Raw genomic sequence first — 55090 nt, 5'->3', positions numbered from 1 at the left:
ACGGTGTCCACGCGCCTGCCGCCGTTGGCGTCGATGAGCGCGTCCTTGAGGTCGGGCTCGCCGGCGTCGACGGCGACGTCGGCGCCGAGTTCGAGGGCGAGGTCGCGCTTGTCCTGCGACGAGGCGGTGGCGATGACCCGTCCGGCGCCCCACGCCTTGGCGAGCTGCACGGCGAGGGTCCCGACACCGCCGGCGGCGGCGTGCACGACGACGGACTCGCCCGGCGCGAGATGGACGCTGCGGCGCAGCAGCAGCCACGCCGACGCGCCCTGGACGATCATGCCGAGGGCGGTGACGTCGTCGATGTCGTCCGGGACGTCCCACGCGAGCGCCTCCGGCGCGGCGGCCCTTTCGGCGTAGCCGCCGGTGCCGACGAGCGCGACGACGCGGCGGCCGTCCGCGGTGGTCCCGACGACCTCGCCGCCCGGCACCATCGGCAGCGTGGACTCCGACAGGTAGCTGTTCTCTGCCTGGTGCGTGTCGGCGTAGTTGATCCCGGCCCGCGACACGTCGATGAGCAGGTGTCCCGGCCCGGCCTCCGGGTCGGGCAGCTCGGTGACGTTCAGCACCTCGGGCCCGCCGAACTCGGTGATCTGGATCGCGCGCATGTCTCTCCTGTCGTGTCTCGGCGTCTCGTGAGTCGGGCGGGCGCTCAGCGGGGGCCGGGGACGCCGCGGAACTTGAACGGCTCGGACGGGCGGCCCGGCACCACGTACCAGGCGTCGCCGGTGCCGCCGGCTCCGAGGACGCGCATGAACGCCTCGACGACGTCGTCCACCTCCAGGATCGGGAAGCCGGTGTCCTGGAGGTGGCCCTTCATCGGGGCGAGGATGTCGGTGTCGGCGAACGAGGGGCACAGGGCGTTCACCCGGATGCCCTCCTCCGCGAACGTGGGGCCGAGGGCGCGGACGAGACCGACCACGGCCGCCTTGTTGGCGCCGTAGACGGGGTCGAACGGCGTGGCGGTGAGCGCGGCCATGCTGGCGGTGGCGACGATGTCGCCGCCGCCGCGGGCGCGGATCGCGGGCAGCGCGGCGTGCACGCCGAACACGACGCCGTCGAGGTTGATGCCCATGGCCCGCCGGTACGCGGCGAGGTCGAAGTCGTCGCCCATGCCGCCGCCACCGGCGACGCCTGCGTTGAGGAACGCGACGTCCAGGCCGCCGAAGCGGTCCACTGCGGTCGCGACGGCGGCCTCGCTGTCGGCGGGCTCGCTCACGTCGCAGCGGACGAAGGCGCCGTCCAGCTCCTTCGCGAGCGCGGTGCCGGCGTCCACGTCGACGTCGGCGAGGACGACCCGGGCGCCGCCGCCGGCCAGCCGGCGCGCCACCGCCGCCCCGATGCCGTTGGATCCGCCCGTGATCAGCGCGACCTTGCCGGTTCCGTCGAAGGCCGTGTCCGAGGCTGGCATGGGACTCCCCTCACGAAGTAACTGACTCGTCAGTTACTCTAACGGAATGGACTTCGGTTTGAGCGAGCGGGCCCAGGAGTACCTCGGCCGCCTCCAGGAATTCATGGACTCCCACGTCTACCCGGCGGAGCCGGTCTACGCGGCCCAGCGGGCGGAACTGCGCGCGGCCGACCGCGAGCACCACGTCCCGCAGATCGTGGAGGACCTCAAGGCCGAGGCCCGCAAGCGCGGCCTCTGGAACCTCTTCCTACCCGACAGCGAGGACCCCGCACACGGCCTGTCCGTCACCGACTACGCCTCCCTCGCCGAGATCACGGGCCGCTCCCTCGCGCTCGCGCCCGAGGCCACCAACTGCGCGGCGCCCGACACCGGCAACATGGAGGTCCTGCACCTGTTCGGGACGCCCGAGCAGAAGGACGCGTGGCTGACCCCGCTGCTGAACGGGGAGATCCGCAGCGCGTTCGCCATGACGGAGCCGGACGTGGCGAGCTCCGACGCCCGCAACATCTCCACCCGCATCGAGCGCGACGGCGACCACTACGTCATCAACGGCCGCAAGTGGTGGATCACCGGCACCGCCGACCCGCGCTGCAAGATCATGATCCTGATGGGCAAGACCGACCCGGACGGCCACCCGTACCGCCAGCAGTCGATGGTGCTGGTGCCGTTCGACACGCCCGGCGTGGAGGTCGTCCGCCCGCTGCCCGTGTTCGGCTACCAGGACCAGCACGGCCACTGCGAGATCACGTTCACCGACGTGCGCGTTCCTGTGGAGAACCTCGTCGGCGAGGAGGGCGGCGGCTTCGCCATCGCGCAGGCCCGCCTCGGCCCCGGCCGCATCCACCACTGCATGCGCGCGATCGGCGCGGCGGAGCGGGCGCTGGAGATGATGTGCGAACGCGCCCTGTCCCGGGAGGCGTTCGGCGGGCCGCTGGCCAGGCAGGGCGTCGTCCGCCAGCAGATCGCCGAGTCGCGGATGGCGATCGAGCAGGCCCGGCTGCTCACGCTCAAGACCGCCTGGCTGATCGACAAGCACGGCGTCCAGGCCGCCAGGTCCGAGGTCGCCTCGATCAAGGTGATCGCGCCGCGGGTCGCGCTGGACGTCGTCGACAAGGCGATCCAGATGCACGGCGGCGCCGGCGTCAGCGACGACACCCCGCTCGCCGCCATGTGGGCGGGCCTGCGCACCCTGCGGCTCGCCGACGGCCCGGACGAGGTCCACGTCCGTTCCGTCGCCCGCGCCGAGCTGGGCAAGTACACCACCGCATGACCGACGGCACGGGGGCGCGGGCGCCGGGCGTGCGGCGGCGGATGCCGTACGCCCGGCGGCGCGAGCAGCTGCTGCAGGTGGCGCTGGAGGAGTTCGGCCGCCGCGGCTACCACCTGACCCAGATGGAGCACGTGGCCGCGGCGGCGCAGGTGTCCAAGGCGCTGCTGTACCAGCACTTCACCTCGAAGGAGGAGCTGTTCGCGGAGGTGACCGAGACGATCGTCGCCGAGCTGACCGCCCGGCTGAACGCGTCCGTGCTCGCCGCGCACGGCTCGGCGGACGGCATCCGGGCCATGATCCGGGTCCTGTTCGACTACGCCACCGCCGAGCCGGACGCGTGGGCGCTGGTGATACGGCATCTCGACAAGCCCGACGACGTCGGGCTGGAGCTGCGCGAGCTCCGCGACCGCCTCGGGGGCGCGTTCGCCGACCTGCTTCTGTACCGCCGCCGCGCCGACCCGGCGCTGTCCCCGGCCGCGCTGGAGGTGAACGAGCGGCGCGCGCGGCTGCTCGTCCCCCTCATGTACGGGTCGATGCTGTCGATGGTGTCGTGGTGGCTGGAGCACCCCGACACGCCGCGCGAGCGCGCCGAGCAGATGGCCATGGAGTTCATCTGGCTCGGCCTCGACCGGCTGCGGACGGGCGAGCGGCTCCCCCGCGACTAGAGCGGGACCGCGGAGTTCCGGAACGGGAAGGCGCAAGCCGGGGAAAGCGAAAGGCCGGGGACGGTGAACGTCCCCGGCCCGAAGCGCGTGTCAGACCACGCCGGTGCAGGTTAGAGCGGCGAGACGCCCTCGGCCTGCGGGCCCTTCTGGCCCTGGGTGATCTCGAACGAGACGCGCTGGTTCTCGTCCAGGCTGCGGTAGCCGTTGGTGGCGATCGCCGAGTAGTGGACGAACACGTCCGGGCCGCCGCCGTCGGGCGCGATGAACCCGAAGCCCTTCTCGGAGTTGAACCACTTCACGGTGCCTTCGGCCATGGTCTTTCCCTTCGGGTGAAACTCACCGGCCCGCCGGGCGGCGGACCGGGCTGCAAGCGGACTCATCTCACGTCCGCCGGTCACCCGGAGAAAACGCTTCGAGACTGCCTGGTGCCCGGCCGGCCTGACCGGGCGCCATCGTGCAACGCCCCCGAACCTACCCGATGCCGGGCCGCCCCATGCACCGACACTCCTAAAGAAGATCTTCGATGGCTTCGGCGGCGCGGTGGCAGTCGTGGTAGGTGCAGTAGAGCGGGACGGGCGCGAGCCGGATGACGTCGGGCTCGCGGGCGTCGGCGACCACGCCGTGCGTCTCGGCGAGCCGCCGGACCAGCCCGCCCGCGTCGTCCACCCGCAGCGACAGCTGGGCGCCGCGCGCCGCCGGGTCCGCCGGGGTGATGATCGGGGCGCCGGTCTCCGCGAGCCGGGACGCCAGGTAGCCGGTGAGCCGCTCGCTCTTGGCGCGCAGGGCGTCCATCCCGACCCGGTCGAAGATTTCCAGGGAGGCCAGGACCGGGGCGAGGGCCAGGATGGGCGGGTTGGACAGCTGCCACGCGTCGGCGGAGGCGGGCGGGGCGATGTCGGGCTCCATCCGGAACCGGACGGCCGGGTCGGTGCCCCACCAGCCCGACAGTCTCGGCACCGACGCGTCCCGGACGTGCCGCTCGTGGACGAAGCATCCGGCGACCGCGCCGGGACCGCTGTTCATGTACTTGTAGGTGCACCAGGCGGCGAAGTCGACGTCCCAGTCGTGCAGGCGCAGCGGAACGTTCCCGGCGGCGTGCGCGAGGTCCCAGCCGACGACCGCCCCGGCGGCGCGGCCCGCCTTGGTGATCGCGGCCATGTCCATCAGCTGGCCGGTCAGGTAGTTGACGCCCCCGAGCATGAGGAGCGCGACCGTGCCGCCGTCGCGTTCGAGGAAGGCGAGGACGTCCTCGGTGCGCAGGTTGTCCTCGCCGGGGCGGGGCCTGAGCCGCACCACCGTCCCGGCCGGGTCGAGCCCGTGGTGGACGGCCTGGCTGGCGACGGCGTAGGAGTCGGACGGGAACGCCGAGTCCTCGATGACGATGCGGGTGCGCGTCCCGGCGGGCCGGTAGAAGCTCGCCATCATCAGGTGCAGGTTGACCGTCAGCGAGTTCATCGCGACGACCTCGTGCGGCAGCGCGCCGACGAGGCGGGCCGCGGGCTCGCGCAGCAGCTCGTGGTAGTCCACCCAGGGTCGGCGGCCCTCCGTGTGGGCCTCCACGGCGAGCCGCGCCCAGTCGTCCAGTTCCTCGCGGAGGCGTCCGGCCACGCTCTTCGGCTGGAGCCCGAGGGAGTTGCCGGCGAAGTACGCCGCCTCCTCGAACGTCCCGCCCGGGGCGGGCGGGACGAGGAACTCGCCGCGCAGCGTCGGCAGCGGATCGTTCTCGTCGAGCCGCCGCGCCTCGTCTCCGGCCCTCACGGCGTCCTTGCTCATGGCGTCGTCCCGGCGACGGCCGGGCCCGCCGGTGCCTGCGCCGGGACCTGGGCCCGGGCGAAGAAGGACCGCGCGTTGCCGCCGAGCAGCAGGGCGCGCTCGGCGGCGTCCAGCCCGGGGCACGCCCGGATCGTCGCGCCCGGCTCCTCCTCGCCCAGCGGAAACGGGTAATCGGTGCCGAGCATCACCCGCGCCGCGCCCATCACGTCGACGAGCAGCCGCAGCGCGCGCGGGTCGAACACGGCGGAGTCGACGTGGAACCGGTCGACGTACTCCGACGGCGGGCGCGGCGAGTCGGCGCGGACGATGTCGCGCCGGTGCCAGGCGTTGTCGGCCCGCCCGAGCAGGAACGCGAAGCTTCCGCCGCCGTGGCAGAAGCACAGCCGCAGCGACGCCGGGATCCGCTCGAACGCCCCGGACAGCATCAGCCCGAGGATGCTCAGCTGCGTCTCGGCGGGCATCCCGGACAGCCACGGCAGCATGTGGCCGCGCATCCGGCCCGCGCCCAGCATGTCCCACGGGTGCGCCAGGACCGGCAGCCCCAGCCGGGCGCAGTGCGCGAGGAACGCGGTGATCCCGTCGTCGTCGAGGTTGCGGTCGCCGACATGGTTGCCGATGTGCACGCCGCGGTGCCCGGCCGCCGCCGCCCGCGTCGCGACCTCGCAGGCGAGCGCCGGGTCCTGCAGCGGCACCTGGCACAGCGGCAGCAGCCGGTCCGGCGCGTCCGCGCAGAACGCGAGGATGCGATCGTTCACCAGGTCGCACCAGTCGGCGGCGCGGGACGGCTCGGCCGCGTACCCGAACATCAGCGGGGTGGACGACACCGCCTGGGCGTCGACGCCGGCGGCGTCCATGTCGGCGAGCCGCCGGGCGGGCTCCCACAGCGCCTCCCCGACCGGCCGGTACTCCTCGTCCCCGCACATCATCGCGCCGGTGCCGCCGCCGTCGACGCGCAGCCACGGCTCCGCCGCGTCGGCGAGCACGCGGCCCTCGGCGCGGGTCAGGCGAGGGAACACGTGGGCGTGGACGTCGATGACGGTCACGGGGCCTCCATCGGGCACGGGTTCGTCAGACACGGGGGGCCGTGGTCGGGGTCATGGTCTGGGGCCACTGCTTGCCCGGGTGGACGGCGCCGCAGTTCGGGCACTTGCGGTCGCTGTCGTAGAAGCCCTGGAACGCGGGGGGCAGGTCGTCCACGATCGAGCGGACCTGCAGTTCGGCGCGGCGGACGAGGTGGTGGCACTCGGTGCAGTACCACTCGAACGCCTCCCTCAGCCCCTCCGGCCTCGGGATCTCCACGACGAGCCCGATCGACCCGGCCTCCGGCCGCTGCGGCGAGTGCCGCACGTGCGGCGGCAGCAGGAAGACGTCGCCCTCGTTGATCTGCAGGTCGGTCGGCGGGCTGCCCTCCTCCTCCATGACGCGCAGCACCATGTTGCCTCTGAGCTGGTAGAAGAACTCCTCGGTGGGGTCGTCGTGGAAGTCGGTCCGCTGGTTGGGGCCGCCGACCACCATGATGATCAGGCCGGCCTCCTCGAACACCTGGACGTTGCCGACCGGCGGTTTGAGCAGGTCACGGTGCTCGTCGATCCAGGACTCGAAGTTGAACGGCGTTCCGAACGACAGCTGGGGCAGGGTCATGCTCCGGCCTCCTCACGGGCTGTGCGCTTGTCGGGTGTGCGGTTCACGGGGATGTGCGCCACGCACGAGATCTCGATGAGCAGGTGCGGATGCGGGAGCTGGTGGACGGCGACGGTGGTGCGGGCCGGGCCGGTCTCGTCGAAGTACTCTCCGTAGACCTCGTTGTACCCGCCGAAGTCGTTCATGCTCACCAGGTACGTGGTGACGTTGACGATGTCGGCCAGCCCTCCCCCGGCCGCGCCGAGGAGGTCGCCGATGTTGTCGATGACGGCGCGGGTCTGCGCCCGGATGTCGAGGTCGGTGACGCCCATCGCGTCGGCGCTCGCCCCGGCGAACGTCCCGTCGGGGCGGCGCGAGCTCGTCCCCGACACGAACACGAGGTCGCCGGCCCGCTTGACGTGCGGGAACCGTCCGCGCGGCGCGGCCTTGCCCTCGACGAGGATCGCGTCGCCCATCATGTCGTCACCTCCACTCCGCCGAGCCCGGCTCCGGTGACGCGGACGTGCGCGTCCTTCGGGAGCGGCACGGCCGCCGTCGCCGCGCCCGCAAGGACGATCCAGCCGGGTTCGAGCTTCATGCCCGCGCCGAGCGCGAGCCGCGCCGCCGCCCGCAGCGACCGCGCCGGGTCCCCCAGGATCGCGGCGGACGAGCCCGTCTGCACCGGACGCCCGTCGATCTCCAGCAGCAGTCCCACGTTCGACACGTCGCGGGGCGCGTGCCAGGCCCCGAACCCGAACCGCGCCGCCGACGCGTTGTCGGCGATCACGTCCGGGAGCGTGAACTCGAAGCCGGCGTACCGCGAGTCGAGGACCTCGAACCCGACCGCGACGCCGGCGACGGCCGACTCGGCCTCCGCGGCCGACCGGACCTGCCGCCCGATCAGGTAGGCGATCTCCGGCTCGATCCGCGGATGGACGAGCCGCGAGACGTCCACGGACGACTCGGCGAGCATCCCGTCGGTGAGCAGGCCCCAGATGACGTCGTCCACGCCCATCTGCACCATCTTGGCCCGGCTGGTGAAACCCATCTTCACCCCGGCGAGCCGCTCGCCCCTCCGGCGCCGCCGCTCGATCCCGGCGCGCTGCACCGCGTACGCCGTCGCCACGTCGAGGGGCGTCGCGTCGGTCAGCTTCGGAATGGCCCGGACGTCCCGGGCGGCATCGTCCAGCATCGTCGCGAGCCCGTTCACGTCCACCATCACGCCTCCTCCTTGCCGAACGCGACGCGGACATCGCCCAGGCCATCGATGCGGGCCTCGAACACGTCGCCCGGGACGGCCGGGACCACCGGGCCGAGCGCACCGGTCAGCACGGTGTCCCCCGCCCGCAGCGGACGCCCGACGCGGGCGAGCGTGTCGGCGAGCCACAGCGCCGCGTTCAGCGGATGCCCGAGGCAGGCCGCGCCGTTGCCGGTGGAGACCTGCTCCCCGCGCCGCTCCATGACCATCCCGCAGAGGCGCAGGTCCACGTTTTCGAGGAGGACGGGGCGGTTGCCCAGCGCGTACATGCCGGACGAGGCGTTGTCGGCGACGGTGTCGGCGAGCGTGATGTCCCAGTCGCGGACCCGGCTGCCGACGACCTCGATGGCGGGCAGCGCGAACGCCGTCGCGCGGATCACGTCGGCGACGGTGTGCCGCTCGTGGGTCAGGTCGTGCTCCAGCACGAGCGCGACCTCGGCCTCGGCGCGCGGCTGCAGCACCGCGCCCGCGGGGATCTCCTCCCCGTCCGGGACGGCCATGTCGGCGAACAGCATCCCGAAGTCGGGGCTGTCCACGCCGATCTGCGCCTGCACGGCCCGCGACGTCAGGCCGATCTTGCGTCCGGCGAGGCGGCGGCCCTCGCCCAGCCACCGCTCGGTCACCCGGTCCTGCACGGCGTACGCGTCGTCCGCCGTCGTGATCAGGTCGCGAACGGGCTGGCAGGGCGCGCCGGACGCGTAGGCGCCCAGGAGCCGCCCGGCGGCGGCGTCGATGTTGTCGGTGGTCACGGGACTCGCTTTCAAATCTGGATGCACACGTTGACGGGCTCGGAGAAGAAGTCCAAGGAGTACTCTCCCCCTTCACGCCCGATCCCGGACGCTTTCACACCGCCGAACGGGGTGCGAAGGTCGCGCAGATTCCAGCAGTTCACCCAGACGATTCCCGTTTCGATTCGTGGCGCCACCCGGTGCGCCCTGGACAGGTCACGCGTCCACACCGTCGAGGCGAGCCCGTAGGGGCTGTCGTTGGCGAAGGCGAGGGCCTCGTCCTCGGTGTCGAACGGCGCGACGTGGCAGACCGGCCCGAAGATCTCTTCCCTTACCGTGCGGGCCGTTTCCGGAAGCCCGGTCAGGACGGTGGGCTCGACGTAGAAGCCGCCGTCCCTCTCGTCGCCGAACTCCGGTGCGCCGCCGCCCGCGACGACCGTGGCGCCCTCCTCGCGGGCGAGCCGGTAGTACGACAGGACCTTGTCGCGGTGCTCCGCCGAAATCATCGGCCCGTACCCGTCGAGGGCCTTCACGCGTCCGCCCAGCCTCTCGACGAACTCGTCGAAGACCGGCCGCTCGACGTAGACGCGCTCGGTGCACAGGCAGATCTGCCCGGAATGGGTGAACGACGACCGGACCGTCCCGTCCACGGCGGCGTCGATGTCGGCGTCGGCGAAGACGAGCGCCGGGTTCTTGCCGCCCAGCTCGAACGACACGGGCGTGACGTGGTCGGCGGCGCTGCGCATGATCGCGGCGCCGGTGGCGGACTCCCCGGTGAACGCGATCGCGTCCACGCCCGGATGCCCGGTGAGGAACTCGCCCGCCGCGCCCGCGCCATGCCCGTGCACCAGGTTGAACACACCGTCCGGGAGCCCGGCGTCATCGATAACCCGGGCCAGCAGCGTCGCCGTCGACGGCGTCTCCTCGGACGGCTTGAGCACGACGGTGTTGCCGCACGCCAGCGCCGGGGCGATCTTCCACGTCGACAGCAGCAGCGGAAGGTTCCACGGCGAGATGACCGCCACCACGCCCAGCGGCCGCCGCACCGTGTAGTTGAGCGCCTCCCCCGCCCCGGAGCTCCAGCCGGGGATCTGCGTCATGTAGGCCCGTTCGGGGCGCCCGTACAGCAGGTCGGCGTACGCGCGGAAGTTGCCCACCGCTCTCGGGACGTCAACGGTCGACGCGAACTCCCGGGACCTGCCGGTGTCGGCGACCTCGGCGTCGACGAACTCCTCGAACCGCGCCTCGATCCCGTCGGCGACGGACCTCAGCGCGGCGACCCGCTCCCGGGCGCCCATCGTCCCCCAGGGCCCCTTCAGCGCGGCCCGCGCCGCGTTCACGGCGTCGTCCGCGACCTCCCGCGTGGCCTCCGGGACGGCGCCCAGCTCGGAGCCGTCGCCCGGGGCGATGAGCGGGAACGACGTCCCGTCCGAACGGAAGACCCCGCCGACGTAGTGCTCAGCCTTCATCCGTCCCTCCCGGCATGGCTCGACGCCTTCGATCCTCCGCCCCACAAGCTATGCCTGGCAAATACCAATCAACCATGGAGGTATCACGAACCTGTGATAGTAAGTGGCCATGCGCGCGATCGACCTGCTCAACGGACGGCTGAAGCTCCGGCACCTCGTGCTCGTCGTCGCCATCGCCGACCAGGGCAGCGTCCTGCGGGCCGCCGAGCACCTGCACCTGGCGCAGCCCGCCGTGACGCGCAGCCTGCGCGAAGCGGAGAACGTCCTCGGCGTCGAACTGTTCACCCGCGGCCCGCGCGGCGTCACACCGACGATGTTCGGGGACGTGTTCATCGAGCACGCCCGCGCCGTCCTGGCCGAACTGCGCCGCGCGGGCGAGCGCATCACCGGCCTCGCGGACGGCGAGGTCGGCACCGTCACCATCGGCACGCTCCTCGCCGGCTCCAACGTCCTGCTCCCCCGCGCGATCGCCGCCCTCAAGAAGGACCGTCCCGGCATCACGGTGATCGTCCAGGAGGCCACGTTCGACGCGCAGGTCCCGCGCCTCCTCGACGGCGAGATCGACCTGATCCTCGGGCGCCTCAACCCCATCGACGACCTGCGCGGCCTCCGCCAGATCACCCTCTACGGCGAACCCGTCCTGCTGGTCGCCCGCCGCGGCCATCCGGCCCGCCGCCGCCCGTCCCTCAACCTCGCCGACCTCCTCGACTACCCGTGGGTGCTGCCCCTGGAGCAGACCGCGCTGCGCTCGGAACTGGAGCAGGTGTTCCGCGCGGAGGGCCTCGTCCTGCCGGGCGACCTGGTCGAGTGCACCTCGGTCCTGACCGTCCGCACCCTGGTCCGCGACACCGACATGATCGCCGCCCTCCCCGAACTGGTGGCCCGCACCGACGCCGACATCACTCCCCTGCCCGTGCCGCTGGAAACCGTCCGCCGCCAGGTGGGCGTCACGCTCCCCGCCGGCCGCGCCCCGACCCCGTCCGCCCGGCTGATGCTCGACCACCTCCACCACGAGGCGGCCGAACTCACCTCCTGATCACACGGAACGGACGAGATCGGCGAGCGCCCTGCCGGTGCTGGACTCCCCGTCGCCCAGATCGAGGACGACGTCGAAGTGATCGCGGCCGGGCACCACCATCAGATCACTCGCGTCCCAGTGCGGGTGGAACAGCCGTGACTGCGTCAGAAAACCGTCCCCGTCGTTCTCCGCGACGACGAGCAGCGCCGGGCACCGGTGATCGGACGGCAGCAACGCCGGGCTCAACGCCGCCGCCCTCTCCAGGTCCAGACGGACGTACCGGTTGACGTACGTGCGGGTGATCGGCCGGATGTCGAACAACCCGCTGATCGGCATCGCGGCCTTGACGACGTCCCCCGGAAGCCCGAGGGGCCCCTGCCACCCGCCGACCATCGTCATCCCGGTCAGATGCCCGCCCGCCGAACTGCCCCCGACCACGATCCGCTCCGGATCCAGCCCGTGCTCACGCCCGCGCCGGTACACCCACGCGACCGCCGCCCGCACCTGCCGGACGATCTCCTCCAGCGTCGCCTTCGGGGCGAGCGTGTAGTCGGGCACCACGGTCGCGATTCCCTGCTCGTGGAGTCCCCGTGCCATGAACGACGACTCGGCCCGCGACAACGCCATCCAGTAACCGCCGTGCAGGAAGACGAACACCGGCCGCAGCCCCTCGCCGTCCACGCCCCAGACGTCCAGGCGCTCCCCGCTCGGTTCGTCGTAGACGACCCCGGCATGCCCGGGGAGCCCCGCGACCGCCTGCTCCGACTCGGCGCGGTAGCGGATCATATGCCGCTCGAACAGCTCGGGCCCGGCCTTGCGCCGCACGTTGTAGGCGACGTCCAGTTCCTCGTCGCTCAACTCACTGCCCGGCCAGTCGTCCACGGACCCCTCCGGTGTCATCGTCCGCCGTCGCCAACCTGCCGGTCGTACCGGTCCAACAGCTCAAGAGATTCCATCAGCACGCCCTCCCCATGCTCGCCCGCCGCCCGCCGCGCAATGGTGCCCAGCACCTGAAAGGGGAGTCGTACGCTACCGCACAGCCATAAGACGAGTGGCCGGAGCGGATCGACAACTGGGAGGACACCTGGGACCTCGACGACGCCTCCCTTTTCATCCACCCCCGATGGATCCCGTGGGCGTCGTTCGAGGGCGGGCCCATGGTGATCGACATACGGCCCGGTCCGTGCCGGCCGGGACGCCGGTGGTCCCCGGCAGCATGAGCCGGGCACCGGATGAGCCCCGCCCGTCGTGCCGGGCCGGTTACCGGCCCGCCTGGGCAAGTGGACGTCGTCTCGCCGATGCCGTTGACCGGGGCGGTCCCGCCGACCGCGAGTCATTTCCAGAGGGGCTCGGGTGACTCGTGGACGTGGCCGGTGGAGGTGAAGTTCAGGTAGCGGTCGAAGTCGGTGGCGAACCAGCGGTCGTGGGTGACGGCGAGGACCGTTCCCGAGTAGGAGGCCAGGCCCTCCTGGAGGGCTTCGGCGCTGACGAGGTCGAGGTTGTCGGTGGGTTCGTCCAGCAGGAGGAGGGTCGCGCCCGACAGTTCCAGCAGGAGGATCTGCAGGCGGGCCTGCTGGCCGCCCGACAGGGTCTCGAACGGGCGGGACGCGGCGGGGGCCAGTTCGTAGCGGGCGAGGGAGGCCATGGCGTCGTTGCGGGTCAGTGCGTTCTCCGACATGACGATCTGCGCGGGTGTGCGGGCATGCAGGTCCGGGCGTGCATGGGTCTGAACGAAGTGGCCGGGGACGACTCGGGCGCCGAGGCGGAATGCGCCGTTGTACGGTACGCCGCCGCCGGCCAACAGGCGCAGGAACGTTGATTTGCCGGAGCCGTTCGAGCCCAGTACCGCAACGCGTTCGCCGTACCAGATCTCGGTGTCGAAAGGCCGCGTCATGCCGGTCAGTTCCAGCGACTCGCAGATGAGCGCGCGTTTTCCGGTACGGCCGCCGCGCAGGCGCATTCGCACGTTCTGTTCTTTCGGGGCGCTCTGCGGTGGTCCTGCCTCCTCGAAGCGTTGCAGGCGGGTGCGGGCGGCCTGGTAGGAGGAGGCGACCGCGTCGTTGTTGGCGGCGCGTTGGCGGAGTGTGTGGACGAGTTGCCTGAGACGCGTGTGCTCCTCGTCCCAGCGCCGGCGCAGTTCGTGGAGGCGTTCGGCGCGGTCGCGGCGGGCCTGTGCGTAGCCCGTGAAGCCGCCGCCGTGTACCCAGACGTCCCGCGATTCCACCGTGACGATGCGGTCGGCGGTGTCCGCGAGCAGTTGCCGGTCATGGGATACCAGCAGGACGGTCTTGCTCGTGGCCCGCAGTTTCCCGGCCAGCCATTCCTTGGCGGGAACGTCCAGGTAGTTGTCGGGTTCGTCCAGCAGGAGGACCTCGTCCGGGCCGCGTAGGAGTGCCTCAAGGACGAGGCGTTTCTGCTCTCCGCCCGACAGGGTGTCCACCCCGCGGGTCTTCACCTCGTCGAAAGGGAGGCCCAGCGCCGCTGTGGCGCAGGTGTCCCAGACGACCTCGATGTCGTATCCGCCGGCGTCGGTGTAGTCGGTGATGGCTCGGGCGTAGGCGAGCTGGCTGCGTTCGGCGTCGTCCAGGTCGCGTTCGGTTTCCGCGAGTCGTTCCGCGGCGCGCTGCACGCGCCCGGGGGCCACCGAGAGCAGGAGGTCGTGGACGGTCCGTCCGTCGCGGACGCCGCCGATGAACTGGCGCATGACGCCGAGGCCGCCGGAGCCCGTCACGACGCCTTCCGCCGGCCGGACGTCACCCGCGATCAGCCGCAGCAATGTCGTCTTGCCCGCGCCGTTGGGGCCGACGAGTGCCGCCTTCGCGCCTTCGCCGACGCGGAACGACACGTCGTCCAGGAGGAGCCGGCCGTCGGGGAGCGCGTAGGTCAGGCGGCTCACCTCGATGTGTCCCATACGGTCCTTCCCGTACGTTGTTCGAGTGACCGGATCATTGGTCTAGTGCTCGTCTAATGTACTAGCCTCGGGCGCATGACCGAGAGCGTGTGGCTGCGGCGGGAACGTCCGCGGCGGGAGGCGCCGCCCCTGACGCGGGAACGCATCGTCGACGAGGCCGTGGCACTGCTGGACGAGGAGGGCATCGGGCGGTTGACGATGCGGCGGCTCGCCGAGCGTCTCGGCACCGGGTCCACGACCCTGTACTGGCACGTCAAGACGAAGGACGACGTGCTGGAACTGGCTCTCGACGCCATCTTCGGCGACGTCCCGACGCCTGATGGGGCGGGGCCGGACTGGCGCGGCGACGTGATCACGCTGATGTCGGGCTGGCGGGCCGCGATGCTCAACCACCCATGGTCGGCGGCGGTTCTGGGCGGACGGCCGCTCCTGGGCCCCAACGTCATGGCCCGCACAGATTTCCTATACGGCGTTCTTGCCGTGACAGGGCTGACCGGCCCGCAGCTGGCCGGCGCGGCGTACGCGGTCGCGAACTACGTCATCGGCTCGGCGCTCATGGAGGTCGGGGCGCAGCGCGACGATGAACCGGCGGCGCAGAAGGCCGCCGAGGAGCATCTCTCACGCAACCGTGACCGGTATCCGAATCTCGCCGCGCACGGTCATCTGAGCGGGGTCGAGTGGGATGCCGCGTTCGTCCGCGGGCTGGAGTGCCTGCTGGACGGGTTGGCCCGAGTCAGCCCTTGAGTTCGATGATCTTCAGTCCGGGGGCCTTGCCGATCTCTCGGGGGCAGAATCTCCCGATGACCCAGCGCTTCTGGGAGAAGAGGCGGGTCTGGTCGGCGTAGTGCGGGGACGTCGGGTCGGCGGACTGCGAGTACGTCATCAGCGTCCGGGTGTCCGGGCAGCGGTCGCCGTCGAAGGAGACCACCTGGACGTAGCTGGAACCGGTCGTGACCTCGGTGTAGCCCTTGCCGGGCGTCCACGTGGCCTCGATCTTGTTGAGGATGCCGAGGTCCTCGGTGCCGCCGCCGATCGGGATCTTCTCGGCGTCGCGGTTGACGTACTGGTGGTCGCCGAGGGGCGCGTCGAGGGGGATGTTCGACTTCCGCAGTTCGTCGGCCGCGTCGATCAGGGCCCTGCGGGCCGCCCAGGAGCCGGTGTTGAAGTCGCGCGGCGTGTTGACCGGGTCGGAGGCGTCGAACGGTGTCCTCCACAGGTCCCATGCGGCGGTGGTCCTGCGCCAGTAGCGGTCGAACAGGAGGGCCCCGCGGCTGCCGGTGCCGGCCGTCCCGTCCCACTCGGCGAGGACGTCGCAGGGTTCGCCGAGGCGCATGTCGCGGCACATCCTCACGGTGCCGCCGGCGGCGAGTTCGCCCGCGTGGCTGCGGTTGGCGAAGACGAGGTTCTGCATGTCGGCCCGGGTGAACCCGCTCTTGCCGAGCTGGTCCCGGACGGCGACGAGGCCGCTGCGGGTGCGCAGGCTGCGGGTCGCGTTCTCGTCGCCGATGATGCGGTCGTAGCCGGTCAGCGGCTTCTCGGGGTTCGACAGCCAGTAGCTGTCGTTGGAGTTCGTGACGTAGTCGGCGCGGTTCAGCACCGGGTAGCGGTCCGGGTCGAGGATGCCCGGCTGGACGGTTCCGGGGGCCTTGCCCGGCGCGCAGGACGATCGGGTGCCGTCCAGGATCGCCAGCCTGGCGGAACGTCAGGTGGCCGAGGAGGGTGTTGCAGCGGTCCGCGAACTCGTCGGTGGCGTTGGGCAGCACCTGGATCTGGGCGAAGAGGGCCGTGCCTCGCGAGTCGGCGGCGATGGTGTTGACCCAGGGCAGACCTTGGGTCCGCTTGAGCGCGCGGACGGCGTCGTCGGTGGTGCGGGCCTTGCTCAGGGCGAGTGAGGTGTTGGCGAGGCGCACGTTCGCGGCGCCGGCGGCTCTGGCAAGCCCCCGCGGGCCGCTACGGCAGCAGGCCGGGGAGGTCGGCGGCGTGGTCGTGGAGGTAGGCGGCGAGCGTCTCCGGGATGAGGTCGATGGACGCCAGGCCCGCGGACGTGCAGGTCACATGGTCGACGTCGTAGCGGCCGTTGCCGGGGTCGTCGAATTCGGGACCGTGTCTGCGGGACAGGTCCATCGAGGTCAGGCGGCACACGTAGAAGGTGTTGAGGCGGTACAGGCCGGGGCTCTGCTCCCCGCACGCGAAGACCTGGCGGACGGGCCCGGCGGTGGCGCCCAGCTCCTCGTCCAGTTCGCGTCGCAGCGCCGCCTCGGGGCTCGCGTCCGTGGGTTCGATCTTGCCGCCGGGGGTCGTCCAGTAGACGGGGCGGCCCGGGCGGGTGCGCCGGATCAGGACGAGCGCGCCGCCGTCCAGCAGCAGCGCCCGGACGGCGCGCCGGACCCGGACGGTCCCGCTCACGAATTCAGGTAGGCCAGGACGGCGAGCACGCGGCGGTGCCCGCTGTCGGTGTGCGGAAGGCCGAGCTTGGCGAACACGGCGCCGATGTGCTTGCTGACCGACCGCTCGGTGATGACGAGGGTGGACGCGATGGTGGCGTTGTCGAGGCCCTGCGCCATCAGGCCGAGGACCTCGCGTTCGCGGGGTGTGAGGGCCCGCGGCGGGTCCCGGCGGGACGTCATCAGCTGGGAGACGACCTCGGGGTCGAGGGCGGTGCCGCCGGCGGCGACGCGGGCCAGGGCGTCCAGGAACTCGTCGACGCGCCCGACGCGGTCCTTGAGCAGGTAGCCGATGCCTTCCGCGCCGCCCGCGAGCAGCTCGGCGGCGTAGGTCTCCTCGACGTACTGCGACAGGACCAGCAGCGGCAGGCCGGGGAGCCGCTTGCGGGCCTCGACGGCGGCGCGCAGCCCCTCGTCGCGGAACCCCGGCGGCAGCCGGACGTCGAGGACGGCGGCGTCCGGGCGGTGCTCCAGGAGCGCGGGCAGCACGTCGGGGCCCTCGCCCGCGACGGCGACGACCTCGTGCCCGTCCGAGTTCAGCAGCATGACGAGCCCCTCGCGGAGGAGCACGTTGTCCTCGGCGATCACGATCCGCACGGCAGGTCCACTGTGAGCGTCGTCCCTCTCCCGTCGGGGCTGTCGATGCGGGCGGCCCCGTCGAGCGCGGCCACCCGGCGGCGGATGCCCGCGAGGCCGCTGCCCCGGTCCGGGTCGGCCCCGCCCTTGCCATCATCCCGCACCGTGATCGTCAGCCGGGCGGGTTCGCGGCGGACCGTGACCCGTCCGTGCCGGGCGCCGCTGTGCTTGGCGACGTTGGTGAGGGCCTCGGCGACGACGAAGTAGGCGGCGGCCTCGACGGCGGCGGGCGCCCTCCCGCCCGCCGCGCCGCCGATGTCCGCGCCGTCCCGGTCCTCGCCGTCCATGTCGACGTCCAGCTCGATGGGGATCGGCTGCCCGGCGGCGAGGGCGCCCAGCGCCCCGGCCAGACCCCGGTCGGACAGGATCGGCGGGTAGATGCCGCGGATCACCGTCCGCAACTGGGTGAGCGCCTCCTCGACGCCCTCCCTGGCCTCCAGGAACAGCTTGCGCGCCGCGTCCGGGTCGGCTTCGAAGCGGCGGTCGGCGAGCCCGAGGCGCAGTGCGGCGGCGACGAGCTGGGCCTGCAGGCCGGTGAGCCCGTGCACCGCCATCCAGGCGGCGTCGCGCCAGGTGACCGGCGACCGCGCCAGCCGGCGCGCCTCCCGCAGGCCCTCGCCGAGCGGCGGCCGGTACGGCTCGGGGATCTCGCGGCCGAGGATCCGGCCTGCCCGGCGCCGTTCGGCGTTGGCGAGCGCACGCAGCGGCTTCACGGCCGACGGGAGCCACGGCAGGGCGATCCACATCAGAGCCAGGAAGGCCGTCAGCGGGACGAGCCCCAGCATCGCGGGCAGGCCCGTCCGCAAAGCGCCGACCAGCTGCCCGGCCGGCGTCCGCCCCGGCGGGACGGTCCGGTTGCAGGTCGACGCGAAGCCCCGGCCCTACCGGGTCACCGGCGTCGTCGGGGACGGCCCCGGCGCGGCGTTCTTCACCGCGGCGACCGCCGCGGCCCTGTACGGGCACCCGGGCCAGGCCGACGCTCTTGCGGTCCTCGGCGGCGGGAAGGTGGACGAGGACGCCCTCCGCGAGGCGGTGCCCGGCCTCACCGTGGCGGCCGGGGCGGTGCGCGGCGACGCCGAGGACCTGCGCGTCGCCGCGGCGCGGCCCGACATCGTGGAGGTCGCCGCCTCGCTCGGCGGCGTGGCGGTGATGACCATGCTCGTGGTCGTCGGCGGCCTGATCGTCCTGTCGGTCCGGGAACGGGCGCGTGAGTTCGCGCTGCTCCGGGCGGTGGGTGCGACGCCGGGGCAGGTACGGGGACGTCTCGTCCGCGAGACGGCGAAGATCGGGGCGGCGGCCGCCCTCGCCGGCGGTGTCCTGTCCGTCGGGCTCGGCGCGGGGATGCACGCCGCGATGGTCCGCGAGGACGTCCTGCCGGACGGTTTCGGCCTGTCGCTCAGCCCGCTGCCGGCGCTGGCCGCGTTCGCGGTCACGCTCCTCGCCGCCGTCGCGACCGCGTTCCTCGCCTCGCCGCGGGTGTCGGGGATCCGCCCGGTGGAGGCGCTGGGCGAGGCCGCCGCCGAGCCCGCGGGCCTTCCCCGATGGCGTGTGATCACCGGCGTGGCGTTCCTGGTCGTCGGCCTGAACGCGCTCGGGTTCTCGGTCACCGCCACCGGTCCGACCGCGAGCGCGTCGGCCGGCGGCCTGGTCATCGCACTCATCATCGCGACGGCGCTGCTGGGGCCGCTGGTGGCCCGGCTCGGCAACCGGGTCCTGGGCGGCGCGGCCCGGGCCGTGTCACCGGTGGCCGGGCGGATGGCCCGGCACGCGGCGGGCGCCGCCGCGCTGCGCGCGGGGTCGCTCATCACGCCGGTCGCCCTGGCCGTCGCGTTCGCCGGGCGTCCAGCTGTTCGCGCAGACCACCGTCGCCCACGCGACGCAGGTGCAGGCGGAGGACGGCGACCGCGCCGACCGGGTCGTCGTCGCGGCCGGTCCGGGGCTTCCGCGGACCGTCGCCGAGGCGGTGCGCCGCACGCCGGGCGTGACCGCCGCGACGCCCGTCAAGCGCACCAGCGTGATCATGCCGGTCGAGGAGCTGGGCGAGGAGAACCTGCGGTCGCGAAGATCGAGGCACGCGTGGTCGCCGTGTACGACCGGGGCCTCGGCTTCGGCGACGTGCTGCTCCCCCGCGACCTGGTCGCCGCCCACTCCCCGTCGCCCCTGGACGATCACGTCCTCGTCCGCGGGAACGCCGATCTGGGCTCCGTCACCGCCGCGTACGCGGGCACCCGCGTGGTCGGACCGGAGGAGTTCGGCGCCGGCCTGTCGCGGGAGATCCGGCTCCAGGGCTTCGTCGGCCGGGTCGTCGTCGCCGCGATCCTGCTGCCGGCACGGGCCGTGCTCCGCAGGCGCACCCCTCCCAACCTCTCCTGAACTCCCTCTTCCCGTCCACTCTTCACTGAAAGGCGCAACCATGAGCAACTCGACCCGCTGGACCCTGGTCGGCATTCTCATCGCCGTCAACGTCCTGTCGAACGCGATCGTGCGGGACGGCTGGATCGGAATCACCGTCAGCGCGGTCACCGGCGTCGCCGTGATCGCCATCGTGATCGACTACGTGCTCCGGCGCCGCCGCGAGCAGTGAGATCCCGACGATCGGACGCCTGACCGGGACGACCGAACCGCACGTCTCATCCCCCAGGGCGCCCCCGCCGCCGTTACGATCGCCACTGGCATGCTCTGTACCGGAACGGCGTGAAATGGATGATGTGGAGGTCCGGCACCTGCCGGGCGATCTGCCGCGGCTGTTCGACGACGGCGTCGACGGCGACGGGGACGGCGGCACCGCCGAGCGGGCGCTGTCGGTGCCGCTCCCCGAGGGCGACCTGGTGTGGCCCGATCCCGGTTATCCGCAGCGGCGGCTGCTCATGCGCCCCGCGTTCTGGCTGAGCGACGAGCCCGTCCACGGGGAGCTGTGGAGCGGGCTCCGCGCCGAGCATCCCCGGTCGGGCCTCTGGCCGCTGCTGATGGACGAGAGCGACCAGCCCTGGGCCTCCGGCCAGATCGCGCCCGAACCGGCGAACGAGATCGGCAACTACCATCCCCACGCGTTCATGTCCGAGGTGTGGGCCGACTGGGCGGAGCAGGCGGCCGACGAGGACCTCGACGACCTCGCCCCCTTCGGGCGGCACTGCCCGGGCCCGGCACCGCCCGGCGTCCCGCTCGACGACCCCGGCGCCGTGGCCGACAGGCTCGCCCGCGTGCTCGCCGGGCGGGGCATGTCGCTCGGCCTGGTCGCGGTGGACCGGGGCGCCGACGCCCTCGCCGTCACCGGCTGGCAGGGCGCCCTCAACCACAACGAGTGGACGGCGCCGCTCGCCGCCGTCCTGCGGAGCTGGGAGGAACGCTTCGGCGCCCGCGTCGTCGGGCTCGGGTTCAACACCCTTGAGGTCAGCGTCGCCGCGCCGCCGGTCACCACCCGGCACGCCGTCCACGTCGCGGCCGAGCACTGGACGTTCTGCCCCGACATCCTGTTCCAGGGCCCCGGTAGCCTCGCCGGCTACGCCGAGGAGATCCGCGGCAAGACCAACTGGTCCTTCTGGTGGGACTGACCGCGCGCGGGAGGAAGCCGCCCGCCATCGTCGCGGCGGCCGTCGCGCTGACGCTGGCGGCCGACGTGACGGTCCTCCTCACGGGGCAGGTCGGTGAGGGGACCCCTCAGGCGGAGGACCTGGTGTCGGTCGACCGGGGCTCGGCGCCGCGCGCCCCGGCGGTCGCGCCGCTGACCCGCCGTTACACACCGAACCTGCTGGTCGCGGGGACGTCCTCGCTGCCGCCCCGTGCCGTGGAGCGCGCCAAGGGCCTCAAGGGCGTCGCCGGGGTCACGGTCGTGGACGCGGCGCGGGCCAGGGTCGGCGGGCGCCGCATGGGGCTGCTCGGCGTGGACCCGTCGAAGTTCCGGGCGTTCGCGCCGGAGGCGACGGCCGAATCCGACCAGCTGTGGCAGACGATCGCGTCCGGCGGCCTGGCCGTCTCCTTCGAGCAGGGCCGCGACGGGGCGCTGGCGCTCGGCGCGGTGGTGCCCGCGGGCAGCAGCGAACGCTCCGGCCGGGTGCGCGTCGGCGCCTACGCCTCGATGGGCATCGGCGACATCGACGCGGTCGTGTCCCGCAAGCAGGCCAGGGCGCTCGGCATGCCGGACGGGAACGGCCTGGTCATCAGCGCCCCGAAGACCGACACCGGCAAGCTCGCGGCGCGGCTGCGGAAGGTCCTGCCGCGCGGCACGAAGGTGGCGACGCTGACGCCGCCGCGGACCCCCGCCCGGACCGCCGAGCGGAAGGGACGCCCGCGGCTGACCGGACGGCCGGACGGGGTGACGGGCGAGTCGACCCCGATCACCGGCAACAGGATGACGCCGACGATGCGCGCCCTGGTGCTGGAGATCGCCAGGCTGTTCGGGCCGTTCCCGGTGATCGGCTGCTACCGGTCCACCGCCGACCCGCAGGACCACGGCGACGGCCGCGCCTGCGACTTCATGGAGAGCACCGGCGGGCGCAGGCCGAGCGCCGGCGCGCTGCGGCACGGCGACCAGGTCGCGCGGTACGCCGTCGAGAACGCGCGGCGGCTCGGGATCTCCTACGTCATCTGGAAGCAGCACATCTGGAACGTGCGCGGCGGAGGCTGGCGCCTGATGCGGGACCGCGGGAGCCTCACGCAGAACCACTACGACCACATTCACATCTCGGTGCTGCGCTGACCTGCCCCGTCCGGGGCGGCGGGTCAGTGCAGGTCCTGCTCGCACCAGACGACCTTGCCGCCGACGGTGCGGCGCACGCCCCAGCGCTGCGCCAGCCGCCCCACGACGTGCAGGCCCCGGCCCGACTCGGTCATGTCGTCCTCGTCGTCGTGGTGGCGGATCCGGGGACGGCCGTCGGAGGAGTCGAAGACCTCGCAGACCAGGCCGCCCTCCCGCACCAGCCGCAGCGTGATCCGCCCGCCCGCGTGCCGGATGGCGTTGGTGACCAGCTCCGACGCCAGCAGCATCGTGGAGTGGGCCATGTCGTCCAGGTCCCAGCGGGCGAGGCGGTCGCGGATGAGGCCGCGGGCCCGGCGGACGGCGGCGGGTTCGGCGGGCAGCTCCCAGGTGGCGTGGTGGTCGGCGGGGATGCGCGCCAGCCGGGCCACGAGCATCGCGATGTCGTCGCGGTGCTGGTCGTCGTAGACGCCGTCGAGCGCCGCCTGGCACAGGTCCTCCAGCGGGCGGGCGGCGGCGCCGGGGCCGAAGGTGGCCTTCAGCCGCGCCAGCCCGTCGTCGATGTCGCGGGCCCGGTTCTCCACCAGCCCGTCGGTGTAGAGGAACAGCAGCGTGCCGTCCTCGACGGTGAACTCGCGGCTGACGATGGGGCCGTCGCCGCCGACGCCGAGCGGCGGCGCGGGCGGTACCGGCAGGTACTCCGAGTCGCTGCCGGGCGGGGCGAGCAGGGGCGGCAGATGCCCGGCGCTGGCGACCTCGCACCGGCCGCTGACCGCGTCGTAGACGACGTAGGCGCAGGTGGCGAAGTGCGGCTCCCGCTCGCCGAGGGTCCGCATCAGCGAGTCGAGCCGTTCGAGGGCCTCGGCGGGCGGCAGTTCGAGCCCGGCGAGGGTGTGGATGGCGGTGCGGAGCCGCCCCATGGTGACGGCGGCCTTCACGCCGTGCCCGGCCACGTCCCCGACGACCAGCGCGACCCGCGCGCCGGGCAGCGCGATCGACTCGTACCAGTCGCCGCCGACCTCGATGAGGCGGCTGCCCGGCAGGTAGCGGTGGTGCACCTCGACGGGCGACGGCGCCGACAGCCCGGTCGGCAGGAGGCTGCGCTGGAGGGTGAGGGCGGTGGCGCGTTCCCGCGAGTACTGCCGGGCGCTCTCGATGAAGATGGACGCCCGGTTGGCGAACTCCATCCCGATCTCGACGTCGTAGGCGTCGAACGGGCGGTGGGCGACGTTGCGGGTGCAGACGAAGAACCCGAGCACGCCCGCCGCGGACGCGATCGGCAGCAGCAGCATCGAGGCGCCCTTGAGCAGGTCGGCGACCGGCGGACGGCGCCAGGCGACCGCGAGCTTGGAGGCGCCCTCGCCGCCGAGGGCGCGCAGCACCGGCTCGCCCGACCCCATGCACAGCGCGTGCGGGGTGCCCTCCGGGTAGACGAGGGACTCGCCCGTGGGGAACGTCGCGTCCCAGGCCGGGTCGTCGTCGTCGAACCCGATCGCCATGCGGCGCATCTGCGGGCCGTCGGGGCCGTCCGGCGGCTCGTCCGCGTCGATGTGGCTCTCCAGCAGGAGCAGGGCGCCGGAGTTGCAGAAGTGCGGGACGAGCACGTCCATCAGGCCGCGCGCCAGCATTTCGAGGTCGAGGGTGGAGCCGATCCGAGGGAGCGCGTCGTCCAGCAGCGCCCTGCGGATCACGGCGGGGTCGACGAACCGGTCGGCGAGCGGCACCGGCACCCGGACGACGGCGAGCGCCACGACGTCGGGCGCGGCGCCGCTCATGGGGTGGACGGTGACGACCGCGTCGAGCGTGCCGCCCTCCGGGTTCTCCACGGCGAGCATCGCGGTGCGCTCCCGCCCGGCCTTGATCGCCTCCAGCAGCGGCTCCCGCGCGCCGGGGATCACCTCGTCGAGGTCGGCGCCCTGCAGGTCGTCGCCCTTGGGGGCGAGAACGGCGGCGGCGTTTCGGTCGAACTGGAGTATTCTGCCCGACGAATCCATGCCGAGAATCAGAATTCGGGTGGACGACTCCATCGCTCGATTATGGGACATCGCGGCGCACGATGCGGGCGATACGGCAGGGGAAACCGGACCGTAATCGCATCCATCAGAGACGCGTGTGGCGTTCGTCCAGGAATTGCCGCCAGGTTCGCTCGCCCACGGCGTGGCCGGGCGTCAGGTGGTGCCCGGTCCGGAATCCCCGGATCGCCTTCCCGAAGAGCGGCAGCGGCACCCGGACGGGCCGCCGCAGCCCCCGGGCCCGCAGGTACGCCCGGGCCATCTCCTCGGCCGTCAGCACCTCCGGGCCGCCCATGTCGTCGGCCCGCCGCGCGGGCCCGCCGGCGAGGGCCAGCTGAGCGAGCCGCTCGGCCACTTCGCCGACGTCGATCGGCTGGTCGCGCAGTCCCTTCGGGAGGACGATGACTCCGGGAATCTTTGTGAGGACGTTCAGGACCATGTCCGGAAGCGTGTGGAACTGCGTGGTCCGCAGGATCGTGTACGGCAGCCCGGATTCCTCGATGAGCCTCTCCACCGCGTACTTCGTCCGGTAGTAGCTGTAGGGGATCTTGTCCACGCCCACGATCGAGATGTAGATCAGATGCGGGGCGCCCTGCCTGCGCGCGGACTCGATCAGCAGCCGCGCCGCGGGCACGTCCCGCCTGGTGTGGAACGGGTCGCTGGCGCAGTGCACGATCGTCTCGGCGCCGGCGACGGCCGCGTCGATGCCCTCACCGGTCGACAGGTCGCCCTTGTGCCAGGTCACGCCGTCCTCCGGCTCCCTGGCGCGGCGGCTCAGCCCGTGCACGTCCGCCCCGGCCTCGGCCAGCAGGCGGGTGAGGGGGCCGCCCAGCGTGCCGCTCGCCCCGGTCACGAGAATCATCGGGTTCCTCCTTGGTCCGCGGGTCCCGTCCGTTCACCGGGCCCCTTCCCGTCAGGAAGGACCGGACGACTCCCCGGAATGTGACAACGCCCGGTCGGCGAAGGCGAGCTTGTCGGGATTGACGATGACGAACAGGGCGGTGATCCGATCCCCGGAGGCCTCCGGCACCATGATCGAGTTGAGCGCCCCGCCGATCCGGACGGCGACGGCCGGGACGCCGTTGACCTCCTCGATCGTGGCGGTCACCAGGCCGGGCCCCAGTTCGCCCCCGCGGCGCGCGAGGCCGAGCAGGTAGCGCGCGACCCGGGAGCGGCCGGTGATGGGGCGGCGGGCGGAGCTGACCTTGCCGCCGCCGTCGGACCAGGACACGACGTCCTCGGCGAGGATCCGCTCCAGATCCGGCAGGTTCCCGCGTATCGCCGCGTCCAGGAACCGCTCGACGAGCCGGCGCCACTCCGCGTCCCCCGGCGCGAACCGGCGTTCGGCGGACGCGACCCGCCGCCGGGCGCGGCGGTGCAGCTGCCGGCTCGACGCCTCGGACACCTCCAGGATCTCCGCGATCTCCCGGTGCGGATAGCCGAACGCCTCCCGCAGCACGAACACCGCCCGTTCGGCGGGAGTGAGCGACTCCATCAGCGTCAGCAGCGCCAGCGACACCGAGTCGCGCTGCTGGACGGTCTCCAGCGGCCCCAGCGCGCCCGGCGGCCCGCCGGGCGCGGCGGCGGGCACCGGTTCGGGCAGCCACGGCCCGATGTAGGACTCGCGGCGGGCCCGCGCGGAGTTCAGCCGGTTCAGGCACAGGTTGGTGACGACCTTGGTCAGCCACGCCCGCGGCTCCTCGACGGCGGCCCGGTCGGTGCCGTCCCAGCGCAGGAACGCGTCCTGCACCGCGTCCTCGGCCTCCTGGACCTCGCCGAGCATCCGGTAGGCGATGCCCGTCAGCCTCGGCCGCAGCGCCTCGAACTCCGCGACCTCGCCGGAGGCCATCGGCCCCGTGCTCATTCAGGACCTCCCGAAGACCTGCGGCGGCGGGACGGGCGCGACGATCTCCTCGCCGTCGCGCAGCGGGGCGGCGCCCGCGCAGAACGCGGCGAGGTCGCCGCCCTCCAGCAGCCGGGCCCGGACGATGCCGCCCGCCGCACGGCGCGTCAGGTCCGCCACCGGGAGCGGCTCCCGCGACCCGGCCACGATCAGGTTGCCGAACCGGCGGCCCCGCAGCACGCCCGGGTCGCCCATCAGCAGCGTGTGCCGGAACACCGACCGCACGGTGGCGGCGACCCGGCGGGCGAACGGCAGCCGGAACCCGTCGGCGACGTTGACCATGTAGACGCCCCGGGGCCGCAGCACCCGCGCGGCGTCCAGCACGAACTCGCGGGTCGCGAGCTCGGGCGGCATCGACGCCTCGGCGAACGCGTCCATCACCACGAGGTCGTCGGCCTCGTCGGCGAGCGCCGCGATCCCCGTCCGCCCGTCGGCGACCCGGATCCGCAGGCCGGGGATCCCCTTGACGGGCAGCTGCTCGCGGACGAGCCGGACCAGCTCCGCGTCCGGTTCCAGGACGATCTGGCGGGACCCGGGCCGGGTCGCGGCGATGTAGCGGGGCAGCGTGCAGCCGGCGCCGCCGATGTGGACCGCGTCGAACGCCTGCCCGTCCACGCCGAGGGAGTCGACGACGTCGCCCATGAGGCGCATGTACTCGAAGTCGAGGTAGGTGGGATCGGACAGGTTCACATACGACTGGGGCACGCCGCCGACGAGCAGCATCCAGCCTCCGTCGCGGTCGGCGTCCCGCAGCAGTTCGGCTTCCCCGCCGTCGATCCTGTAGGTGTTCGGCCGGGGACCGTGCCTGCCCTTGCGCGCCATGTCCACCACACTACGGAACCCTTTGCGGAGGGCCGGCGGAACATCAGGTTTGTTCGGTGAGGGCTTCCTCGGCCGCGAAATGGCACGCGCTGGGGTGGGCGGAGCCGTCCCGTTCCTCCAGGCCGGGCTCCCGTTCCGCGCACACGTCCCGGGCCTTCCAGCAGCGGGTCCGGAACCGGCAGCCCGACGGCGGGGACAGCGGCGACGGCGGCTCCCCTTCGAGGCGGATCCGGTCCGACCAGCCGGGCGCGTCCGGGTCGGGCACGGGGACGGCCGACAGCAGCGCCTGCGTGTACGGGTGGGTCGGGTGCTCGTAGATCTGGTGCTCGTCGCCGGTCTCGACGACCTGTCCCAGATACATCACGGCGATGCGGTCGGAGATGTGGCGGACGGCGGCCAGGTCGTGCGCGATGAACACGTACGCCAGGCCCAGTTCCCGCTGCAGTTCGGCGAGCAGGTTCATGGCCTGTGCCTGGACGGAGACGTCCAGCGCGGACACCGGCTCGTCGCACACGATCACGTCGGGGCGCAGCGCGAGGGCGCGGGCGATCCCGACGCGCTGGCGCTGCCCGCCGGAGAACTGGTGCGGGTACCGGCTGACGTGGCCGGGGTCGAGGCCGACGAGCTCCAGCAGTTCCCGGACGCGCGCCCGCCTTTCGCCCTTGGGCGCGACCTCGGGGTGGATCGCGAAGGGCTCCCCCACGATGTCGCCGACCGTCATGCGGGGATTGAGGGACGAGTAGGGGTCCTGGAGGACGATCTGGATCCGGCGGCGCAGTGCCCGCAGTTCGGGTTTCGGCATTGCGAAGACGTCGCGGCCGTCGAAGCGGACCGTCCCGGCCGCGGGGCGTTCGGCGGCCAGCAGCAGCCTGGCCAGCGTCGACTTCCCGCATCCGGACTCGCCGACGACGCCGAGGGTCTCGCCGCGGCGCAGTTCCAGGTCGACGCCGTCCACGGCCCTGACGTGCCCGACCGCGCGTTTGAGCAGGACCCCGCGGGTCACCGGGTAGTGCTTGACGAGACCCTCCACCCGCAGGATCGGGGCGTCCCGCCGGGGAGCCTCCTCACTCGGGTCCGGCACCGTGGACCTCCTCGGCGAAATGGCAGGCGGCGGCGTGGCCGGGCGCGACGGTGACCAGCGGCGGCCTCTCGGCCGAGCAGATCGCCTCCGCGCGGGGGCAGCGCGGCCGGAACGGGCAGCCCGGCGGCAGCGCGGCGGGGTCCGGCGGCGCCCCCTTGATCGGGACGAGCGGCCCCCCGCACCGGTCGAGGCGCGGCACCGACGCCAGCAGCCCTCGCGTGTAGGGGTGGGCGGGCCGCGCGTACAGCCCCCGGGCGGGCGCCTGCTCGGCGACCGACCCGGCGTACATGACGACGATCCGGTCGGCCACCCCGGCGACGACGCCGAGATCGTGGGTGATCAGGACCATGCCCATGTTCAGCTCGTCCTGGAGCCCGGCCAGCAGCCGCATGACCTGCGCCTGCACGGTCACGTCGAGGGCGGTGGTCGGCTCGTCGGCGATCAGCACGTCCGGTTCCAGCGCCAGCGCCATCGCGATCATGATGCGCTGGCGCATGCCGCCGGAGAACTGGTGCGGGTAGTCGCCGAGCCGCCGCGCCGCCGACGGGATGCGCACCCGGTCCATCAGCTCGACGGCCCGGTCCCTGGCCTCCCTGCGGCCGAGGCCGCGGCGCACCCGGTACATCTCGCGGAGCTGGTCGCCGACGGTGAACACCGGGTTCAGCGCGGTCAGCGCGTCCTGGAAGATCATCGAGATGCGGTCGCCGCGGTACTCGCGGCGGCGCCTCTCGGGCAGGCCCAGCAGTTCCTCGCCGCGCAGCCGCACCGACCCCCGCTCGATCCGGGCGGGCGGGACGTCGAGGATGCCCATGACGGCCTGTGCCGCGACGCTCTTGCCCGATCCCGACTCGCCGAGGATCGCGACCGTCTCCCCTTCGGCGAGGGTGTAGGACAGCCCGTTCACCGCGCGCACGTCCTTACCGCGCACCCGGAAACCGACGTGCAGGTCGTCGACGGCCAGGAGCGGTGCGTCCGGGCGGGGCGCCGGGACCGGGCCGTCCTTCAGGTCCGCCGTCACGTGATGCCTCCGGTCATCTGTCACCGCAGCTTCGGGTCGAGGGCGTCGCGGACGGCGTCGCCGAGCATCAGGAAGCTCAGCACCGTGGCCGACAGGAACGCCGCGGGGAAGATCAGCAGATGCGGGTGGGCCATGAAGACGTCCTTGGCCTGGCCGAGCTGGAGCCCCCAGGAGACCTGCGGGTACTGCAGGCCGACGCCGAGGAAGTCCAGCGTCGCCTCCCCCACGATCACGTTGCCGACGTTGAGGGTGGCGACCACGATCACCGGGGCGATCGCGTTCGGCAGGATGTGCCGGGCCATGATCCGCCGGTCGGACGCGCCGAGCAGCCGCGCTGCCTGCACGTAGTCGGCGTCGCGGACGGAGATGACCTGGCCGCGCATGATGCGGATCATCGTCGTCCAGCCGAGCAGCACCAGCACCAGCGTCATCGCGCCGACGCCGTGCCCGGGGAAGGCGACGAGGATCACCGTGCCGCCCAGCACGAACGGCAGCCCGAAGAACACGTCGGTGATCCGGGCGATCAGCGCGTCCAGCATCCCGCCGTAGTAGCCCGCCAGCATCCCGAACATCAGCGCGATCAGCAGCGCGAACAGCGTGACCGCGACGCCGATCAGCAGCGTGGGGCGGGCGCCGTGCACGACGTGCGCGTAGTAGTCGCAGCCCGCGAGGTCGGTGCCGAACCAGTGCTCGCCGGACGGGCCGAGCCTGGACAGGTTGGGGTCGCAGCCCTCGTTGGCCGCCCGGCCGGTGAACAGCCCGGGGAGGGCCGCCATCGCCGCCACCGCCGCGAGGATCGACACCGAGCCCCAGAAGACCCAGCGGCGCCGCAGGTCGCGCCATGCGTCGTCCCACAGCGAGGCCCTGCCGACCTCGCCGCCCGCCGCCGCGACGGCCTCGGCATCCGCCTCCTTGGTCGCCATCGTCGCCCGCCCCCTACTCGTACCTGATCCGGGGGTCCAGGACGCCGTACAGCAGGTCCACGACGAGGTTGACCAGCAGGAAGATCAGCACCAGCACCGTGACCGCGCCGACCACGACGGGTCCCTCCTTGAGCTGGATCGACTGGAACACCTGCTGCCCGATGCCGGGCAGGTTGAAGATGCCCTCGGTCACGATCGCGCCGCCCATCAGGTTCCCGAAGTCGACGCCGAGGTAGGTCACCACGGGGATCAGCGAGTTGCGCAGCGCGTGCCGGCCGACGACCCGCGCCCGCGACAGCCCCTTGGCGTTGGCGGTGCGGACGTAGTCGGCCCGCAGGTTCTCCGACAGGCTCGTCCGGGTCAGCCGCGCCACGTACGACAGGCCGAGCGAGCCCAGCACGATGCCGGGCAGCAGGTAGCTCATCGGCCAGCCGTCGTCCGTCCCGGCCGTCGGGAAGATCTGCCAGTGCAGGCCGAAGACGATCTGCGCGATGTAACCGAGGACGAACACCGGCACCGCGATCACCAGGGTGGTCCCGCCGAGGACGAGGGTGTCGGCGAGCCTGCCGCGCCGCAGGCCCGCCCACACGCCGAGGACGATCCCGATGGCCAGCTCGAAGATCCAGGCGGTGAGCGCGAGCTGCGCGGTCACGGCCCAGCGTCCGCTGAGCATCTCCGACACGCTCTGGCCGGTGTAGTTCTCGCCCAGGTCGCCCTGGGCGAGTCCCCACATGTACTTCGCGTACTGCACCAGCAGCGGGTCGTTGAGGTTGTACCGGTCCCGGAGCGTCTGCAGGACGTTGTCCGGGACCGGCTTGTCCCCGGCGAGGGCCTGGATCGGGTCGCCCGGCAACGCGAACACCATCGCGTAGATGAGCAGCGTGGTGCCGATGAAGACCGGGACCGCCTGCAGGAGCCGCCGGAGGACGTAACGCCACATCGCCGGCTACTTCACCGTCACTTCGGTGGCGACCAGGCCCGTCGAGAACGGGGTGATCCTGACGTTCTCCACGTCCTCGGAGCGGCCGCCCTGGCCCGCCCACGTCCACAGCGGGATCATCGGCATCTCCCGGATGGCGATGTCCTCGGCCCGGTTGTAGAGCCTCATGGCCTCCTGCTGGTCGGCCGTCCGGTCGGCCTTGGCGATGAGGTCGTCGAACTCCTGGTTCGTCCAGCCCATGCGGTTGTTGTCCGAGCCCCACATGTTCTCCAGGAAGTTCTGCGGGCTCGGGAAGTCGGCCTCCCAGTTCTGCCGGTAGGGGCCCTTCTCCTCACGGTTGCGCAGCATGGAGAAGTAGTCGGACGCGGGGACCTGCCGGAACCGGATGTCCTGGATGCCGAGGTTGTCGCGCAGGGAGTTCGCGACGATCCGCATCCACTGGGCGTAGGTCGGCTGCGAGTTGGAGAAGTACAGCTCCAGCGTCCCCTCGAACCCGCCGGCCTTCTCGAACAGCCGCTTGGCCTCGGCCGGGTCGTAGGTGCACACCTCGCCGCAGGCGTTGCCGCGGTGGCCGGGGATGATGGACGGAATCAGCGAGTCGGCCGGGAAGTAGTCCCCGTTGTAGACCGCCTTGTTGATGCCCTCCCGGTCGATGACCATCGAGATCGCCCTGCGCAGGTCCGGGTCGGCGAACCGCTCGTCGAACAGGGGAAAGCCCAGGTAGTCGGTGGTGCTCATCTTGCGGGCGAGGAACCGGTCGCCCAGCACGCGCTTGGCCTCGGGCACCCTGCCGGACGGGATGGTCTGCAGCACGTCGATCCGTCCGGCCCGCAGGTCGGTGTAGGCGGTGTCGGCGCTGGAGTAGCTCTTCCAGGTCACGCCCTTGTTCCTGGGTTCGCGCGGACCGGTGTAGCCGGGGAACGCGACGAGCTTGATCTGCTTGTTGCGCTCCCAGTCCCCCTCCATCATGTACGGGCCGTTGCCGATCGGGTGCTCGTCGAACGCCTTGGGGTCCTTGAGCCCGGCCTTCGGCATCGGCGCGTAGGCCGGATGGGTGAGCAGGAGCGGAAACGGGCTGAACGGGTCGTCGAGCGTGACCTTGAGCGTGTTCCGGTCGACGACCTCGACTCCGGACAGCGTGCCGGCCTCCGGGTCCGCGCCCTCGTCCTCGGGGTTCATCGCCTCGTACCCCTCGATGGCCGAGAAGTAGTCGTTGGCGCCCATGGCGTTCGGCCCGTAGGCCGCGTGGTTCCAGGCGTCGGCGAAGCTCTGCGCGGTCACCGGCTCGCCGTTGTGGAACTTCTGCCCCTGCCTCAGCTTGACCGTCCAGACCTTCTGGTCGTCGGAGGTGACCGACTCGGCGGCCAGCGGGACCGCCTTGCCGTCCGCGTCGAGCGTCATCAGGTTGTCGAACAGCTCGGTGATCACGTCGAAGGAGTAGCTGCTCGTGGTGTTGGCGGGCATCAGGTGGTCGGGTTCGGAGTGGCCCACGGTGAACGTGCCGTCGCTCGCGCCGGCGCTGTCGCCGCCGCAGGCCGACAGGCCGAGCGACGCGGCCAGCGCCACCGCGGCGAGCCCCGCGGCCTTCCCGCGGACACCCCTTCCGGCACCCCTCTGGCTTGACATGGTCCTCCTCGACCCGGTCGCTGCGTCGCGCCGCGGGTGCTCGGCCACCCGCGGCACCTAGATTCCTCGCGGCGGCTGCTCACGGTGACGGTTTGGGTACGGGGCTCACGGAGTCGAAACCGGATCGAGACGTTCTTGATCTTCCATTGACCGAGGTCAGCGAGGAAAGAAAATATAGGTCTGTTACGAAAGTGGCTTATGGGAGTGACGGTGAGCGACGACCCGACCGGCGCCGAGGCGGCCGCGATCTGTGCCGATCTCATCCGCTTCGACACCACGAACCGAGGCGAGGGCGTGGCCCGCCCGGAGCGGCCGGCCGCCGAGCACGTCGCCGCGCTGCTGGACGAGGCGGGCGCCGTGCCGCGGATCGTCGAGTCCGCGCCCGGCCGCGCCAGCGTGCTGGCCCGCGTCCCCGGCACCGATCCAGCGCATCCCGCGTTCCTGGTGCACGGCCATCTGGACGTGGTGCCCGCCGACCCGTCCGGGTGGACCGTCCCGCCGTTCTCGGGCGAGGTCCGCGACGGGTGCGTGTGGGGGCGCGGCGCCGTCGACATGAAGGGCAGCGTGGCGATGACGCTCGCCACCGTCCGGCGGCGGCTGCGCGAGGGGCGGCGCACGCGGGGCGACCTCGTCCTGGCGTTCCTCGCCGACGAGGAGTGCACCGGCGACCACGGGTCCCGGTACGTCGCGCGCGAGCATCGGGAGATCTTCGACGGCTGCACCGAGGCGATCAGCGAGTCCGGCGGGTTCAGCGTGGACGCGGGCGGGACGCGGATCTACCCGATCGCGACCGGTGAGCGCGGCACGACCTGGATGAAGCTGACGGCGCGCGGGACCGCCGGGCACGGGTCCAAGCCCGCGCCCGACAACGCCGTCGCCGAGATCGCGCACGCCGTGTCCCGGCTGGCCTCCCACCGGTGGCCCGTCCGGCTGACGCCGGGCGTCCGGGCCCTGCTGGACGGGCTCGCGGACGCGCTCGGCACCCCCATCGACCACGACCGCCTCGACGAGGAGGCCGCCCGCCTCGGCGGCGTCGGCCGCCTGTTCGCCGGGACGGTCCGCAACTCGGCCAACCCGACCCGGCTCGACGCCGGCTACAAGGTCAACGTCGTGCCGGACACGGCGACCGCGCAGGTCGACGGGCGCTACCTGCCCGGAACCGGCGAGGAGTTCCTCGCCACCGTCGACCGGCTCCTCGGCCCGAACGTCACCCGCGAGTTCATCAACCGCGAGGAGGCCCCGGCCGCCGACCCCGCGGGCCCGACGTTCGCGGCGCTCGCGGAATCGCTCCGCGCCGAGGACCCGTCCGCCCGTCCCGTCCCGTACGTGATGGCGGGCGGGACCGACGCCAAGGCGTTCCACGGGATCGGCATCGCCAGCTTCGGATTCGCGCCGCTGCTGCTCGGCCCGGACCTGGACTATCTCGGCATGTTCCACGGCGTGGACGAGCGGGTGCCGCTGGACGGCCTGGCGTTCGGGACCCGGGTCCTGGACCGCTTCCTCGACACCCGCTGAAACGGGTAGAGACAGTGCGTGGACTTCTCCAGTGCGGCCGATGAGCTCTACGGCGTCCAGCCCGCGCAGTTCGTGGCGACCCGGAAGCGCCTGGCGCAGGACGCGAAGGCCGCGGGCGACGGGCCGCTCGCCAAGCGGATCGGGGCGCTGCGGCGCCCGACGCTGTCGGCGTGGGCGGTGAACCTCCTCGCCCGCTCGGCCGCCGGCGACCTGGAACGGCTGCTGGACGTGGGGTCGGAGATGCGCTCGGCGTGGGGCTCGGGCGGCGGTCTCGGGGACCTGGAGCAGCGCCGGGCCCGCCTGGTGGGCTCGCTGGTGCGCGCCGCCGGCGAACTCGCCGAGGACGCGGGCAATCCGCTGCGCGAGCAGGCCCTCCGCGAGGTGGAGGACACCCTCCAGGCCGCGACGGTGGACGCCGGCATCGCCGAGGAGGTGCGCGAGGGCCGGCTGCCGCAGCCGCGCAGCCACACGGGGTTCGTCCCCGCCGGGTTCGCCATGGCGCCGGAGGGCGAGGAGGAACGCGCGAAGCCGGAGGCGGGGGAGGAGCGGCCCGCCGAGGAGAAGGAGCCGGCCGGTGAGAAGCCCGCGAAGGAGAAGGAGCCCCGGCGGGCGAGGTCGAACGTCACGCGGACGAGCGCCGCGCGGGCGCGGCGGGCGGAGACGCTGCGCGGGCGCGCCGAGGAGGCGGACCGCAAGCTCGCCGAACGCCGGGAGCGGGCCGAGGAGGCGAAGCGGGCGGCGGAGGAGGCGTCCGCCGAGGTGGGCCGGCTCCGGCACGAGCTGGACCGGGCGGTCGCCGAGCGCGACGCGGCGGCGCGGCGGGCGGAGCGCGCCGAGCAGAACCGCGCCCGCGCCGAGGAGGCGGCGCGGGAGGCCCGCGGGGCGGCCGAGGAGGCCCGCCGGGCCGCCGACCGGGACGCGCGGCACGGGTGACCCGCCACCCCTGGTACGAATCGGTCGTACGACATGAAGTAGGTTCGACTAGAACGTCATTCCAACACGTGTGATCGACTACAGGGGGCGCGCGGTGACGGCACCGGTCGTGGAGCAGCCGACTGACTGGACCGAACCGGGCGCGCATCTCGTGGCGCCGGGGGTTCACCGGATCCCTCTGGCGCTGCCGATCCCGTCGCTGCACGCGGTCAACGTGTACGTCATCGAGGACCCCGACGGCGTCGTCGTCGTGGACTCCGGCTGGGCCATGCCGGACACGCGGACGTCCCTGGAACGTGCCCTGCGCACGCTCGGCCACGGGCTGGACGATGTGGCGCATTTCCTCGTCACCCACGCGCACTGGGACCACTACTCGCAGGCCCTCGCCCTGCGCGAGTCGTTCGGGACGCGGGTGCGGATCGGGCGCGGCGAGCGGGCGTCGATCGAGGCGTTCGACGTCCACCGGGGCCTGCACCCCCGGCAGGTCGAGATGCTGCGCCGCTGCGGCGCGGACGCGATCGCCGACGAGATCGCGGGCATGCCCGTCGAGCGGTCCGAGCGCGACGTCCCGCACACCCTCCCCGACGCGTGGCTCGACGACGGGGAGCGCGTCGGGCTGACCGATCGGGGCCTGGACGTGTTCGCCACGCCGGGTCACACGCGCGGCCACATCGTCCTGCGGGACGCGGACGCCGGGCTGCTGTTCGCCGGTGACCACGTCCTGCCGCACATCACCCCGTCGATCGGGCTGGAGACCGAGCCGGAGCGCAAGCCGCTGCGCAGCTACCTGGAGTCGCTGCGGCTGGTCCGCGACATGCCGGACACGCTGCTGCTGCCCGCGCACGGCCCCGTGAAGCCGAGCGTGCACACCCGGGTCGACGAGCTGATGGAGCATCACGCCGAGCGGCTCGACACCGCCGCCGCGCAGGTCCGCGCGGGACACACGACGGCCTTCGAGGTCGCGGCCGCCATGCGGTGGACGCGCCGCAGGCGCTCGCTCGACGACCTGGACGCCTTCAGCCGGATGCTGGCCGTCCTGGAGATCGAGGCCCACCTGGACGTCCTGGCCGACCGGGGCGTCCTGGACGCCCACGACGAGGCCGGCGTCCGCCGCTACGCCGTGCGGGGCTGACGGCCGCGTCCGAAACGGGCCGGCGGGGGCGATGAGTTTCCGCGGGCCCGCGAGTCTGCACCGGGTGAACCGCTTGCAGGCGCAGTTTCGGACGGAGGACACACGCATGGCGCTTCCCGAAGTCGTCACCCGCGAGGAGTGGACGGCCGCGCGCAAGGAACTGCTCGTCAAGGAGAAGGAGCTCACCCGGGCCCGCGACGCGCTCAACGCCGAACGCCGCCGCTTGCCGATGGTGCTGGTCGACAAGGACTACGCCTTCGAGGGACCGGACGGCGAGGCGAGCCTCCTCGACCTCTTCGGGGGCCGCCGCCAGCTCATCCTGGGGCACACGATGTGGGACCCCGGGTGGGACCGCCCCTGCCGGAGCTGCTCGTCCGGCCTCGCCGAGATCTCGGTCGGCCACCTGCGGCATCTGAACGAGCGCGACACCACCTACGTGACGGTGTCGCGCGCCCCGCAGTCGAAGATCGGGCCGTTCAAGGCGGAGATGGGCTGGCCCTTCCCCTGGTACTCCTCGTACGGCAGCGACTTCAACTACGACTACCACGTCACGCTCGACGGGTCGGTGACGCCGGAGGAGTACAACTACCGGCCCTTGCCGGCCGGGGGCGACCGTCCGATGGAGTTGCCCGGCATGAGCTTCTTCCTGCGGGACGGCGACACCGTCTACCACACCTACTCGGCATTCGCCCGCGGCCTTGAGCAGGTCGGCGGCTTCTACTACTTCCTCGACCTCACGGCCCTGGGCCGGCAGGAGGAGTGGGAGGAACCGAAGGACCGCGGCACGGGCGGCATGCCGGCGGGCGGCCTGCTCCCCTACCCGGACGAGTACGACGACGAGTACTCCCGCTGAGAAACGCCGCCCCTTCCCACGGGCGTCCCGCTCCGGCGGGCGCCCGGCGCGGCGGGCCGGTTGACCGTGGTGCGGTCGCACGGGGCCCCGCACCACGGTCACCGGTACGCGGCTGGAGGGGCCGAAAACGCCCACGTTAGGCTGATCTTCCGGTTCCCCCTCCGGAAGGAGCGCCGATGACGCTCGCCCCCGAGTCCACCCCGATCACGTCCGCGGAGGAACTGCGCGAGCTTCTCGGCGCGCCGATGCCGATGGCGGTCGCCAAGGAGCGCGTCGCGCTGCACGCCCGGGACAGGGAATGGCTCGCGCGGTCCCCGTTCTGCCTGATCTCCACCAGCGACGCGGACGGCAACTGCGACGTCTCCCCCAAGGGAGACCCGCCCGGATTCGTGCACGTCATCGACGATACGACGATCGCCGTCCCGGACCGTCCCGGCAACCGCCGCGCCGACGGCTTCATGAACATCCTGAGCAACCCGCGCATCGGGCTGATCTTCCTCGTCCCCGGGCGCGGCGAGACGCTGCGGATCAACGGCCGCGCCCGCCTCGTCCGGGACGCGCCGTTCTTCGACGAGATGGTCGTCAAGGGGCACCGCCCGGCCCTGGCGGTGATCGTGGAGATCGAGCAGGTCTTCTTCCACTGCGCCAAGGCGCTCATGCGCTCGAAGCTGTGGAGGCCGGACACCTGGGACCCGGACGCGCTTCCGTCGCACGCCCGCATCGTCGGCGACCTCCAGTACGCCGGGAAGAGCGTGGACGAACTGGAGCAGTACTACTCCGAGTCCAACTACGCGAAGAAGCTGTACCGGAGCTGACACGGGCGGAGACGGGTCGACCCCCGCGCGGCGTGCGCGGGGGTCACAGATCGGGCGGCCCTGTCAGCCGCTCTTGCGGCGGAACTGCCGCTGATGGTCGGCACGGGCGTGCTTGCCGCGCACCTTCGAGCCGCTCCTGCCGGACTCGCCGGCGTTCTTGCCCGCCGCTCCGCGCTTGCGCTCCAGGGCTTCCCGGAACCTTCGCTTCACGTCGTTCTCGCCGTCCTCTGGTTCTCCTGACGAGTCGGCCATGCGGACCTCCAGCTCTTGTAGTGGCACCCCCCAGCCTCACACATCCAAGGTAAAGCGGCCATCTGCACCCCCCGGGAAGATCATCCAGGAAGATTTCGCCATCAACCGGTCAGCACAGAACGATCTCTCCTAGGGTTTGTGCCCGTGGAGCCCCAGACCCCGCAGGCAGAGCCCGCACCCGCCCACCCGCCGCTGGAGTCGCTCGCCGTCCAGCCGCTGGTGAACCGCGACTACGAATCCAGGCCCGCGCTGTTCTACGAGCGGCTCCGCGCCGAGTACGGGCCGGTCGCGCCGGTGGACGTCCTCGGCGTTCCGGCGTGGCTGGTGATCGGCTACCCCCAGACGCTCGACATCCTGCGCGACACGCGGGGCATCTGGAGCAAGCGCCTCGACTCCTGGCGGGCGCGCCGGGAGGGCCGCGTCCCGGCCGACTGGCCGCTGCTGCCCGCCTTCGAGATCGACAACTCGGTGTTCCGCGACGGCGCCGACCTCACCCGGCTGCGCGGCGCCTGGAGCGAGGGCCTGCGCCCGTTCCAGGACCGCACGCGGACCCAGGCCAAGGAGTTGGAACGCGACATCCGGCGGTACGCCGACGAGCTGATCACCGTGCTGTCGGAGAACGCCGGCCGCGGCGGATGGGCCGATCTGTCGGCGCAGTACGCCCGGCCGCTGCCGCTGATGATCGTGGGCCGGCTGCTCGGCGCCGAGTCCGGCCGCGGCGACGAGATCATCATGGACATGTGGCGGATGCTGGACGCCGGGCCGGACGCCGCAGAGGCGGCGGCGCGGCTCAGCACCGAGGTCGCCGGCGTCTGCGCCGCCAAGATGGCCGCGCCCGGCGAGGACCTGCCGTCCTACATGCTCGCCGCCGTGCCCGACCTGACGGTCGAAGAGCTCAGCCGCGAGATGATCATGCTCATCGGGCTGGTCGGCGACTACACCGGCACGCTGATCTGCAACACGATCGCCGAAGTGATCATCGGGGAGACCGGGGTCCGGGACAGCATCTCCGCCGGGATGCTGCCGGAGGCGGTCAACCGGGCCGCGATCACCAGCCCGCCGATGGCCAACCTGACGTTCCGGTGGCCGAAGACCGACGTGCGCGTCGGACGGTTCCAGATCGCGGCCGGGGACCCGGTCATGCTGTCGCCCGCCGCCGCGCATCTGGACCCCGCGTTCACCGGCACCATGGACCCCGACTCGATCTACAGCTCCCGCGCGCATCTGGCCTGGGGCGCCGGGCCGCACGCCTGCATCGGCCGCGACCTCGCCACGACCATCACCACGGCCGCGGTGGAGCGGCTGTTCGACCGGTTCGCCGCGCTGCGGCTCGCGCTGCCCGCCGACCAGCTTCCGTGGCGGTCCTCCCCCATGATGCGCGGCCTGCGGTCGCTGCCGGTGAACTACGAACTGCCCGAGGGCCCGCCGGAGCCGCCGCCCTCGGGTCCCTCCGGGGCGGAGGGGGCGCCGGAGCGGGACACGTCGGCCGAGACCGCGCCGAATTCGCTGGTCCGGCGCGTCCTGCGGATGATGCGCCTGTCCCAGTCCTGACGCGGGAGGCGCCGCGTCACCTGGTCGGCCGCAGCGTGCGCGGGCCTTCCGCCTGCGCCGCGGGCCGAGGGTCAGCGTGCGCCGATGCCGTCCAGCTCCACGGTCCACACGCCGTCCATGACCTCGCTGAGCGTGAGCCGCAGATCCAGGGCCGAGCGGCCCTCCTGCGCCGTCCACAGCGGGAACGCCACGCGGAAGTCCCGCCGCCCGCCCGTGACCTGCTCGACGCCGATCACGTCGATGGCGTCGAAGGCGTCCTCCGGCGGGCTGATCAGATCGACCCCGTTCCCCTCGATCGCGCCGGACATCCCGGACGCGCTGAGCCGGCGTCCCTCGGTCAGCGTCTCCAGTTCCTCGTAGTCTCCCGCGACCAGCAGGGCGACCACGACCCGGACGGCGTTCACGCCCTCCCGCGGCAGCATGCGCCACACCGTACCCGCCGCTCCTCCAAGATCGGTCCCATGTTTGGGCACGTCCGCCCGGGAACGTTCTCACCGGTAGGCGCGCAGGGAGGACGAACGATGCCAGACAAGAGCGACAAGCACGGCGCGAAGGTGGACGAGGAGATCGCCCGCGAGACGCAGGGCATGGTCAGCGGCGGTCATCCCACGCGCGCCGAGGAGTTCAAGGAGACCGAGCCCTTCTCCGACGACGACCCCGCGGACCCGACCATCCCGGCCGCCGGGGAGCGCGAGGGCTCCCCGCCCGGCATGTCCGCGCAGGACGTCGAGGGCCGCAGCGCCCTCGCCCGGATGCTCACCGGCATCCGGTACCCGGCGCGGCCGAACGAGCTGATCCGGCACGCCGCCGAGGCCGGCGCGCCCGATGCGGCGGTCGAGCAGTTGCGGACGCTGCCCAAGCGCGAGTACGAGAACCTCGCCGACATCGCCGAGGAACTCGGCTACGGCCGCGAGGAGCGCCGCTACTGATCTTGACCGGGCGCCGCGCCCCGATCGGGCGGGCGCCCGCGGCTCACCGTCCCCGGAGGGCGCGTTCGCGGAGCAGCGGGATCTGGCCGCCGGCGGCGACCAGGTCCCGCTGCCGCGCCGACAGGCGGTGGCGCGCCCGGTACGTCTCGCCCTTGGTGGTGTTGCGCACCTCGACCTCGTGCCCGGCCTTCAGGGCGTCACGGACGCCTTCGACCCGCAGCACGTCGCCCTGCCCGACACGGTCGTAGTCGGCCTCGTCGGCGAACTCGAGCGGCAGGATCCCGAAGTTGACGAGGTTCTGCCAGTGGATGCGGGCGTACCCGCGGGCCAGGACGAGCCGGAGCCCGAGGTGGCGGGGCGCGATCGCGGCGTGCTCGCGCGAGGACCCCTGCCCGTAGTTGCGGCCGCCGACCACGGCGTGCGGCCCGGCCTCCCGCGCCCGCTCCGGGTAGCCCTCGTCGAGCCGGGTGAACGCGAAGTCCGCCAGCTTGGCGATGTCGCTCCGGTACGGCAGGGCCCGCGCGCCCGCCTGGAGGATCTCGTCGGTGGACACGTCGTCGCCGACCTTGATGACGACGGGGATCTCCAGCTCGTCCGGGAGCGGGTCCAGTTCGGGCAGGACGCCGATGCTCGGTGCCTTCTCCAGCTCGACGGCGCGCGCCTCGTCCTCGGGCGGCGGGGCTTCGAGCATCTCGCGGCTGACGCTGGACTTGTCCGGCAGCCGCACGGAGGGCGGGTCCATGTCGAGGTCGCGCGGGTCGGTGATCCGCCCGGTGAGCGCCGCGGCCGCGGCGGTCTCGGGCGAGCAGAGCCAGACCAGGTCGTCCTTGGTGCCGGACCGTCCGGGGAAGTTGCGCGGGAACGTCCGCAGGCTGTTGCGGCCGATCGCGGGCGCCTGCCCCATGCCGATGCAGCCGAGGCAGCCCGCCTGGTGGATGCGGGCGCCCGCCTGGATGAGGTCGGCGGTCACGCCCATCCGGGTGAGATCGAGGAGGATCTGCCGGGACGTGGGGTTGACGTCCAGCGACACCTGCGGCGGCACCTGCCGTCCCCTGACGATCGCCGCGACGGACGCGAAGTCGCGCAGCCCCGGGTTCGCCGACGACCCGACGACGACCTGGTGGACCTCCTCCCCCGCCGCCTCCCGCACCGGCACCACGTCGCCGGGTGAGCCGGGGCGGGCGATCAGCGGTTCCAGCGACGACAGGTCGATCTCCTCGGTGACGTCGTAGGAGGCGCCCGGATCCGCGACGATCTCGGTGAAGTCGTCCTCGCGGCCCTCGCCCCGCAGGAACTCCAGGACCCGCTCGTCGGAGGGGAACACCGTCGTCGTCGCGCCCAGCTCGGCGCCCATGTTCGCGATGACGTGCCGGTCCATCGCGGTCAGCGACGCCAGCCCGGGGCCGTGGTACTCGATGATCCGGTTGACGCCGCCGCGGACCCCGTGCCGCCGGAGCATCTCCAGGATCACGTCCTTGGCGCTCAGCCACGGCGGCAGCTCCCCCGTCAGCCGGACGCCCCAGATCTCCGGCATCGTGATGTGCAGCGGCTCCCCGGCCATCGCCATCGCGACCTCCAGCCCGCCGACGCCGATCGCGAGCATGCCGAGCGACCCGGCGGCGCAGGTGTGCGAGTCGGAGCCGACCATCGTGGCGCCGGGCACCCCGAACCGCTGCATGTGCGTCGGATGCGAGACGCCGTTGCCCGCCTTGGAGTACCAGAGCCCGTACCGGCGGCACGCCGACCGCAGGAAGATGTGGTCCGCCATGTTGCGCTCGTCGGCCTGCAGCAGGTTGTGGTCGACGTACTGGACCGACACGTCCGTCCGGACGCGGTCGAGGTCGAGGGCCTCCAGCTCCAGCATCACCATCGTGCCCGTCGCGTCCTGGGTGAGCGTCTGGTCGACGTGCACCCCGATCTCGCCGCCCGGTGTCATCTCACCGCTCGCCAGATGCGAGGCGATCAGCTTGCGGGCCGCGTTCCGGCCCCCCGCGCCGTCCGGCATGTCAGTTCCTCCGCCTCTCCCGGGGCCGGTCGTCCCCCGGGACGCCGTCGACCGGATGTGGTTCGTGGACGGGCCGGTCCGCGGGCTGCCCGCACCACTGGTTCAGGGCGTCGCGGATCGCCGCGGCCCGCCGGTCCGGCGCCGTCTCGTCGGTCGCCCACGCGATGTAGCCGTCGGGCCGCACCAGCGCCGTCGTGCGGGTGGCGCCGCCCGCCAGGGCGCAGTGCACGCGCCCCGCCCACCGCTTGGTCGCCAGGTAGGTCACCGCCGGGTCGTTCGCCGCGACCACCAGTACGAAGACCCCGTTGCCGAGCAGCCCGTACAGCCGGCCCGGGCTCCCCGCCAGGGGGACGTCCGGTGCGCGCCTGCCGGTCAGGCGGTGGGATCCGCGCGGCGCCGGGTAGGCGATGTCGATGCCGGACACGGCGCCCGCCAGCCGCCGCGCGACCGGACGGGTGTGGGTCGCCGCCCATGCCGCGGCGGTGCGCGCCCGGCGCAGCCAGAGCGGTTCGGCGAGCACGAACCGCAGCGCCGCGCCGCTGCCGCGCACGACGAGCCGCCCGATGGGGTGCCGCTCCTCGTGGTAGCTGTCGAGCAGCCACGAGGGCGCCCAGCCCCACAGCTCCGCCGCCAGCTTCCAGCCGAGGTTCGCGGCGTCCTGGATCCCGGTGTTCATGCCCTGCCCGCCCGCCGGCGAATGGACGTGCGCGGCGTCACCGGCGAGGAACACCCGGCCCACCCGGTACTTCGGCACCTGCCGCTCGTCGCTGTGGAACCGGGACGTCCAGCGCGGGCCGTACATGCCGTGGTCGGTGCCGAGGGCGCGGCGCGTCACCTCCCGCAGCTCGTCCATGTCGACGGGGTCGGAGTCGGGCGCCTGGTGGCGGCGGTTCCAGGCGATCACCCGGTACCAGCCGTCCCCGAACGGCGCCAGGAACGCGAACGCGTCGCCGACCGCGTTGACGGTCAGGACGTCGGCGGGCGCGTCCTCCAGGCGGACGTCGGCGAGCATCACCGACCGCACGGCCGCCTGGCCGGGGAACGGCAGCCCCATCTCACGCCGGACGGTGCTGCGGACCCCGTCGGCGCCGACGACATAGGACGCGCGGCGGGTCTGCGCGCCGCCGCCCGACATCCGCACCTCGACGTCGACGCCCGCCGCGTCCTGCCGCAGCCCGACGACCTCGGCGCCGTGCACGATCTCCGCTCCCGCGCCCAGCGCCCGTTCCCGCAGCACGCGTTCGGTCTCGTACTGCGGCGTGACCAGCACATAGGGGAAGCGGCCCGGCAGCCGCGAAAGGTCGAGGCTGGTGGTCCGCAGCACCTGCACCGCGCCGACCCGCTCGCCCGCCGCGACCAGCTCGTCCGCGACGCCGCGCGCGTCCAGCATCTCCAGCGTGCGGGCGTGCACGGCGAACGCCCGCGTCAGGTTGCTCGTCTCGGCCTCGCGGCGTTCCAGCACCGTGCAGCCGATCCCGGCGGCGGCCAGGTCGCCCGCCAGCAGGAGACCGGTCGGGCCCGCCCCCACGATCAGCACGTTCCCCGTCGGCTTCCCGGTGGGCGACATCCCGCTCCCTCCTCGCGCTCGACGGCCGGGCCCGGCCCTCGCCTTGGGAACACTTCCCAGGAACCGGCGGTCCTCACCTGCCGGGCACGCCGTGCGCCGGGCGTTCTGCACCGCTTCCCGCGCCGCCGGTCAGCCCTGGACGCGGCGGTCCCGGCCCGCCCACTCCTTCTCCCGGAGCTGGAACTTCTGGATCTTGCCGGTGGACGTCTTCGGCAGCTCGGTCACGAACTCCACCGAGTCGGGCGCCTTGAACCGGGCGAGGCCGGTCCGGACGTGCCCGACCAGCTCGGCCTCGGTCGCGGCGTGCCCGTCGCGGAGCACCACGAACGCCTTGGGGCGCTCGCCCCACTTGTCGTCCGGCACCGCGACGACGGCGACCTCCAGCACGGCGGGATGCGAGTCGATCGCGCGCTCCACCTCCACGGTCGAGATGTTCTCCCCGCCGGAGATGATGATGTCCTTGGACCGGTCGCGCAGCTCGACGTAGCCGTCCGGGTGGCGGACGCCGAGGTCGCCGGAGTGGAACCAGCCTCCCCGGAACGCCTTCGCGGTGGCCTCCCCGTCCCGGTGGTACCCCTTCATCACGTTGTTGCCGCGCATGACGATCTCGCCGAGTGTCTCCCCGTCCGCCGGGACGTCGTTCATGTCGTCGTCGACGACGCGCAGCCCGTCGGTCTGGACCATGCCGACGCCCTGCCGGGCCAGCAGCCGGGCCCGGTCGGACGCGGCGAGGGCGGGCCATCCGGGCTGCGGCTCGCACACCGAGTACGGCCCGTAGGTCTCCGTCAGCCCGTACACGTGGACGATGCCGGCGCCGAGCTGCTCCATCTGCCCGATGATCGTGGGGCTCGGCGGCGCGCCCGCGGTCGTGACGGTCAGGGGCCGCTCCAGCGGATGCGCCTCCGCCGCGTTCGCGATCGTCACCAGCACGGTCGGCGCGCCGTTGAGGTGGGTGACGCCCTCGGTGTCGATGAGCCGCCACACCTCACCGGCGACGACGGCGCGCAGGCACACCTGCGTCCCGCCGATCGCGGCGAGCGCCCACGGCGTGCACCAGCCGTTGCAGTGGAACATCGGCAGCGTCCACAGGTACACGCTGTCGGGCGTGTGCCGCGAGTGCGTCACCTCGCCGAGCGCGTTCAGGTACGCGCCCCGGTGCGTGTAGACGACGCCCTTCGGCCGCCCCGTGGTGCCGGACGTGTAGTTGATCGAGATGGCGGCGTCCTCGTCGTCCACCTCCCAGGGCAGCGGGTCGTCGGAGCCGCGCGCCATCAGCTCGCCGTAGGCGACGCCGCCGACCGCCGGGTCGGGCCGGGCGCCGGTGGCCGGGACGGTGACGACCTCGGGGAGCGCGCCGGCGAGCGGCGCCACGGACGGATGCAGGCCCGCGTCCACGACCAGCGCCTTCGCCCCCGAGTGGTCGAGGATGTAGCGGATCTCCTCCGGGGCCAGCCGCGTGTTGATCGCGACGAGGACGGCCCCGGCGAGCGGCACCCCGAAGTGCGCCACCAGCAACTCCGGGACGTTCGGCGCCAGGTAGGCCACCCGGTCCCCCGGCCCGATCCCCGACGCCCGCAGCGCGCTCGCCAGACGCGTCGCCTCGGCGGCGAACTCCTCGTACGTCGCGCGCCGGTCCCCGTAGGCGTAGGCGGTCTTGCCGGGGAACACCTCCGCCGACCGCTTGAGGAACGCGAGCGGGGTCAGCGGGGTGCGGCCAACGCCGTTGTCCATCGGGTGCCTCCGGTGCCGTCGGAGCAGATGCGACCTGCGTCTCAAGCATCCCACGGACGCGCGCACCTCTACTGGACGCGCCGCCCCGGCGTACCCCACCCTGGTACCCCAAGATCGCATACGAGGAGTGATCGGCGTGACCGTTTCCCGGCTCCGCGGCATCCCCGGCATCGGCGTGGACGAGATCGGCGACGCCGCCGACGCCGCGTCCGACCCGGAGTTCCTACGCCTGGAGAACCTCGACACCGACGTGCGGCCCCCGGCGGTCGCCGTCACCGCGACGCACGCCGCCGTGGACGCCGACGACGCCAACAGCTACCTGCCGTTCCAGGGGCACCGCGGCCTGCTGGAGGCCGCCGCCGCGCACGTCGGGAGGATCGCCGGGCGCGCCTACGATCCCGGCACCGAATGCGTGGGCGTCGCCGGCGGCCTGAACGGGATCACCAACACGCTGCTGGCCACCGTCGAGCCGGGCGATGAGGTCGTGCTCTGCGACCCCATCTACGCGGGGCTGGTCAACCGGGTGCACCTCGCCGGCGGCGTGCCCCGGTTCGTCCCGTGCTCGGCGTCCGACGGCGGCTGGACGGTCGATCCGCAGGCGCTCGCCGACGCCGTCGGACCGCGCACGGCCGCGGTACTGATGATGGGCCCGGCGATGCCGACCGGGCTCGTCCTGGACGAGACGCACTGGACGGCCCTGGCCGAAGCCCTCGAACGGCACGACGCATGGCTCATCTACGACGCGGCCATGGAGCGCATCCGTTTCGACGGGCGTCCGCCGGACCATCCCGCCCGGATCCCCGGCCTGGCCGAACGGACGATCACGGTCGGGTCGGCGTCCAAGGAACTGCGGCTCATCGGCTGGCGCGTCGGGTGGGTCGTGGGCCCGGCGGCGATCCTGCACGACGTCCGCCTCGTCGGGCTGACGAACGTCGTGTGCCAGGTCGGCATCGCGCAGCGGGCCGTCGCGGACGCGCTGACGGCCCCGGACGCCGACGCCGACGTGGCCGCCGCGACCGCGATCTGGCGGGAACGCCGCGACACGATCCTGCGGCAGCTGTCCGGGCTGCCCGCCGTCCGGCCGGACGGCGGATGGTCGCTGCTCGTCGACTGCCGGCCGCTCGGCCTGTCCCCCGCCGACCTGTCGCGGCGGCTGTTCGACCGCGCGAAGGTCGCCGCGACGCCGATGGACGGCTGGGGACCGGCCGGAGCGCACTACCTGCGGCTCGTCTTCGCCAACGAACCGGTGGAACGCCTCGGCGACCTGGCCGAACGCTTCCGCCGCGCGCTCTAGCGTCCCGTTTCGGCGGTCAGGATGGAGACGGCCCTGACGGTCGCGTGGCCCCGCCACTCCAGTTCCGCGGCGGGCGAGTAGCTGGCGAAGTCGACGCGCCAGCCGCCGTCGTCCTGCTGCTCCTCCTCGAGACGCCGCAACTCCGCCGCCACGACCTCCGGCGCGAAGAGAGCCCGGACGGGACGGCCGGGGTAGGGTGCGAAGTCGAGCGGCCGCATCGTCTCGTCCTCCAGCCCGCCCTGGACGTGGACGAGGCCGGAGTCCGGGATGTGCCCGCCGAGCATGTCGATGACCTCGGTGTCGTGGACGGCGTCGGCCAGCCACAGGGTGAAGGCCAGTTCCAGGGCGTGCGGTTCGTCCTTCGTCCGGACGGCGCCGAGGCAGAAGCGGGTGGCGCGGTCGAGCCAGGGATGCCCGGCCACCGCCTTGTCGTGGGCGGCGACACGCTGCGCCATCGCCGCGACCACCGCCGTGATCTGCAGCGAGGACGCCTCCGGATCGGCGCCCGCCCAGAACGGCGCGCAACCGGCCGGGTCGGGGACGCGCAGGGCGAACGGCAGGCCGCCGTCGGGCAGCGTCACCGACTCCAGCCAGTCGCAGAGCGCGACGGCCTCCGGGACCGTGACGGGGGCCAGTTCCTCGAAGACCTCGAACGCGTGCAGCGCGGGACCGGGCTGGCTCGTCCTCGACCGGAGGTCGGGCTCAAGGCCGTGGCCGTAGCCGCCGTCGGGGTTCCGGTAGGCGTTCAGGGCGGCGAGCAACGCGTCGCGGTCGCCCTCGCCCGTCAGCACCTCGAACCGGCGGCGGTCGAGCGTCCGCGCGTGCATCGCCATGAAGTCGGATGCCTTGTTCAGGTTCATGACTCCAGCGTGGCCCCCGCCTCCGCGTCCGTCTTGTAGCTTTCGGCCATCACCAGGTAAGGAACAGTTCCCGGGGCGAGCGGTGGATGAGGTTCGGCAGCATCTCCACCGGCCCTTCCAGCCGCAGGGCGGGCAGTTCCCTGGTCAGGACCTCCAGCGTGATCCGTACCTGCTCGCGGGCGAGCTGCGCGCCGGGGCACGCGTGGACGCCGTGCCCGAACGCCAGGTGCCGCGCGGGTTTCCGCGTGATGTCGAACTCGTCGGGACGTTCATGGGCGTCAGGGTCGCGTCCGGCCGCGCCGAAGGCGACGAAGACCTCGGCCCCCTCGGGCAGATCGGTTCCCGCCAGCGTGACGGGCCGGGTGGTGACCCGCCGGAAGCCCTGGATGGCCGTGTCGTACCGTGCCGCCTCCTCGACCGCCGCCGGGATCAGCTCGGGACGCCCGCACAGCAGCTCCCACCGCCCCCGGTCGCGCAGCAGATGCAGCACCGCCGTCCCGATCAGCGCCGTCGTCGTCAGATGCCCGGCGAGCAGCAGGTTCTGCAGGTTCGAGATGAGCGTGCCGTGCGGCTCGATCCCGCGGATCATCTCGCCGCACAGATCGTCCCCGGGCTCCCCGCCGCGGCTCCTCACCAGAGCGTCCAGGACCCGCTTCATGCCCGCGACGTCCCGGGCCGCCGCGACCTGCTCCGCCGTCCCCATCTCCCGGAAGATCAGGTCCTCGGCCCGGTAGCCGCCCTCGATCAGGGCGGGCATGTCGGCGGGATCGATGCCGAGCAGATGCCCGATCACGTCGCCCGGCAGGACGCGCGCGTACCGTCCCATCAGCTCGACACGGTGATCGTCCTTGAACGAGGCGACCAGTTCCTCCGCCCGCCCGGTGATGAACGGGACGGCCGCGGCGACCCGCTTGGGGGACAGCCCCCGCGACAGCGGCTCACGCACCCGCCGATGATCGTCGCCGTCCGCGGTGACCACCACCGGCCCGCCCGCCGGCACCGACTCCAGCACCGCGACCGCCTCCGGCCCCGGCAGCACGTCCGGGCGGATCGCGTTCGCCGAGGAGAACGTCCCCGGATCGCGCAGCACCGTCCGCGCGTCGGCGTGCCGGGCGACGAGCCACGCGTCCAACTCCGGGACGAACGTCAGCCCCTCGGCCTCCCTGGCCCTGGCGTAATGCGGATAGGGGTCCCGCCGGTCGAACTCCACGATCGCGTCCCTTCCACGCCGATGATCGAACCACCGTAGTGCGCCGGAAAATGGGAATGCGTGCGGCGGATCGTCCGGCCTAGCCTGGCGGCATGGACGTCACCTTCGAACGCACCGGTGAACGCCGGTACGCGACCGTCGTCTCCCTCCCCAGCAGGAATCCGCGCCGGATGGACCCCGCACCCGGGTACGACGACAACATCCCGCACGACCTCGTCCACTACCTGGCCGAGGCGGAACTGGGACTGTCGTCCGGCGTCTACGGACGGGCAGCGGCGGGCGGCGGCGGCTTCCCGGCGACGACCGAGACGCCCGGCGACCCGCGCCGCCGAGCCCGGGAGCAGCGCAGGCTGAAGAAGCGCGAGGCATCCCTCGGCAGGTCGGACCACAGCGACATGGCCAGGTCCGAGCATTTCGCGGGCCTGTGCGACATCGCCTGGAGACGCCGTACCGGAGCCCAGGCCCCCGCGTGGGCCCAACGCAAGCAGATCCCACCCGAGGACGCGCCCATCGTCGACCGCATCCTGGACCGCCTGGACGAACTGGCGCCGCTCTGGCGCGACCTTCCCGTCGGCGGCGCACTCACGTTCACCTGGCCGAGCACAGCAGTGAACGTCAGAACCCCCGGTTAACCCGCCCTCAGCGCGAGCCCCAGCGCCCGGAACTGCTCCACCGGCCGGTGGTAGCCGCGCTCGATGTGGTGGACGCCCCGCAGCGTGGACGGCCCTTCGGCGACCGCCGCCGCCAGCACCGCCGAGAACCCGGCCCGGATGTCGGGCATGGTCACGTCGCCGCCGCGGAGCTTGCTCACTCCCCGCACGACGGCCGAATGCAGCGCCGCCGTGTCGTGGTACCGGCACGCGGGCCCGCCCAGGCAGGTGTCGTAGACCTCGATCTCCGCGCCCATGCTCTGCAGCGCCGGGACGTACGCGAGCCTGTTCTCGTACACGGTCTCGTGCAGCACCGACATGCCGTCCGCCTGCGTGAACAGCACCATCAAGGGCGTCTGCCAGTCCGTCGCGAACCCCGGATGCGTGTCGGTCTGCACGGCCGCGGGACTCAGCCCGTCCGGCGCGGACGCCATGATCCAGTCATCGGTGATCTCGAACTCCGCGCCCATCCTGGTCAGCGTCGTGATCGCCGTGACGAGCCGGTCCTGCGGGCACCCGTGCACCCGCACCTCCCCCCGGGTGACCAGCCCCGCGACCAGGTAGGAGAACGCCTCGATCCGGTCGCCCTCCAGCCGCGTCAGCGCACCGCTGAGCCGCTCGACGCCCTCCACCACGATCCGCCGGTCCGGCGCGAACGAGATCCGCGCCCCCATCCGCTGCAGGAACAGCGCCAGCTCGATGATCTCGGGCTCGGTGGCCGCGTTGCGGATGACGGTCTTGCCCTCGGCCCGCACCGCCGCCAGCAGCACCGTCTCGGTGGCGCCGACACTCGGATACGGAAGCTCGATCCGCGCTCCCACCAGCCGCGTCGCCCGCGCGTGGATCCCGTCGGCCGCGTACGTCATCTCGGCCCCGAAGGCCCGCAGCGCGTCCACATGGAAATCGACCGGCCGCCTGCCGATCGGGTCGCCGCCGACCAGCGGCACGAACGCCTCGCCCGCCCGATGCAGCAGCGGCCCCAGCATCAGGATCGGGATGCGGTTCAGCCCGGTGAAGGCCTTGCCGACACTCGGATCGGCCACCGGCCCCGGCACGACGGTCACATCGCCGCCGGACCGCTCCACGGTCATCCCGACGTGCTCCAGCATCCCCGCCGTGATCCCGACCTCACCGACGTCCGGCGCGTTGCCGATCGTGCTCGGCCCGTCCCCCAGCATCGCCGCGACCATGTGCTTGCTGACCGCGTTCTTCGCCCCCCGCACGGTGACGTCACCGCGCAACGGCCCGGACGGTTCGATCTGCCACAACTTCTCATTCACTCGTGCAGCCTACGGCGTCAGAGACGACCGGCCAGCAAATTCACCGCGAACCCACGCTTTACGGACCACCTCCGCCCACACACAGTGTTCGTCTCCCCACGTCACACGCACTGTTCCGCCACGCCAACGCGCCGCCGACCACCGGCCGCCGCCATGGCCCGACCCCGCGTCACCGCGCCGGCTTCACCTCGACTTCAGCGTCGAAGACCTTGAGCAGGCCGAGGCGCAGGCCCTCGCCATCGGCGCCGTGCTCGCGTGCTTCCAGGCCCGGCGGCCGGCGATTCAGGGGTTCCTCGACCCCACGGGCCACCCCTTCTGCATCGCCATCACCGCAGCCGCAGCCGTACCGGACTCCCCGGAAAGCGTCGGTGCATGACGACGAACGGCCGCGAACGGCAGTCGCGGCCGTGACGCAGTCCCCGGCCGCCGTGAACTCCCGGGCCATCGGATCCATCAAACCGAATAAGGGGAAATCGGGGGATGTGATGGGTGGGGCTGTAAGGAGGATCGACCGGCGTCGTTTTCTCGGGATGGTCGCGGCGGCGGGGGCCGGCGGGGTCATGGTCGCGGCGAGCAGTAAGGCGACGGCCCTCGGCTTCGACGCGGAACGCGTGACGATGCTTCCGCCCGGCATCGGCTGGCGGCTCGACCCGGCGAAAAGCGACGAGTTCAACGGCGGTTTCCTGGACACCGCGAAGTGGGTCGAGAAGTACCGGAACGAAACGGCGGCCCAGGTGCAGTTCGTCGACGAGAACGTCCGGGTGTCGGGCGGCCTCCTCCGCATCCGGATGATCAACAACCCGTCCGGACAAGGCCACTTCCATTCGGGAGTCGTGCGGTCCACGTTCGCGATCGGCGGGAATTCCTACACCGAGGTTCGCGCCAAAATGATCGGGACGGAGGCGAACGCCGACTCCGTCATCCGGCACTCCGATGCCGACGTCCAGCACATCGGACGGGCCGGCGCTCCACTCGACGAGGGCTTCCACGTCTACGGTCTCGAATGCCGGGCAGGAAAGGTCGTCTCCTACATCGACGGCACCCCGCACCGGGGATACGCGACGCACCCGATGACGGAACCGCAGCCGCTCATCATGTACGTCCAGGGAAGCAATGAGAAGAAGCGCATCAACGCCGAGGCGCTCCCGGCGGACATGCTCGTCGACTACGTGCGTGTGTACACGTCTTCTTAGGACGTGCTCTTGATGCAGGCGATGGGTGTGCAGGGCGCGGGCGAACCAGTCGAGCCGCCGGGTTCAGGTCGTCTGGACGCGGCCGGCCGTTGACGGAGGCACCCGCTCCCTGCGTGGGTCGTTCGCGGTCTACAGGCGGCCCGGCAGCCGACGGTGGAGCTCGTCGTCGCACCCGCCCGCGAATGTGCGCGTATTGAGCCGCAAGCCCCGTCTAGGCTGCCCTCATGTGGAAGGAAGCAGCGTCCCGGGCATACGCGGACGTCGGGTTCAAGGCGTCCACCGGTGCGGCCGCGCTGGCGATGGCCGAACGGCGCCTGGGCCGTTCCCTTCCGTCCGCGCTCACCGGCCTGCTTCAGGAAACGGACGGCATCGTCGGTCACTACGGGGTGGACACGGTCTGGCCGCTGGAGCAGATCGTCGAGCAGAACCTCCACTTCCGGTCGGACGACTCGTTCGCCGACCTGTACATGCCCTTCGACCCGCTGCTCTTCTTCGGCGACAACGGCGGCGGTGACCAGTTCGCCTTCGTCCAGACGCCACCGCGGCCGGACATCTTCGTGTGGGATCACGAGACCGACAGCCGCCGCTGGGTCGCCGGGGACCTGCGGGACTACCTGGGCCGGTCCCTCGCACACGGCGACGACGACTGGTACCGGTAGCCGGCGGCGTCAGCCCGGCGGCGCGGCTGCTCGATCGCCCGAACCGCCGGCCTGACCGGAGCTGCTGGACACCGGACCGACCGGCATGAAGAGAGCGGTGACGTTGGCGATGACGCGGTCCGACGTGAACGTCGCCGTTCCCGCCGCGAGCCTTCTCCCCACCCGCGTCGGGGTGATGAGGATGTCGACCCACTCCCCCTCCCGCGCCGTGCCCAGCAGGTCGCAGGAAAGATTGACGGTGACCAGGTGCGCCGGTGGGTCGGTCTGGACGGCGAGGGCGTGGCCGATGGCCACGTCACCTATGGCGGCGATCACGCCCCCGTGCAGAAATCCACGCGCGTTCGACTTGGGGCCGTCGACGGTGAAGCCGGCCCGCAGGGGGTCGGCAGCGTGCCGGGCGAAGCCCCCGATGGCGTCGAGCAGCGGACTGGGGCGATCCCAGGGGACGAAGTGCGAGCGTTCGGCGGTCATCGTCCCTCCAGGACGATCTGCGACGGCACGTCATGCCTCGCGGGACGGATCCGCGGCGGACGCGGCGTCGACCAGGCCGCGAAGCGCCGCGGTGAGGACGAAACGGAAGCGGTGATCGGCTGACTCGGGGCCGCTGCCGAGCAGCCCGGACGATTCGAGTCCGATCAACCCCTGAACGGTGGCGAACAGCCCGATGGCGGCGTCCTTCGCCGTCCCCTTCGCGCGGCCGTGTCCCAGCGCGGCGGCGACCCGGCCGACCACGATCCCGTAGATCTCGTCGGCGGCACGGGCGTCTTGCGGGCCGGGGCTGAACTCGGCGAACGGCCTGGAGAACATGACCTCGTAGAGATGGGGACACCGGTGCGCGAACGAGCGCACGGCCAGCGCCAGATCCAGCACGTCCGCCTCGGCGTCGCCGCTGGTCTCCAGCGCCCGCAGTTCCCCGGCCAAGCGGGCGAAACCCTCGGCGAACAGTGCGCGTGCGAGACCGGCCTTGCCGCCGAACAGCTCGTTCACCGCCGCCTGCGACGACCCGGCACCGGCGGCCACGGCACGTGTCGTCACCGCGCCGCTCCCACCCGACGCCAGCAGCCCCGCCGCGACCCCGAGCAACTCACCGCGCAGCGCGTCCGTACGCCTCTTCTTCCGTCCCACCCCACCACGGTAACCGATATCGGATCGCTGATCCGAAAAAACATGGCTCCCGACCACCGGCGCCGGCCAGTCGCGTTGTGGCACGGGATGGCGCATCATGGCCCAGTGCCCGAGTCACAGCCGTCCCACCGGGCCCTGGAGTGGGCCGCCCAGGCCATCGGAGACCCCGTCCACGTCGTGCGACGCCTTGCGGGCGGGACGCACGCCGCCACGCAGCTGCTCGAGACCGCGGAATCGAAGCGGGCAGTGGTGCTGCGCCGCTTACCGCCCGGTGACGGGGCCGCAGCGAACGAGGCGCAATCCCTGGACGTCCTCAACGGCCTGGACGGGTGGGGTGGCTGCTCCCGTTGTGGTCGCTGCCGACGCGGACACGCGCCTGACCCGGGCCGGAGCCGGATAACGGTCCCCAGGCGCCGGTGCAGCGCGGTCTACACAAGTTCAGAGCATCACTCGTCGCGCGATTCCACGGCCGGCTGATCGAAGCTGTCGCTTCTGGGACCCAGCCGCTCGAAGCAGGCAAACGGCGGACGAAGGCGCTGGACGGTGGCCGCGCCGGTGCAGAGGTGTGGGTTGGCACCGGCGCGACCATGGTTCCGACCATCGTCGGACTGGTTTAATTCTCACCTATCGCACGTTGCACAACCGTTGCGTCCCGGCTCGCCACCCCTCGACCGGCACTATCCTTGCTCGATGATCAACACGGAGCCGGACTGGGAACGGCGGATCGCCGAACTCTGGGCCACCTTCGACGACCACAAGCCCGAAGTCTTCCTCGCGAAGGTCAAGGAACTGACCGACGAGCTTCCGGCCGGCGACGCCATCGCCCACTACGAGCTGGCATCGGCGCACGACTCGATCGGCAACGAGGCGGAGGCCGCCACCCACTACCGGGAAGCCTTCTCGGCCGGGCTCACAGGACCGCGTCGGCGGGAGGCGACGATCCAATACGCGAGCACCCTGCGCAACCTCGACCAAGCCGGGGAAAGCGTCGCTCTCCTCACCGCGGAACGCGAGGCCGTCTCAGATGAACTCGACGATGCCGTCACCGCGTTCCTCGCGCTCGCCCTCACAGATCTTGGACGTGACCGGGAGGCGGCGTCACTCGCACTCGACGCACTGTCGCGGCACCTGCCGCAGTACAACCGCTCCGTTTCCAACTATGCGAAAGCGTTGATGGAAACTGAACAACCCGAGAAATGAGGAAGGCCCCGCCGGTGACGGCGGGGCCTTCCTGCAATATGAGTCCGGCGGCGTCCTACTCTCCCACACAGTCTCCCGTGCAGTACCATCGGCGCTGAAGGGCTTAACTTCCGGG

56 protein-coding genes, 1 rRNA gene and 1 pseudogene (1 of these 58 cut by a window edge) are annotated in these 55090 nt (G+C 72.5%); 21 read left to right on the top strand and 37 right to left on the bottom strand.

Going from position 1 to position 55090, the window contains the following annotated elements; all coding sequences use genetic code 11:
* Both ACTWPP_RS37455 and ACTWPP_RS37450 read right to left on the bottom strand, forming a co-directional pair.
* Positions 1-608: the 5' portion of a quinone oxidoreductase family protein gene (locus ACTWPP_RS37455; RefSeq protein WP_443109175.1), read on the bottom strand. It extends 349 nt beyond the left edge of the window; 608 of the gene's 957 nt are visible here — the first part of the coding sequence; its start codon is at positions 606-608; its stop codon lies beyond the left edge, outside the window.
* 44 nt (positions 609-652) lie between these two features.
* Entirely contained in the window at positions 653-1411 is a 759-nt protein-coding gene (locus ACTWPP_RS37450; protein ID WP_443109174.1) for an SDR family oxidoreductase, read from the bottom strand.
* 46 nt (positions 1412-1457) lie between these two features.
* Here ACTWPP_RS37450 and ACTWPP_RS37445 point away from each other — a divergent pair, with 46 nt between their 5' ends.
* Together ACTWPP_RS37445 and ACTWPP_RS37440 are read left to right on the top strand one after the other, a co-directional pair.
* Positions 1458-2681 carry an acyl-CoA dehydrogenase family protein gene (locus tag ACTWPP_RS37445; RefSeq protein ID WP_443109173.1) on the top strand — a complete coding sequence of 408 codons (1224 nt, stop codon included), beginning with the start codon at positions 1458-1460 and terminating at the stop codon, positions 2679-2681.
* On the top strand, positions 2678-3346 hold the full coding sequence (locus ACTWPP_RS37440) for a TetR/AcrR family transcriptional regulator (protein WP_443109172.1): 669 nt from the start codon (positions 2678-2680) through the stop codon (positions 3344-3346). The genes ACTWPP_RS37445 and ACTWPP_RS37440 overlap by 4 nt, the downstream gene beginning before the upstream one ends.
* Before the next feature lie 110 nt (positions 3347-3456).
* On the opposite strand, the gene ACTWPP_RS37435 is transcribed toward ACTWPP_RS37440, so the two are convergent.
* The 8 genes from ACTWPP_RS37435 to ACTWPP_RS37400 form a co-directional block, all read right to left on the bottom strand.
* Positions 3457-3660, bottom strand: coding sequence for a cold-shock protein (locus ACTWPP_RS37435; RefSeq protein WP_131974991.1), 204 nt, complete (start codon positions 3658-3660; stop codon positions 3457-3459).
* A gap of 193 nt (positions 3661-3853) precedes the next feature.
* A complete protein-coding gene (kynU, locus tag ACTWPP_RS37430; RefSeq protein ID WP_443109171.1) occupies positions 3854-5119 on the bottom strand; it encodes a kynureninase in 1266 nt (421 codons plus the stop codon).
* A complete protein-coding gene (locus tag ACTWPP_RS37425; protein ID WP_443109170.1) occupies positions 5116-6162 on the bottom strand; it encodes an amidohydrolase family protein in 1047 nt (348 codons plus the stop codon). The genes kynU and ACTWPP_RS37425 overlap by 4 nt, the downstream gene beginning before the upstream one ends.
* A 25-nt stretch (positions 6163-6187) precedes the next feature.
* On the bottom strand, positions 6188-6760 hold the full coding sequence (locus tag ACTWPP_RS37420; protein WP_443109169.1) for a 3-hydroxyanthranilate 3,4-dioxygenase: 573 nt from the start codon (positions 6758-6760) through the stop codon (positions 6188-6190).
* A complete protein-coding gene (locus ACTWPP_RS37415) occupies positions 6757-7218 on the bottom strand; it encodes a RidA family protein (RefSeq protein WP_443109168.1) in 462 nt (153 codons plus the stop codon). Before ACTWPP_RS37415 ends, ACTWPP_RS37420 begins: the two co-directional genes overlap by 4 nt.
* Positions 7215-7958 carry a 2-keto-4-pentenoate hydratase gene (locus ACTWPP_RS37410; RefSeq protein ID WP_443109167.1) on the bottom strand — a complete coding sequence of 248 codons (744 nt, stop codon included), beginning with the start codon at positions 7956-7958 and terminating at the stop codon, positions 7215-7217. Before ACTWPP_RS37410 ends, ACTWPP_RS37415 begins: the two co-directional genes overlap by 4 nt.
* Entirely contained in the window at positions 7958-8746 is a 789-nt protein-coding gene (locus ACTWPP_RS37405; protein WP_443109166.1) for a 2-keto-4-pentenoate hydratase, read from the bottom strand. Before ACTWPP_RS37405 ends, ACTWPP_RS37410 begins: the two co-directional genes overlap by 1 nt.
* Positions 8747-8757: 11 nt before the next feature.
* Positions 8758-10194, bottom strand: a complete 1437-nt coding sequence (locus ACTWPP_RS37400; RefSeq protein ID WP_443109165.1) for a 2-hydroxymuconic semialdehyde dehydrogenase — start codon at positions 10192-10194, stop codon at positions 8758-8760.
* A 109-nt stretch (positions 10195-10303) separates the two neighbouring features.
* Between ACTWPP_RS37400 and ACTWPP_RS37395 the strand changes: the two genes are divergently transcribed.
* The gene (locus tag ACTWPP_RS37395) at positions 10304-11230 is read left to right on the top strand and encodes a LysR substrate-binding domain-containing protein (RefSeq protein ID WP_443109164.1); all 927 of its coding nucleotides are present in this window, start codon (positions 10304-10306) and stop codon (positions 11228-11230) included.
* Here the strand turns inward: ACTWPP_RS37395 and ACTWPP_RS37390 are convergent, their stop codons facing one another.
* Entirely contained in the window at positions 11231-12094 is an 864-nt protein-coding gene (locus tag ACTWPP_RS37390) for an alpha/beta hydrolase (protein ID WP_443109163.1), read from the bottom strand.
* A gap of 451 nt (positions 12095-12545) precedes the next feature.
* A complete protein-coding gene (locus ACTWPP_RS37385) occupies positions 12546-14123 on the bottom strand; it encodes an ABC-F family ATP-binding cassette domain-containing protein (protein WP_443109162.1) in 1578 nt (525 codons plus the stop codon).
* A 75-nt stretch (positions 14124-14198) separates the two neighbouring features.
* Between ACTWPP_RS37385 and ACTWPP_RS37380 the strand changes: the two genes are divergently transcribed.
* Positions 14199-14867: a TetR/AcrR family transcriptional regulator gene (locus ACTWPP_RS37380; RefSeq protein ID WP_443109160.1), complete on the top strand. Its 669-nt coding sequence runs from the start codon at positions 14199-14201 to the stop codon at positions 14865-14867.
* On the opposite strand, the gene ACTWPP_RS37375 is transcribed toward ACTWPP_RS37380, so the two are convergent.
* The 5 genes and pseudogenes from ACTWPP_RS37375 to ACTWPP_RS37355 all read right to left on the bottom strand — a co-directional run bounded on the left by ACTWPP_RS37375 (position 14857) and on the right by ACTWPP_RS37355 (position 18009).
* Complete coding sequence (locus tag ACTWPP_RS37375) at positions 14857-15804, bottom strand: penicillin acylase family protein (protein WP_443109245.1); 948 nt, start codon at positions 15802-15804, stop codon at positions 14857-14859. The two genes, ACTWPP_RS37380 and ACTWPP_RS37375, sit on opposite strands and share 11 nt — an antisense overlap.
* 124 nt (positions 15805-15928) lie before the next feature.
* Positions 15929-16033: pseudogene (locus tag ACTWPP_RS37370) on the bottom strand (hypothetical protein); the annotation flags it as partial.
* 40 nt (positions 16034-16073) lie between these two features.
* A complete protein-coding gene (locus ACTWPP_RS37365; RefSeq protein ID WP_443109159.1) occupies positions 16074-16529 on the bottom strand; it encodes an NUDIX hydrolase in 456 nt (151 codons plus the stop codon).
* Positions 16526-17164: a LuxR C-terminal-related transcriptional regulator gene (locus tag ACTWPP_RS37360; protein WP_443109158.1), complete on the bottom strand. Its 639-nt coding sequence runs from the start codon at positions 17162-17164 to the stop codon at positions 16526-16528. Before ACTWPP_RS37360 ends, ACTWPP_RS37365 begins: the two co-directional genes overlap by 4 nt.
* Positions 17152-18009: a sensor histidine kinase gene (locus ACTWPP_RS37355; RefSeq protein ID WP_443109157.1), complete on the bottom strand. Its 858-nt coding sequence runs from the start codon at positions 18007-18009 to the stop codon at positions 17152-17154. The genes ACTWPP_RS37360 and ACTWPP_RS37355 overlap by 13 nt, the downstream gene beginning before the upstream one ends.
* A 49-nt stretch (positions 18010-18058) precedes the next feature.
* On the opposite strand from ACTWPP_RS37355, the gene ACTWPP_RS37350 reads away from it, so the two are divergent.
* From ACTWPP_RS37350 to ACTWPP_RS37335, 4 genes are all read left to right on the top strand, one after another.
* Positions 18059-19576: an ABC transporter permease gene (locus ACTWPP_RS37350; protein WP_443109156.1), complete on the top strand. Its 1518-nt coding sequence runs from the start codon at positions 18059-18061 to the stop codon at positions 19574-19576.
* 40 nt (positions 19577-19616) lie between these two features.
* A complete protein-coding gene (locus ACTWPP_RS37345) occupies positions 19617-19787 on the top strand; it encodes a hypothetical protein (RefSeq protein WP_443109155.1) in 171 nt (56 codons plus the stop codon).
* A 115-nt stretch (positions 19788-19902) separates the two neighbouring features.
* Positions 19903-20754 (top strand): DUF4253 domain-containing protein, encoded by an 852-nt coding sequence (locus ACTWPP_RS37340; RefSeq protein ID WP_443109154.1) that lies wholly within the window; start codon positions 19903-19905, stop codon positions 20752-20754.
* Positions 20745-21899, top strand: coding sequence for a hypothetical protein (locus ACTWPP_RS37335; RefSeq protein ID WP_443109153.1), 1155 nt, complete (start codon positions 20745-20747; stop codon positions 21897-21899). The genes ACTWPP_RS37340 and ACTWPP_RS37335 overlap by 10 nt, the downstream gene beginning before the upstream one ends.
* 23 nt (positions 21900-21922) lie before the next feature.
* On the opposite strand, the gene ACTWPP_RS37330 is transcribed toward ACTWPP_RS37335, so the two are convergent.
* The 9 genes from ACTWPP_RS37330 to ACTWPP_RS37290 all read right to left on the bottom strand — a co-directional run bounded on the left by ACTWPP_RS37330 (position 21923) and on the right by ACTWPP_RS37290 (position 32221).
* Positions 21923-23890: an ATP-binding SpoIIE family protein phosphatase gene (locus ACTWPP_RS37330; protein ID WP_443109152.1), complete on the bottom strand. Its 1968-nt coding sequence runs from the start codon at positions 23888-23890 to the stop codon at positions 21923-21925.
* 106 nt (positions 23891-23996) lie between these two features.
* Entirely contained in the window at positions 23997-24770 is a 774-nt protein-coding gene (locus tag ACTWPP_RS37325; RefSeq protein WP_443109151.1) for an SDR family oxidoreductase, read from the bottom strand.
* Positions 24771-24821: 51 nt separating this feature from the next.
* Entirely contained in the window at positions 24822-25772 is a 951-nt protein-coding gene (locus ACTWPP_RS37320; RefSeq protein ID WP_443109150.1) for an RNA polymerase sigma-70 factor, read from the bottom strand.
* Entirely contained in the window at positions 25773-26633 is an 861-nt protein-coding gene (locus ACTWPP_RS37315) for a spermidine synthase (protein ID WP_443109149.1), read from the bottom strand.
* 43 nt (positions 26634-26676) lie between these two features.
* Entirely contained in the window at positions 26677-27714 is a 1038-nt protein-coding gene (locus tag ACTWPP_RS37310; RefSeq protein ID WP_443109148.1) for an ABC transporter ATP-binding protein, read from the bottom strand.
* Positions 27698-28732: an ABC transporter ATP-binding protein gene (locus ACTWPP_RS37305; RefSeq protein WP_443109147.1), complete on the bottom strand. Its 1035-nt coding sequence runs from the start codon at positions 28730-28732 to the stop codon at positions 27698-27700. Before ACTWPP_RS37305 ends, ACTWPP_RS37310 begins: the two co-directional genes overlap by 17 nt.
* A gap of 20 nt (positions 28733-28752) precedes the next feature.
* Entirely contained in the window at positions 28753-29655 is a 903-nt protein-coding gene (locus ACTWPP_RS37300; protein WP_443109146.1) for an ABC transporter permease, read from the bottom strand.
* A 13-nt stretch (positions 29656-29668) separates the two neighbouring features.
* Positions 29669-30595, bottom strand: a complete 927-nt coding sequence (locus tag ACTWPP_RS37295) for an ABC transporter permease (RefSeq protein ID WP_443109145.1) — start codon at positions 30593-30595, stop codon at positions 29669-29671.
* Positions 30596-30601: 6 nt separating this feature from the next.
* Positions 30602-32221, bottom strand: coding sequence for a peptide ABC transporter substrate-binding protein (locus ACTWPP_RS37290; RefSeq protein ID WP_443109144.1), 1620 nt, complete (start codon positions 32219-32221; stop codon positions 30602-30604).
* Between the two features lie 210 nt (positions 32222-32431).
* Between ACTWPP_RS37290 and ACTWPP_RS37285 the strand changes: the two genes are divergently transcribed.
* The 5 genes from ACTWPP_RS37285 (at position 32432) to ACTWPP_RS37265 (ending at position 37469) form a co-directional block, all read left to right on the top strand.
* Positions 32432-33736 carry a M20/M25/M40 family metallo-hydrolase gene (locus ACTWPP_RS37285; protein WP_443109143.1) on the top strand — a complete coding sequence of 435 codons (1305 nt, stop codon included), beginning with the start codon at positions 32432-32434 and terminating at the stop codon, positions 33734-33736.
* A gap of 18 nt (positions 33737-33754) precedes the next feature.
* Entirely contained in the window at positions 33755-34669 is a 915-nt protein-coding gene (locus ACTWPP_RS37280; RefSeq protein WP_443109142.1) for a hypothetical protein, read from the top strand.
* 70 nt (positions 34670-34739) lie between these two features.
* Positions 34740-35801: an MBL fold metallo-hydrolase gene (locus ACTWPP_RS37275; RefSeq protein WP_443109141.1), complete on the top strand. Its 1062-nt coding sequence runs from the start codon at positions 34740-34742 to the stop codon at positions 35799-35801.
* A 106-nt stretch (positions 35802-35907) separates the two neighbouring features.
* Entirely contained in the window at positions 35908-36654 is a 747-nt protein-coding gene (locus tag ACTWPP_RS37270; RefSeq protein WP_443109140.1) for a DUF899 domain-containing protein, read from the top strand.
* A gap of 176 nt (positions 36655-36830) precedes the next feature.
* Positions 36831-37469, top strand: coding sequence for a pyridoxamine 5'-phosphate oxidase family protein (locus tag ACTWPP_RS37265; RefSeq protein WP_443109139.1), 639 nt, complete (start codon positions 36831-36833; stop codon positions 37467-37469).
* Positions 37470-37532: 63 nt separating this feature from the next.
* Here the strand turns inward: ACTWPP_RS37265 and ACTWPP_RS37260 are convergent, their stop codons facing one another.
* Positions 37533-37721: a DUF5302 domain-containing protein gene (locus ACTWPP_RS37260; protein WP_443109138.1), complete on the bottom strand. Its 189-nt coding sequence runs from the start codon at positions 37719-37721 to the stop codon at positions 37533-37535.
* A gap of 144 nt (positions 37722-37865) precedes the next feature.
* Between ACTWPP_RS37260 and ACTWPP_RS37255 the strand changes: the two genes are divergently transcribed.
* On the top strand, positions 37866-39272 hold the full coding sequence (locus ACTWPP_RS37255; RefSeq protein WP_443109137.1) for a cytochrome: 1407 nt from the start codon (positions 37866-37868) through the stop codon (positions 39270-39272).
* Between the two features lie 71 nt (positions 39273-39343).
* On the opposite strand, the gene ACTWPP_RS37250 is transcribed toward ACTWPP_RS37255, so the two are convergent.
* On the bottom strand, positions 39344-39694 hold the full coding sequence (locus tag ACTWPP_RS37250; RefSeq protein WP_443109136.1) for a DUF7668 domain-containing protein: 351 nt from the start codon (positions 39692-39694) through the stop codon (positions 39344-39346).
* A 99-nt stretch (positions 39695-39793) separates the two neighbouring features.
* Here ACTWPP_RS37250 and ACTWPP_RS37245 point away from each other — a divergent pair, with 99 nt between their 5' ends.
* On the top strand, positions 39794-40201 hold the full coding sequence (locus ACTWPP_RS37245) for a DUF2795 domain-containing protein (protein ID WP_443109135.1): 408 nt from the start codon (positions 39794-39796) through the stop codon (positions 40199-40201).
* Positions 40202-40244: 43 nt separating this feature from the next.
* Here the strand turns inward: ACTWPP_RS37245 and ACTWPP_RS37240 are convergent, their stop codons facing one another.
* From ACTWPP_RS37240 to ACTWPP_RS37230, 3 genes are all read right to left on the bottom strand, one after another.
* Positions 40245-42206 (bottom strand): aconitate hydratase, encoded by a 1962-nt coding sequence (locus tag ACTWPP_RS37240; protein WP_443109134.1) that lies wholly within the window; start codon positions 42204-42206, stop codon positions 40245-40247.
* A 1-nt stretch (position 42207) separates the two neighbouring features.
* Entirely contained in the window at positions 42208-43773 is a 1566-nt protein-coding gene (locus tag ACTWPP_RS37235; protein WP_443109133.1) for an FAD-dependent monooxygenase, read from the bottom strand.
* Between the two features lie 129 nt (positions 43774-43902).
* Positions 43903-45504 carry an acyl--CoA ligase family protein gene (locus ACTWPP_RS37230; protein WP_443109132.1) on the bottom strand — a complete coding sequence of 534 codons (1602 nt, stop codon included), beginning with the start codon at positions 45502-45504 and terminating at the stop codon, positions 43903-43905.
* 136 nt (positions 45505-45640) lie between these two features.
* Here ACTWPP_RS37230 and ACTWPP_RS37225 point away from each other — a divergent pair, with 136 nt between their 5' ends.
* Positions 45641-46798, top strand: a complete 1158-nt coding sequence (locus ACTWPP_RS37225; RefSeq protein WP_443109131.1) for a pyridoxal phosphate-dependent aminotransferase — start codon at positions 45641-45643, stop codon at positions 46796-46798.
* On the opposite strand, the gene ACTWPP_RS37220 is transcribed toward ACTWPP_RS37225, so the two are convergent.
* Entirely contained in the window at positions 46795-47658 is an 864-nt protein-coding gene (locus ACTWPP_RS37220; RefSeq protein WP_443109130.1) for a hypothetical protein, read from the bottom strand. The genes ACTWPP_RS37225 and ACTWPP_RS37220 overlap by 4 nt on opposite strands.
* A 49-nt stretch (positions 47659-47707) precedes the next feature.
* Entirely contained in the window at positions 47708-48868 is a 1161-nt protein-coding gene (locus ACTWPP_RS37215) for a cytochrome P450 (RefSeq protein ID WP_443109129.1), read from the bottom strand.
* Positions 48869-48960: 92 nt separating this feature from the next.
* On the opposite strand from ACTWPP_RS37215, the gene ACTWPP_RS37210 reads away from it, so the two are divergent.
* The gene (locus ACTWPP_RS37210; RefSeq protein ID WP_443109128.1) at positions 48961-49500 is read left to right on the top strand and encodes a hypothetical protein; all 540 of its coding nucleotides are present in this window, start codon (positions 48961-48963) and stop codon (positions 49498-49500) included.
* On the opposite strand, the gene murA is transcribed toward ACTWPP_RS37210, so the two are convergent.
* Positions 49497-50798, bottom strand: coding sequence for a UDP-N-acetylglucosamine 1-carboxyvinyltransferase (murA, locus tag ACTWPP_RS37205; RefSeq protein WP_443109127.1), 1302 nt, complete (start codon positions 50796-50798; stop codon positions 49497-49499). The two genes, ACTWPP_RS37210 and murA, sit on opposite strands and share 4 nt — an antisense overlap.
* Here murA and ACTWPP_RS37200 point away from each other — a divergent pair.
* The 3 genes from ACTWPP_RS37200 (at position 50707) to ACTWPP_RS37190 (ending at position 52650) form a co-directional block, all read left to right on the top strand.
* The gene (locus ACTWPP_RS37200; protein ID WP_443109126.1) at positions 50707-51174 is read left to right on the top strand and encodes a VOC family protein; all 468 of its coding nucleotides are present in this window, start codon (positions 50707-50709) and stop codon (positions 51172-51174) included. The two genes, murA and ACTWPP_RS37200, sit on opposite strands and share 92 nt — an antisense overlap.
* Positions 51175-51328: 154 nt before the next feature.
* Positions 51329-51991 carry a glycoside hydrolase family 16 protein gene (locus tag ACTWPP_RS37195; protein WP_443109125.1) on the top strand — a complete coding sequence of 221 codons (663 nt, stop codon included), beginning with the start codon at positions 51329-51331 and terminating at the stop codon, positions 51989-51991.
* A 224-nt stretch (positions 51992-52215) separates the two neighbouring features.
* Entirely contained in the window at positions 52216-52650 is a 435-nt protein-coding gene (locus ACTWPP_RS37190; RefSeq protein WP_443109124.1) for an SMI1/KNR4 family protein, read from the top strand.
* A 9-nt stretch (positions 52651-52659) separates the two neighbouring features.
* On the opposite strand, the gene ACTWPP_RS37185 is transcribed toward ACTWPP_RS37190, so the two are convergent.
* Both ACTWPP_RS37185 and ACTWPP_RS37180 read right to left on the bottom strand, forming a co-directional pair.
* Positions 52660-53121, bottom strand: coding sequence for a PaaI family thioesterase (locus ACTWPP_RS37185; RefSeq protein ID WP_443109123.1), 462 nt, complete (start codon positions 53119-53121; stop codon positions 52660-52662).
* A 30-nt stretch (positions 53122-53151) separates the two neighbouring features.
* Positions 53152-53775, bottom strand: a complete 624-nt coding sequence (locus tag ACTWPP_RS37180) for a TetR/AcrR family transcriptional regulator (protein ID WP_443109122.1) — start codon at positions 53773-53775, stop codon at positions 53152-53154.
* Between the two features lie 690 nt (positions 53776-54465).
* On the opposite strand from ACTWPP_RS37180, the gene ACTWPP_RS37175 reads away from it, so the two are divergent.
* Positions 54466-54975 carry a tetratricopeptide repeat protein gene (locus tag ACTWPP_RS37175; RefSeq protein ID WP_443109121.1) on the top strand — a complete coding sequence of 170 codons (510 nt, stop codon included), beginning with the start codon at positions 54466-54468 and terminating at the stop codon, positions 54973-54975.
* A 42-nt stretch (positions 54976-55017) separates the two neighbouring features.
* Here the strand turns inward: ACTWPP_RS37175 and rrf are convergent.
* Positions 55018-55090 (bottom strand): 5S ribosomal RNA (gene rrf, locus ACTWPP_RS37170); the annotation flags it as partial.

Origin of the sequence: Actinomadura sp. 3N407, from assembly GCF_052245875.1 — a bacterium.
Lineage (GTDB): Bacteria > Actinomycetota > Actinomycetes > Streptosporangiales > Streptosporangiaceae > Spirillospora.
Note: the sequence above shows the minus strand (reverse complement) of the source record. Positions and strands in the feature narration are given on the sequence as shown.

Excerpts from the sequence above, each read along its gene's own strand:
- ACTWPP_RS37450 (WP_443109174.1), bottom strand. The coding sequence starts at position 1,411 with ATGCCAGCCTCGGACACGGCCTTCGACGGAACCGGCAAGGTCGCGCTG.
- ACTWPP_RS37445 (WP_443109173.1), top strand. The coding sequence starts at position 1,458 with ATGGACTTCGGTTTGAGCGAGCGGGCCCAGGAGTACCTCGGCCGCCTC.
- ACTWPP_RS37440 (WP_443109172.1), top strand. The coding sequence starts at position 2,678 with ATGACCGACGGCACGGGGGCGCGGGCGCCGGGCGTGCGGCGGCGGATG.
- ACTWPP_RS37435 (WP_131974991.1), bottom strand. The coding sequence starts at position 3,660 with ATGGCCGAAGGCACCGTGAAGTGGTTCAACTCCGAGAAGGGCTTCGGG.
- kynU (WP_443109171.1), bottom strand. The coding sequence starts at position 5,119 with ATGAGCAAGGACGCCGTGAGGGCCGGAGACGAGGCGCGGCGGCTCGAC.
- ACTWPP_RS37420 (WP_443109169.1), bottom strand. The coding sequence starts at position 6,760 with ATGACCCTGCCCCAGCTGTCGTTCGGAACGCCGTTCAACTTCGAGTCC.
- ACTWPP_RS37415 (WP_443109168.1), bottom strand. The coding sequence starts at position 7,218 with ATGATGGGCGACGCGATCCTCGTCGAGGGCAAGGCCGCGCCGCGCGGA.
- ACTWPP_RS37410 (WP_443109167.1), bottom strand. The coding sequence starts at position 7,958 with ATGGTGGACGTGAACGGGCTCGCGACGATGCTGGACGATGCCGCCCGG.
- ACTWPP_RS37400 (WP_443109165.1), bottom strand. The coding sequence starts at position 10,194 with ATGAAGGCTGAGCACTACGTCGGCGGGGTCTTCCGTTCGGACGGGACG.
- ACTWPP_RS37395 (WP_443109164.1), top strand. The coding sequence starts at position 10,304 with ATGCGCGCGATCGACCTGCTCAACGGACGGCTGAAGCTCCGGCACCTC.
- ACTWPP_RS37385 (WP_443109162.1), bottom strand. The coding sequence starts at position 14,123 with ATGGGACACATCGAGGTGAGCCGCCTGACCTACGCGCTCCCCGACGGC.
- ACTWPP_RS37380 (WP_443109160.1), top strand. The coding sequence starts at position 14,199 with ATGACCGAGAGCGTGTGGCTGCGGCGGGAACGTCCGCGGCGGGAGGCG.
- ACTWPP_RS37345 (WP_443109155.1), top strand. The coding sequence starts at position 19,617 with ATGAGCAACTCGACCCGCTGGACCCTGGTCGGCATTCTCATCGCCGTC.
- ACTWPP_RS37340 (WP_443109154.1), top strand. The coding sequence starts at position 19,903 with ATGGATGATGTGGAGGTCCGGCACCTGCCGGGCGATCTGCCGCGGCTG.
- ACTWPP_RS37330 (WP_443109152.1), bottom strand. The coding sequence starts at position 23,890 with ATGGATTCGTCGGGCAGAATACTCCAGTTCGACCGAAACGCCGCCGCC.
- ACTWPP_RS37325 (WP_443109151.1), bottom strand. The coding sequence starts at position 24,770 with ATGATTCTCGTGACCGGGGCGAGCGGCACGCTGGGCGGCCCCCTCACC.
- ACTWPP_RS37320 (WP_443109150.1), bottom strand. The coding sequence starts at position 25,772 with ATGAGCACGGGGCCGATGGCCTCCGGCGAGGTCGCGGAGTTCGAGGCG.
- ACTWPP_RS37315 (WP_443109149.1), bottom strand. The coding sequence starts at position 26,633 with ATGGCGCGCAAGGGCAGGCACGGTCCCCGGCCGAACACCTACAGGATC.
- ACTWPP_RS37300 (WP_443109146.1), bottom strand. The coding sequence starts at position 29,655 with ATGGCGACCAAGGAGGCGGATGCCGAGGCCGTCGCGGCGGCGGGCGGC.
- ACTWPP_RS37295 (WP_443109145.1), bottom strand. The coding sequence starts at position 30,595 with ATGTGGCGTTACGTCCTCCGGCGGCTCCTGCAGGCGGTCCCGGTCTTC.
- ACTWPP_RS37290 (WP_443109144.1), bottom strand. The coding sequence starts at position 32,221 with ATGTCAAGCCAGAGGGGTGCCGGAAGGGGTGTCCGCGGGAAGGCCGCG.
- ACTWPP_RS37270 (WP_443109140.1), top strand. The coding sequence starts at position 35,908 with ATGGCGCTTCCCGAAGTCGTCACCCGCGAGGAGTGGACGGCCGCGCGC.
- ACTWPP_RS37265 (WP_443109139.1), top strand. The coding sequence starts at position 36,831 with ATGACGCTCGCCCCCGAGTCCACCCCGATCACGTCCGCGGAGGAACTG.
- ACTWPP_RS37260 (WP_443109138.1), bottom strand. The coding sequence starts at position 37,721 with ATGGCCGACTCGTCAGGAGAACCAGAGGACGGCGAGAACGACGTGAAG.
- ACTWPP_RS37250 (WP_443109136.1), bottom strand. The coding sequence starts at position 39,694 with ATGCTGCCGCGGGAGGGCGTGAACGCCGTCCGGGTCGTGGTCGCCCTG.
- ACTWPP_RS37245 (WP_443109135.1), top strand. The coding sequence starts at position 39,794 with ATGCCAGACAAGAGCGACAAGCACGGCGCGAAGGTGGACGAGGAGATC.
- ACTWPP_RS37240 (WP_443109134.1), bottom strand. The coding sequence starts at position 42,206 with ATGCCGGACGGCGCGGGGGGCCGGAACGCGGCCCGCAAGCTGATCGCC.
- ACTWPP_RS37235 (WP_443109133.1), bottom strand. The coding sequence starts at position 43,773 with ATGTCGCCCACCGGGAAGCCGACGGGGAACGTGCTGATCGTGGGGGCG.
- ACTWPP_RS37230 (WP_443109132.1), bottom strand. The coding sequence starts at position 45,504 with ATGGACAACGGCGTTGGCCGCACCCCGCTGACCCCGCTCGCGTTCCTC.
- ACTWPP_RS37220 (WP_443109130.1), bottom strand. The coding sequence starts at position 47,658 with ATGAACCTGAACAAGGCATCCGACTTCATGGCGATGCACGCGCGGACG.
- ACTWPP_RS37210 (WP_443109128.1), top strand. The coding sequence starts at position 48,961 with ATGGACGTCACCTTCGAACGCACCGGTGAACGCCGGTACGCGACCGTC.
- ACTWPP_RS37200 (WP_443109126.1), top strand. The coding sequence starts at position 50,707 with ATGTGCTTGCTGACCGCGTTCTTCGCCCCCCGCACGGTGACGTCACCG.
- ACTWPP_RS37195 (WP_443109125.1), top strand. The coding sequence starts at position 51,329 with ATGGTCGCGGCGGCGGGGGCCGGCGGGGTCATGGTCGCGGCGAGCAGT.
- ACTWPP_RS37190 (WP_443109124.1), top strand. The coding sequence starts at position 52,216 with ATGTGGAAGGAAGCAGCGTCCCGGGCATACGCGGACGTCGGGTTCAAG.
- ACTWPP_RS37185 (WP_443109123.1), bottom strand. The coding sequence starts at position 53,121 with ATGACCGCCGAACGCTCGCACTTCGTCCCCTGGGATCGCCCCAGTCCG.
- ACTWPP_RS37175 (WP_443109121.1), top strand. The coding sequence starts at position 54,466 with ATGATCAACACGGAGCCGGACTGGGAACGGCGGATCGCCGAACTCTGG.